The following is a 48,333-nucleotide window of genomic DNA, read 5'->3' on the forward strand; positions in this document are numbered from 1 at the left end:
TCGCGTGCGTCTCGGCGACCTCGCCCGCCGGGTCGGAGTGGCGCACGAGCGTCGCCCCGACCGGTACGCGCAGCCGGCCGCCGGCCAGGACGTCGGCGGTGCGGATGAGGATCGGGGAGTCCAGGGTCTGCGTCCCGCCCGGCTCCTGCCGCAGGAGTGCCAGGGCGCCCGCGTAGTAGCCGCGGCCGCCGGCCTCGTACCGCTCGATCACCCGGCAGGCGTTCTGCACGGGGGAGCCGGTGACCGTGGCGGCGAACATGGTCTCCTTCAGGACCTCGCGCACGTCCAGGGAGGAGCGCCCGCGCAACTCGTACTCGGTGTGCGCGAGGTGGGCCATCTCCTTGAGCCGCGGGCCGATCACCACCCCGCCCATGTCGCCGACGGTGCACATCATCTTCAGCTCCTCGTCGACGACCATGGAGAGCTCCTCGGTCTCCTTGCGGTCGCCCAGGAAGGCCAGCAGGCTCTCGGCGGTCGGGCCCTGCGCGGGGTAGCGGTAGGTCCCGCTGATCGGGTTCATGACGACAGTGCCGCCCGACATCCGCACGTGGACCTCCGGACTGGCACCGACCAGCGTCCGGCCCCCGGTGTGGACGACGAACGTCCAGTAGGCGCCCCGCTCGCCGGCCAGCAGCCGGCGGAAGAGCGCCAGCGCGTCGGCCCGCCCGAAACCGGGGATCGCGCCCTCGAAGGTCCGGCGGATGACGAAGTTGGCCCCCTCGCCCCGCCCGATCTCGTCCTCGATCACCCGTCGGACGATCTCGGCGTACTCCTCGTCGCCGACGTCGAAGGCGCCACCCTCCACCCGCACGTCATGGGTGGGCAGCCCCGCCAGCACCTCGTCCAACGGCAGCTCGTGGGACTCGTCCGCGACCAGGACGGCCAGCGGGGTGCCGTCGTCGCGCACGTCGAAACCACGCTCCGCGATCTGCCGGAACGGCACCAGGGCCAGCGAGGGGCGCTCGCCCACGGGGATCGCGGCGAGCCGGTCCACCTCGTGCACCGCGCCGATCAGCACCTCGACGACGTCGTGGTCCCGGCCGGGGGTACGCCTGCGGAGCAGGGCGAAGGGAGGGCAGTCGTCCTGGAGCAGCCTGTGCAGGAGGTCGGTGACACGGTCGGGCATGGGAGTTCCTTCCGGATGGAGGAACGGCTCCCGTCTCGCCGACGCAGGAAGGCCGCCCCTCGGGGCGGCCTTCGCGAAGTCTGTACGCGCGATGATTCAGCGGGCCGCCGGATGAGCGGTCCACCACCAGTCACGGATCGTCTGCGCGAACATGCCCCGCACCCTAGCGGACGCGGGCCGGAACGGACGAGTACGTGTCTCACTTGGTGAGCGGCCGGACGGACCCGCTACTTCGACCCCGTAATGTTGTGGAGGTGACCGTGAACGCCAATACCTCCGTCGCCGGTGGCAACACCTGGCGAGACCTTCCCGCGGCGCAGCAGCCCGAGTACCCCGATGCCGAGGCCCTGCGCGATGTACTCGCGGACCTCGCGTCGTATCCGCCGCTCGTCTTCGCGGGCGAGTGCGACCAGCTGCGTGCCCGCCTGGGAGCCGTCGCCAAGGGCGAGGCGTTCCTGCTCCAGGGCGGCGACTGTGCCGAGGCGTTCGACGCCGTGTCGGCCGAGCACATCCGGGCGAAGCTGAAGACGCTGCTCCAGATGAGCGCCGTCCTGACGTACGCGGCGTCCGTGCCGGTCGTCAAGATCGGCCGCATCGCGGGGCAGTACTCCAAGCCGCGCTCCAAGCCGACCGAGACCCGCGACGGCGTGACCTTGCCCACGTACCGCGGCGACTCCGTCAACGGCTTCGAGTTCACCGAGGCGTCCCGCGTCCCGGACCCGGAGCGGCTGAAGCGGATGTACCACGCGTCCGCCTCGACGCTGAACCTGGTCCGCGCCTTCACCACGGGTGGGTACGCCGACCTGCGCCAGGTCCACGCCTGGAACCAGGACTTCGTGAAGTCCTCGCCCTCGGGCCAGCGGTACGAGGCCCTGGCCCGTGAGATCGACAACGCGCTCAACTTCATGAAGGCGTGCGGTACGGACCCGGCCGAATTCAAGGCCGTCGAGTTCTACGCCTCGCACGAGGCCCTGCTGCTGGACTACGAGTCGTCGCTCACGCGCACCGACTCGCGCACCGGTCAGCTCTACGACACCTCGGGCCACATGGTCTGGGTCGGCGAGCGCACCCGCCAGATGGACGGCGCGCACATCGAGTTCGCATCGAGGATCCGCAACCCCATCGGCATCAAGCTCGGCCCGACGACGACCGTCGACGAGGCGCTCGGTTACGTCGACCGCCTCGACCCCGAGCGCGAGCCCGGCCGGCTGACCTTCATCGTCCGGATGGGCGCCGACAAGGTCCGCGACAAGCTCCCCGAGCTGGTCGAGAAGGTCACCGCCTCGGGGGCCCAGGTCGTCTGGGTGACCGATCCGATGCACGGCAACACGTTCGAGGCCGCCTCCGGCCACAAGACGCGCCGCTTCGACGACGTCCTCGACGAGGTCAAGGGCTTCTTCGAGGTGCACAAGGCCCTCGGGACGCACCCGGGCGGCATCCACGTCGAGCTCACCGGTGACGACGTCACCGAGTGCGTCGGCGGCGGCCACGAGATCTTCGTGGACGACCTGCACCAGCGGTACGAGACCGCCTGCGACCCGCGTCTCAACCGCAGCCAGTCACTCGACCTGGCCTTCCTCGTCGCGGAGATGTACCGCGACCAGTAGGAGGCGTCCGCGGCGGTGACCGGTGGGGCACGGATCCATGTGATCCGTGCCCCACCGGCGTACCCGGGCTTTCGCGGACCACGAGGCCCCGCTAAGGTTAGGTTAGCCTCACCGAAACATCGGGACGGCGCCGCGAACGATCCCGTCGGGAGGTGAACCGCATGTACGTCTGCTCCTGCTTCGGCGTCACCGAGCAGCAGGTCAAGAAGCATGCGGCCGATGGTGCCTGCACGCCCCGCCAGATCGCCTCGGCCTGCAAGGCGGGCACGGACTGCGGCGGCTGCGTCCGCAGGATCCAGGCGCTCCTGGGCCGTGGCGACTGTTCGCGCCGTGACCACGTCGAAGGGCGCACTCCGCCGGCCGGCGTGCCCGCCACCCTGGGCGGACGCGGCACCCGGCTGGCCGACGCCGCCTGAACGGCCGCTGCGGAGCCGGCCGCCCGCCGGAGGGTCAGCTCTCCGGCTGCTCGATCAACTGGGCGATGTAGAGCGGCTCACCCAGCTTCTCGACGAGTTCGAGCTGTGTGTCGAGGTAGTCGATGTGGTGCTCCTCGTCCGCGAGAATGGCCTCGAAGATGTTCGCCGAGGTGACGTCGCCCTTCCCGCGCATCACCTCGATGCCCCGCCTGAGGCGGTCGATCGCCTCCGCCTCGACCTGGCGGTCCGCCTGGAACATCTCGGTGACCGTCTGGCCGACCCGCACGTGGAAGAGCCGCTGGTAGTTGGGCAGGCCCTCCAGGAAGAGGATCCGGTCGGTGAGGACCTCCGCGTGCTTCATCTCGTCGAACGACTCGGCCCGGGTGTACTTGGCGAGCTTCGTCCAGCCGAAGTTCTCCTGCATCTTCGCGTGCAGGAAGTACTGATTGATGGCAGTCAATTCGGCGGTCAGCTGTTCGTTCAGGAACTCGAGGACCTCGGGGTCGCCCTGCATCGCAGAGGCTCCTTCCGGACGGTGAACTGGGCAGGTGTGCGCGCATCCTCGCATCGCGCCCCCCACCCGTCCAGTAAGTGCATGCTTAGCGCGAGTTGCCCGAATCGCAGCTGCCCTGGTCATGACCACCCCTGCCTGTCTGTCACCATGGAGGCATGGGTCAGCCGGAAAGCCGGGAAAGCGGCACAGCGGAGCAGTCCGGGCTACCACCGGGACAGCGGCTGCAACGTGGCTGGCCGGTCACCCACTACGGTCCCGTGCCGAAGTTCAAGCCCGACCGGTGGGACTTCCGGGTCTTCGGAGCGACGGCCGACGGGGAGAAGCATTCCTGGAACCATCAGGAATTCTCGGCTCTGCCGTTCTCGTCCGTCCTCGCCGATCTCCACTGCGTGACCAAATTCAGCATGCTCGGCGCGGAATGGGGTGGGATCCTCGCCCGTGAGGTCGTGGAACTCGCACCGCCCGCACCCCACGTCACCCATGTCATGGTCTGGGCGGAATACGGATTCAGCTCGAATCTGCGGCTGACCGACTTCACGTCCGAGCGGACGCTGTTCGCCACCCACAAGGACGGAGAACTGCTCACCGCGGAACACGGGTTCCCGCTGCGGCTGGTCGTTCCCCACCTGTACGCCTGGAAGGGCCCCAAATGGGTCCGGGGCATCGAATACATGACGGCCGACCGCCGTGGTTTCTGGGAAGAGCGCGGCTACCACAACATCGGCGACCCGTGGAGCGAGCAGCGCTACTCCTACCAGGAGGAGCCCGGGGACGGCCCCGAGCTCTGACCCCGCGCGGGTGCGTTCAGTGGTACCGGTGCACCACGGCATGACCCTTCCCCCGGCCGATCATCCATTTGTTGACCGGCGTGGTGGCGACGAAGGCCGCTGCCAGGGCGACGGCCAGGGCGCCCCAGAAGGTGACGTCCGACAGCTGGGCCCCCATGGCGCCCGGCCACAGGGCGATCACCCCGTTGTCGACGAGCTCCATCACGGCGATGGACAGCGTGTCGGCGGCCAGGGCGACCCGGACGGCGGTGCGCGGCCCGACGCCCGCCCGGACGATCCCGCGCAGGGTGAGCGCGTAGCCGAAGAGGAACGCCAGGACGATCGCGAGGACCATCGTCCCCATGCTTCCCCAGCCGAGCGCGGTGCCCACGACCATGCCCAGCACCTCGCCGATCGCGCAGCCCGTGAGGCAGTGCAGAGTGGCCCGCGCCGCCATCGGCCAGCCGGCCGCGCCACCCGCGTGGCCGCTGTGGGAGTGGTCCGTGTCCGCGTGCGGCGGGTGTTCCGGATGGCCCGCGGGGTGGTGCGCCTGTGTGCCGTGCCGCATGAGAGGCCCCCTGTGTCCGACGGTGATTCCTTCCGACACCAGCAACCACATACCCCCTCGGGGTATTCCGCCCTCCGGCCTCCCTGTCGGACCCTTCCGGGCGCTACGCCGCAGTGGGTCCCCGGAGCTCCTTCAGCCGCGCCACGTCCGCCGCGTGTCCCTCCTTGCCGCCAGGCGTCTCGATGATCAGCGGCACGCCTGCCGTCGCCGGGTGCGCGAACAGCTCACGGAACGGCTCGGCGCCGATGTGCCCCGCCCCGATGTTCGCGTGCCGGTCCTTGTGCGCCCCCACCACGTCCTTGGAGTCGTTGGCGTGGATCAGCTTCAGCCGGCCCTCACCGACCGTCCCCACCAGCAGGTCCAGCGTCTGCCGCATGCCCGCCGGTCCCGCCAGGTCGTGGCCGGCCGCGTAGATGTGGCAGGTGTCCAGGCAGACACCGAGCTTGGGATGCGCGTCCAGGGCCTCGAAGTACGGCCCGAAGTCCCAGGTCCGCGAACAGAGCGAGGAACCCTGGCCCGCCGTCGACTCGAGCAGCAGGAACGGGTCGTCGTCACGGGTCAGCTCGTCCAGCAGCGGCCTCATGTGCGTACGGACCTGAGCGAGCGCCTGGGACCGGGGGCGCCCACCGGTCGCCGACCCCGTGTGCACCACCACACCCAGGGCCCCGATCTCCCGGGCCCGGCGCAGTGAGTGGCGGAGCGACACGACGGACCTCTCCACCGTGGCCTCGGTGTGCGAGCCGAAGTTGATCAGGTACGGAGCGTGCACGTAGGCGGGCACGGACTGCGCGGCGCACTCCGCGCGGAAGAGCTCGTCCTGGGCGGGGTCGCCGGCCGGGGTCGCCCAGCCGCGCGGGTTGGCGACGAAGACCTGCACGGTCTCCGCGGCCAGCTCCCGTGCGTAGCCGAGCCCGATCTTGGCGAGACCGCCGGCCACGGGGACGTGACCGCCTATCGGGTTGCGCATGTGTGCCGCCAGTCCTCCGTGGGCCCCGGCCGCTTCCGGCCGGGGGGTTTCGCGGTCCGTTCCGTGCCGGGGCCCCGTGCCCCGGCCGTGTGCCGCCTACAGGCCCTTCGTCCTGATGGTGATGCGCGAGCCCTCCGCCGCCTTCTTCCCGCCGTCGACCGACTGGCTCGCGACCGTGTCGCTGAAGGAGAGGAACGGACGGTCGACCTTGACCTCGAACCCCGCCCCCTCCAGTGTGCTCCGGGCCTCGTCGACGTCCTTACCGGTCACGTCGGGCACCTGCACCATGCGGGGACCCGCGGACACCGTCAGCTCCACGGTGTCGCCCTCGGCCACGTCCTCGCCCTCGGCGGGCGACTGCCGGGCGACGTCGCCCTCGGCCTCGGCGGAGTGCACCCGGTCCGGCCGCACCTTCGCCTCGAGGCCCACCTCGTCCAGGGCGGCCGTGGCCTCCTCGACGTCGAGCCCCGTGACGTCCGGTACGTCGACCGGGCTGCCCTTGCTCACGACGAGTGCGACCGCGGAGCCCGCGTGCCGCTCGGTGCCGACGGCGGGATCGGTGCGGACCACGTCACCCCGCCCCATCTCCTCGCTGAACTCGCGGGTCACCATCCCCTGCTCGAGACCCGCCTTCCTCAGCTCCCGCCGGGCGTCGGCCAGCGCGAGCCCCTCGATGTCGGGGACCTCCACGACCTCCGGGCCCCGCGAGATGACCAGCTTCACCGCGTCGTTGCCCCGGATCCGCTCACCGGAGCCGGGGTCGGTGCTCACCACCGTGCCGCGCTCCACGGTGTCGCTGTAGGCGTGGGCGACACCCTTCACGTCGAGGCCGGCCTCGGCGAGCCGCTTCTCCGCGGCCTCCTGGGTCTTGCCCAGCAGGGAGGGGACCCGGGTGAACTGACCGGAGTTGATGTACCAGACACCCGTGCCGGCCAGCACCAGCAGCAGGGCGACGAGCGCGGCGAGCATCCCCCGCCGGGGGACGGCCGCGAAGCGGCCCCGGGCGCCGCGCCCCCGGCCCGGGGGCGGCGGGGGCATCTCCAGACGGCTCGTGTGGTGCGCGGTGCCCTGGCCCGGCGGGATCACCCGGGGGATGACGCTCGTACGGTCCTCGGCACCGTCGCGGGCCTCGGCGACGGCCTGCGGAGGCACCGCGTCCAGCTGCTCCTCCGTGAGGACGGCCCTGGCCTCCCGGGAGAGCGCGAGCAGGGCGACCGCGTCGTGCGGGCGCGCCTCCGGGTCGCGGGTGGTGGCGACGGCCACCAGCCCGTCCAGCGCCGCCGCCAGGCCGGGGACGGCGGCGGACGGGGGCGGAACGTCCTCGTTGAGGTGCTGGTAGATGATCTGGGCGGCGGTGTCGCCGGTGTGCGGCTTGCCGCCGGTCAGCATCTCGTACAGCACGACACCGCAGGCGTAGACGTCGGCGCGGGTGTCGGCCGTACCGTGCTCGATCTGCTCCGGGGCGAGGTACGAGACGGTGCCGAGGAGCGACCCCGTCGTGTCCGTGACGGTGCCCACCGCGCGCACGAGCCCGAAGTCGGCCACCTTCACGCGGCCGTCGTCCCCGATGAGGACGTTCTCCGGCTTCATGTCACGGTGCACGAAACCCGCCCGGTGCGCGGCACCCAGGGCGGCGAGGACCGGCTCCAGGATGTCCAGCGCGGCTCTGGGCTGCAGGGCGCCGCGCTCGCGCAGCACGTCGCGCAGGGTGCACCCGGCCACGTACTCCATCGCCAGGTAGACGTACGCGCCCTGCGCGCCCTGGTCGAAGACGGCCACCACGTTGGGGTGGGCGAGCCGGGCGACGGACTTGGCCTCGCGGATGAAGCGCTCGACGAACGCCGCGTCGGTCGCGAGGGCCGGATGCATCACCTTGAGCGCGAGCACGCGGTCGAGCCGGGTGTCCACGGCCCGGTAGACCGTGGCCATACCGCCGACCGCGATGCGCGCGTCGATGCGATAGCGGCCGTCGAGCAGCTGCCCGACGAGCGGGTCCTGAAGGGTCGTGTCCGTGTCCACGGAGCGAGTCTACGAGCCACCACGGACACCGCGGACGGGCGCGGGCCGGCCCGGAGCCGTTCTGGAGCCGATCCGTGACAGGTCCACGCACGTGCGGTGACGGCGGAACCGCACCGGCGGCCCGGCCGTACGCCCGGTGCCGTTCAGAAGGCCGGGCGCTCGGGATCCAGCGCCGCCCGGCCTTCCGCGGGTGACGATGCCTCGGCGAAGTGGCGCCGCGGGATCCGGCCGGCCCGGTGGGCGAGACGGCCGGCGTCCACCGCGTGCCGCATCGCCGCGGCCATGAGCTCCGGCTCCTGCGCCCGGGTCACCGCCGAGGCGAGCATCACGGCGGAACACCCCAGTTCCATGGCCAGCGCGGCGTCCGAGGCGGTCCCCGCGCCCGCGTCCAGGATCACCGGGACCTCCGCGCGCTCGACGATCAGCTGGAAGTTGTGCGGGTTGCGGATCCCGAGGCCGGAGCCGATGGGGGAGCCGAGCGGCATGATCGCCGCGCACCCCACGTCCTGGAGCTTGCCGGCCAGCACCGGGTCGTCGTTCGTGTAGGGCAGCACGGTGAAGCCGTCGTCGACCAGCGTCTCGGCGGCGTCCAGCAGCTCCACCGGATCGGGCAGCAGGGTCCGCTCGTCGGCCACGACCTCCAGCTTGATCCAGTCGGTGCCCAGCGCCTCCCGGGCCAGCCGGGCGGTCAGCACGGCCTCGCCCGCGGTGAAGCAGCCCGCGGTGTTCGGCAGCACCCGTACCGAGAGCCGCTCCAGGACGGAGAGCACCGAGCCCCGCACCGTCGGATCGAGCCGGCGCATCGCCACGGTGGTCAGCTCGGTGCCCGAGGCGATGAGGGCGCGTTCCAGTACGTCGAGGCTGGGAGCCCCGCCCGTTCCCATGATCAGCCGGGACGAGAAGGCGGTGGAACCGAGGGTGAAGACGTCGTCGGACACGGTCAGCCCCCCTGGACGGCGGTGAGGACCTCGACACGGTCCCCGTCGGCGAGCACGGTGACGGGCCACTCACCGCGCGGGACGACGGCTTCGTTGACCGCCGCGGCGACCCCGGAGCGCGCCCCGGTCAGCTCCGCGACCAGGGAGTCCAGGGCGGTTCCCGCCGGGACCCCGCGCGCCTCCCCGTTGACGGACACGGACAGGGTCACGGACGCCGCCGGGGAGGGCGCGGCGGACGCGGGGGCGGATCCGGACACGGGCACCGGCTCGGCCGCGTGCGCGGAGGCACCCTCGGGCGTGGGCTCGGTCATGCGGGCTGCTCCTCGGAGACGGGGGTACGGACTGCGTCACGGGAAGGGACGGGGGGCCGGTCGAAACGGAGCGGGGCGAAGGGCCGCGCCATCTCCGGCAGCTCCCCGGTGTCGAGCACATGGGCCATCACGTCGCCCGTGACGGGCGTCAGCAGCACCCCGTTGCGGTGGTGGCCGGTCGCGAGGTGCAGGCCGGGCAGCCCGGTCGGCCCCAGCAGGGGGGCGTTGTCCGGGGAGGCGGGACGCAGCCCGGCGCGGGTCTCCGTCAACGGGAGCTCCGTGATCCCGGGCACCAGCTCGTGGGCGTCCCGCAGCAGCTCGTACACGCCGCCCGCGGTGACGGTGGTGTCCCAGCCCAGCTCCTCGGTGGTGGCGCCGACGACGAGCTCGCCGTCGGCGCGCGGCACGAGGTAGACATGACTGCCGCGCACCACGGCCCGGACCGTACGGCTGAGGAAGGGGGCGTACGCGGGCGGCACCGTCAGGCGCAGCACCTGCCCCTTCACCGGGCGGACCGGCGGCACGACCGCCTCCGGCAGCCCCTCCAGCCGGCCGCTGAGACTGCCGCCGGCCAGGACGACCTGCCCGGCGCCCACCTCCGTGCCGTCGGAGAGCACCCCGCCGGCCGCACGCCCGCCCGCGACGGACAACCGCCGGACCCAGGACCGGTGGAACACCACGCCGGCCCGCTCGCAGGCGGTGACGAGCGCGGAGGCGAGCCGCCGGGGGTCCACCTGGTGATCGCCGTCGGCCCGCAGACCCCCGCGCACGCCCGGCGCGAGCATCGGCTCCAGCCGGCGGCACTCGCGGCCGCTGAGCCACTCGGACCGCAGGCCCTCACGCAGGTGCAGGGCGTGGAGCTCCCGCAGGTGGGCCCGGTCGTCCGCGTCCAGTGCGACGGACAGGGTCCCGCAGGCGCGGAAGCCCGTCCCCCGCCCGCTCGCCTCCTCCAACTCGGCGACGAACGCCGGGTACCGGGCGGCCGAGGCCATGTTGAGGGCGAGCAGCGTCTGCTCGCCGTAGTGGAGTTCGGTGACGGCGGCGAGCATGCCCGCCGCGACCTGCGCGGCCCCTCCGCCCGGATCCGGGTCGGCCAGCGCCGTGCGCAGACCGCGCTGGGCGGACCGCCAGGCGGTCACCAGGCCGATGATGCCGCCCCCGACGACCAGGACGTCGGGTCGCTCTCCGATAACGCGCATGGGCGTCCAGCCCCTCCCTTCGCCGGCATGACCCGGATCAGGTTCGTACGGTCGGAGGCCGGTCAGCCTCCCTCTCAGCCCGGTGCGCCCGGGCTCCCGCGAGTGTTCTACGGTGGCCAGCCTAGACCCCGCCGCCCGCGGTCAGTAAGGGAGCAGCTGCCATGGCCCGTTCGCTCGACGGACTCGTCCTGTCGCCCGTCGCCGACCAGGCCCCCGGGCAGGTCGGCACCCGGACCCGCTTCACCTACCACGAGCGGGACGGCCGCGTCTGGGCCGAGTACGAGGGCGGCGACGTCGTCCGGGGGCATCTCGTCGGAACCCGGGAGGCGGACACCCTCGACTTCAGGTACGTCCAGCTGAAGCACGACGGCACCACCTCCGGCGGGCACTGCGTCTCGACCGTCACCGAGCTTCCGGACGGGCGGGTGCGGCTGGACGAACGCTGGGCGTGGGAGTCCCAGGAGGGCAGCGGGACCAGCGTCGTCGAGCAGCTCGCCCCCTGAACGCCCGTCACATGATTAGGGTGGACGGGTGAACGAGCAGACACCGGACCAGGCGGCGGAACGACCCCGGGGCGTCGTGGTGGTGGGCGCGGGCATGGCCGGCGTGCAGACGGCCGTGGCCCTGCGCGAGCAGGGGTTCACCGGCCCCGTCACCCTCATCGGCGCGGAACCGCACCAGCCCTACGACCGGCCGCCGTTGTCCAAGGCGGTCCTGCTCGGCAAGGCGGAGGACTCCGCCTTCGACGTCGACTTCGAGGCGCTGCGCATCACCCTGCGCCTCGGACTCGACGTGACCGGCCTGCGCGGCGAGGCACACGAACTGGACACCCAGGACGGGCCGGTGCCCTACGACGTCCTCGTGCTCGCCACCGGCGCCGAACCCGTCGGACTGCCGGGCTCGGACGGAGTGCCCGGCGTCCACCTGCTGCGCACCCTCGACGACGCCGCGCGCCTGCGGCCCGTCCTGGAGCGGCAGCACGACGTCGTGGTCGTGGGAGCGGGCTGGATCGGTGCCGAGTTCACCACCGCCGCCCGGGCCGCGGACTGCCGGGTCACCGTGGTCGAGGCCGCCGAACGCCCCCTGGCGGGGACCCTGCCCGCCGAGGTCGCGGCGCCGATGGCGGACTGGTACGCCGCGAGCGGGGCCGAACTCCTCACCGGCGCCCGCGTGGCCCGCGTCGAGCCGGGCGCCGTCCACCTCACGGACGGCCGGACCGTCCCGGCCGGAGCGGTGGTCGTCGGCATCGGTGCCCGGCCCGCCACCCGCTGGCTCGCCGGCTCCGGCATCGCCCTCGGGCCGGACGGCTCGGTCACCGCCGACAGCTCGCTGCGGACCTCACTCCCCGACGTCTACGCGGTGGGTGACTGCGCGTCCTTCCCTTCGGCCCGCTACGGCGAGCGGCTGCTCGTCCACCACTGGGACAACGCCCTCCAGGGGCCCCGGACGGCCGCCGCCGTCATCGCGGACGGCCGGCCCCGCACGTACGACCCGGTGCCCTACTTCTGGTCCGAGCAGTTCGGGCGCTTCGTGCAGTACGCGGGCCACCACGCCGGTGCGGACACCCTCGTGTGGCGCGGGGACCCCTCCGGCCGGGACTGGACGGTCTGCTGGCTGCGGCACGGGGTCCTGACCGCGCTGCTGGCGGTCAGCAGGCCGCGCGACCTCGCTCAGGGGCGCCGACTCGTCGAGGCGGGGGCGCGGATGGACGCGGAGCTCGTGGCGGACCCCTCGGTGCCCCTGAAGTCGGCGGCGCTCTAGCCTCGCGCACGCCCCGGACGGGCGGCCCGGCTACCGGCTGTCGGTCCGGGATGGCAGGCTTGTCCCCGTGACCGAGATTGACGCAAAGATCGATGCTCTCGTCCCCGCCTGGCTCCACCTGCCGGACATCGCGGAAATGCTCGATGTCCAGGTGACGCGTGTGAGGCAGCTGGTCAAGGAGGGCCAGCTCATCGCCGTACGCCGTGGTGAGAACCGGACGCTCCAGGTGCCGGCCGCCTTCATCGACGGCGACAAGGTCGTCAAGGGCCTCGCGGGGACCCTGACGCTCCTGAGGGACGACGGCTACAACGACGAAGAGATGCTGGAGTGGCTCTTCACCCCCGACCCGAGCCTGCCCGGCACCCCCGCGCAGGCCCTGAGCGAGAACCGCGGTACGGAGGTGAAGCGCCGGGCCCAGGCGCTCGCCGTCTGACCGGCCGACCGTGAGCGGGAGGCGGGCCGTGACCCACGGCCCGCCTCCCCCTCCTTCCGGCGCGCCGACGCCGTGACCCACTGACGTAACGGGGAGAACCACCATGTCCACGCCGCGTGAGCAGCTTTCCGACGCCCGGCTCTATCTGTGCACCGACGCCCGCAGGCGCCAGGGTGACCTGCCCGCCTTCCTCGACGCCGTGCTCTCGTCCGGAGTGGACATCGTCCAGCTCCGTGACAAGGGGATGGAAGCGGCCGAGGAGCTCGATCACCTGGCCGTCCTCGCCGACGCCTGCCGGCGCCACGGCGCCCTCCTGGCGGTGAACGACCGGGCCGACGTGGCCCACGCGGCCGGCTCCGACGTGCTGCACCTCGGACAGGGCGATCTGCCGGTTCGCGCCGCGCGCGCGGTCCTCGGCCAGGACGTGCTGATCGGCCGGTCCACCCACGCCGAGGCGGAGGTCGACGCCGCCGTCGCCGAGGCGGGCGTGGACTACTTCTGCACCGGGCCCTGCTGGCCCACGCCGACCAAGCCCGGCCGGCACGCTCCCGGTCTCGGCCTCGTGCGCTACGCCGCCTCGCTCGGCCCGGCGCGCCCCTGGTTCGCCATCGGCGGGATCGACGCCGGCAACCTGGACGAGGTGCTGGACGCCGGCGCCCGCCGGGTCGTCGTCGTGCGGGCGATCACCGAGGCGCAGGACCCGGGCGCGGCGGCGAAGGAGCTGGCCACCCGCATCAGGGCCCGCGCCCTAGCCTGACCAGGCGGAACTCCTGGCCGGCTGACGGCACGAGGACGGTCCCCGGCCCCGGGGGGCCTCCCGCCGGGGTGAGGGGCGGGACCGGAGCCGGCGAAGCGGGAGCATGTCCGAAGGGTGGACAACAGTCACCTCATTCCGGGCAAAACAGCCGACCCGGTTGGGGTACGGCCCCGCCCTGGTTAACCTCCGAGTATGGCCCTTGGCACACCTTCCACCAGGACTGATCACGCGCGTACCGTGCGTGATCTGCTCGCGACCGGTAAGACGTCGTACTCGTTCGAGTTCCCGTCGCCCAAGACGGAGAAGGGCGAGCGGAACCTCTGGAACGCCCTGCGGCGGGTCGAGGCGGTGCGCCCGAGTTTCGTCTCCGTCACCTACGGGGCGGGCGGCTCGACCAGGGAGGGGACGGTGCGCGCGACCCAGCAGATCGCCGCCGACACCACCCTGACCCCGGTGGCCCACCTCACGGCGGTCGACCACTCCGTGGCCCAGCTGCGCAACATGGTGGGTCAGTACGCCGACGCCGGGATCCGGAACATCCTCGCGGTGCGCGGGGACCCGCCGGGCGATCCGATGGCCGAGTGGGTCAGGCACCCGGAGGGTGTGCGGTACGCCGCCGACCTCGTCCGGCTGATCAAGGAATCCGGTGATTTCTGCGTCGGTGTGGCCGCTTTCCCCGAGATGCACCCGCGGTCGGCCGACTGGGAGACCGACACACGGCATTTCGTCGACAAGTGCCGTGCCGGGGCCGACTACGCGATCACCCAGATGTTCTTCCAGCCGGAGAGCTATCTGCGGATGCGTGACCGTGTGGTCGCGGCGGGTTGCGACACCCCGGTCATTCCCGAGGTCATGCCACTCACCAACGTCCGCCAGCTCGAGAGATTCGCCCAACTCAGCAACGCGGTCATCCCCTCGGCGCTGAAAGAGCGCATCCTCGCCGTCAAGGACGACCCGGTCGCTGTACGCTCCACTGGGATCGAGTTCGCAACGGAGTTCTGCGCGAAACTGCTCTCCGAGGGTGTCCCCGGACTGCACTTCATCACGCTCAACAACTCCACGGCGACGCTCGAGATCTACGAGAATCTCGGACTGCACAAGCAGTCCTGACCGGCCGTAACCCCACCGACCGGGGGAGGCCGCAGGAGGGGGCGGGCGTGGGCTGGACGGTCCTCTACATCGCATTTGCCGTGGTGGCGCTGTGGCTGCTGGGAGAGGTGCTCCTGCAGTACAAGGCGCGCCTGCGCTGGCGGCTGCTGGCCTTCACCGGCTTCCTCGGCGTGGTCCTCGGCGTACTGATCCCCTCCGTGCTGGTGATCGTCCTCGGCGCCGTCGCCTTCGCCACGGGGCAGACGTACGTGACGCTCTCATTCCGCCGCGGCTTCTCGACCGGGTGGGCGCTGGGCGGCAATCCCGGCGCCAGCCGCCGCCGCAGGGGTTCCGGTGGCGGCACGCAGAAGCCGACGCTCGAGGTCTCCGGGCTGGAGTACGCGCCCCCCGCCCCGGGCCCGGCCGCCACGGACCCGGCTGTCCCGGAACCGGCCGCCACCGTCCACGCACCCCAGCCGCTCCCCGACGACACCGGCCAGTACGGCGTCTACACGGACGCCTCCGTCGCCGCCCCGGACGGCGGCGGCGACGGCCAGGACCGGCGGACGCCCTACGAGGGCTACGACCCGTACGGCGGCTACGCATCCCCGGCCCAGGACACCTACAGCGGCCAGGGCACCTACCACGACCCGCACGCCCACCAGGGCTCCTACCCCGATCCGTACGCCTACGGCACGCCCGACCAGGACTACGCCGCCTACACCGACCCGTACGCCGGGACGTACGCCCCGTACGACGGCCACGGCAACGCCTACGACGCCTACGACGGCTACGCCGGACAACCTCCCGGCCCCTCCACCGGGGAGTACGACCCCTCCGACACCCCTCCCGGCGGGGTCTGGGTGCCGCAGCAGCGCGGCACCGGGCAGTTCCCGCCACTGCCGCCCGAGGCGCCCACGACTCCCGCCGCGTACGGCAACGGGTACGGGACCGGTCAGGACGAGCAGTACCGCTACTGAACCGCGGGCGGGCCGCAGGCGTACCGCCGGCCGTTCACCGGGATCCGCGGAAGCCGTCACCCTCCACGACGAGGCCCGCGACCAGCGCCCCCGACATGCCGGCGTGAGCCAGCCCGCCGCCCGGATGCGACCAGCCGCCTGCCAGGTACAGACCCGGCAACGGGGCGCGGTTGCCGGCGTGGAGGTAGGCGCCACCCGCCCCGGCCAGAGCCGGCGCCGGGACCGAACCGCCCTCGGCGCCCGTGTCGGCGGCCGTGTCCGCGGGGGTGCGCGGCTCGGCGTGGAGTATCCGCTCGCGCAGGCCCGGGACGGCCGCGGCGGCCCGCCCGATCATCGTGTCCGCGAACCCCGCGCGCAGCTTCTCGTCCGTCCAGTCGACGGGTCCCTGCGGGGCCACCGTCGCCGTCAGGACCACCGCTTCGTGCCCGTCGTCCGGGCGGGTGGACGGGTCGTCCGGTCGCGACACCGTCACCGTGGGCCGGTCGGCGGTGCGCCCGCCGAAGACGGCCTCCTGCTCCGCGGCCCCGTCGTCGGTGTGCACCACCGTCCGGTGCACCGCCCCGGCCTCGCGCGGGCCGCGCAACGACAGCAGCACCAGGAAGCGGCCGGGCACCGGGCCGCCCGCTGCCACCGGCTCCCCGGACCCACCGCCCGCCCGGGGGACCAGTCCGGGACGCGGCTGCGCTCCGAGGACGACGTGATCGGCCTCCGCGGACGTGCCGTCGGCGAGTTCGACACCGGCCGCGCGACCGTCCTTCTGCACCACGCGCACCACCTCCGCGCCGAACACGAACGTCACCCGGCGGGCCAGGCACCGTTCGTACACCGCGTCGGCGAGCGCACGCATCCCCCCGGCGACGTACCAGCTGCCGAAGGTCTCCTCCATGTACGGCAGCAGAGCGGCGCCGGCCGGAGCGCGCCGAGGGTCCAGGCCGTACGCCAGGGCGTACCCGTCGAGCAGGGCGGCCAGCCGGGGGTCCGCGAGCTCGTGGGCGCCCACCTCGGCCACCGTCGCCGCCTGCCGGGCGGGGAGGAACAGCCTGCGCCGGCGCACGGCGGGATACGGATCGCGGTGCAGCGCCTGCCGGACGTCCGGCAGCGGCTCTTCCAGCAGGGGCCTGCGCGACCGGTCCCAGGCGGTGCCGGCCCGGTCCAGGAAGTCACTCCAGCGGGCTCCGGCACCCGCGCCGAGCGCCCGGTCCAACGCGCCGGCCACCCCGGCGCGTGAGGCGTTGGGCAGCGAGACGGCGGTGCCGTCCGCGAACAGGTGGCGGCTCGCCGGATCCACCTGGGAGAGCGTCACGCACCGCTCCAGAGGCTCCTTCCCGGTCTTCACGAACAGGTCGCGGTAGACGGCGGGCAGGTGGAGGAGCGAGGGGCCCGTGTCAAAGGCGAAACCGTCACGGACGAAGCGGCCGACGGAACCTCCGTGGGTCCGCGACCGCTCGTACACCGTCACCCGGTGCCCTGCCACGGCGAGCCGGGCGGCCGCCGCCATCGCGCCGGTCCCGGCGCCGATCACCGCAATTCGTGCCATGTCAGTGACCCTAAGGGGTGCCGCGGGCAACTCGTCCGGGAGGCCCGTGCCGGCCCGCTCCGGCCGGGCGCAAGCCCGCGCGGCGCCGCGCCCGGCGGCGCTGGCCAGCCGGTAGGACAGGACGATCGTGATCAGCCGAAGCGACGGTGGGGTGAGCCGCGGCACACAGACCTGAGTACCCCTACCCAGTGGGGCAGATGAGTACGGGTGCGGATGAGCCCTCACCCGCCCGGACGGAAGAGTGGGGACCACGGAAGGGGTGCGGCGCCCGGACCGCCGGCACGGGGCGGCGGAACGACGCGGCACCCCGGACGGAACGGGGGAGCGAGCGGGGCCCGGGGACCACGGGGGAACGAGGTCACGGGGAAGGGCTCCGCGGGAGGACGAGGACGCCGGTCCGGCGGGACACGAGGGGGATCGTGTTCCGCCGGCCCCGGCGTCTTCTCGTGTCGCGCGTCCCGACACGGCGTCACCGCCGCCCGGCCGCCCGGGCCCGTGCTCCGGCTGCTCCGGAGGCGTTCAGCGACCGCTGACGCGGCCGTGCAGCAGCAGGGAGAGGGCGGAGTGCACGTCGTCGATCGTCCGCTCGGGCTGGAACGCCTTCCAGTCCAGCGCGGCCACGAGCACCATTCCCACCAGGGCGGCGGCCGTCAGCTGGATGTCGATCTCCTCGCTGAGCTCGCCGCCGGCGACCCCGTCGCGGAGCACCTCCTCGACCACGGCCACGGCCTCCTGCCGCACCACCAGGAGGGTCGACTGCCAGGCGCGGTTGGTGCGCCAGAGCTCGGCGACGTACAGCTGGGTGAAGGCCGGATAGCGGTCGATGAAGGCCAGACCGGCCCGGATCATCGCGTCCAGGGCCTCCACCCGGGTGCCGCCGCGCTCGTCCGTCCGCTCGGCGGCGGTGCGCAGCGACTGCGTGAGCAGACCGACGCCGTGCCGCAGCAGCTCCTCGAACAGTTCCGTCTTGCTCTTGAAGTTGTAGTAGACCGTGCCCTTGGCCACCCCGGCGCGATCGGCGATCTCGTCCACCGTGGTCGCCGAGAACCCCTTCTCCGCGATGAGGGTCACCGCCGCTTCGTAGAGCTTCTGCCGGGTGGCCTGGCGGCGCTTGGTGCTACTGCTGTCCATGCCACTGATTCTCACAGGTCCCGGCGCGCTCACAGGCTGAGCTCGGGGTGCAGCCTGTCGAGCGTCCACACCTGCTTCCTGCGGGCGGCGAGGGCGGTGAGTGCCAGCGCGCCCGCGGTGAAGGCGAGCAGGACGGCACCTCCCTGCCAGACCGGGCCGAGTCCGCCTCCCGTGATCAGCCGGCGCAGCCCGTCCACCACATAGGTCATCGGCAGATAGGGATGGATCGCCCCGAAGAAGTCCGGGCTCGTCTGCACCGGGTACGTCCCTCCCGCCGAGGTCAGCTGGAGCATCAGCACGGCGAGGACGAGAATGCGCCCCGCCGCCCCGAACCGGGCGTTCAGCCACTGGACGATCGCGGCGAAGCAGCAGGTGACCAGGGCGAGGAAGGCCAGGGTGCCCGCCGCGTGCGTCATCTGCAGGCCGATCCGCCAGTGCAGCACCGCCATCAGGGCGCCGACCTGCAACAAGCCGATCCCCGCGACCGGCAGCCAGCCCGCGAAGGCGATGCGCCAGGCCGGAGCCCCCGCCGAGAGGGCACGCCGGTTGAGCGGCTGGATCAGCATGTACGCCACCATCGCCCCCACCCAGAGCGAGAGCGGGATGAAGTAGGGGGCGAAACCCGTGCCGTAGTTGGGTGCGGCGTGCAGCGAGGAGGAGGCCAGCCGCACGGGATCGGCCATCACACCGGTGCGTGCGTCGCGGTCGTCCTCGTCGTAGTCGGGGATCTTGCCGACGCCGTCGTGCAGCCCCTTGGCGAGCGTGGCCGAACCGTCTCCGAGCCGGTGCAACCCGCCGTCCAACTGCGTGGCGCCCGTCCTGAGCTTCTTGACCCCGCCGTCCAGGTCCGCGGCCCCCGTCCTGGCGGTACCGAGCCCGGTGTGCAGCGTATCGGCGCCCTCCGCGACCTTGTGGGCGCCGGTGTTGAGCGCGTTGATCTTCTTGACCGCGGACTCCAGGTCGGTGTCCAGGTGGGGCGAGCGCTTCGCGAGGGCGTCGGCCTGCTTCTGCAGGGTCGCCAGCTGGGACCGCAGGTTCTTCAGGTTTCCGTCCGGGTCGCCGACCAGGGCGCGCACGTCGTCCGACACGGCCGCCACGTCCGCCGCGGCCGTCCTGGCGCGCTTCAGCTCCGGGCAGGTGGCGTCGGGCAGCGGCTGTTCCTCGCAGCGGTTCCGGTAGACCTCGGCGAGGTCGTCGGAGGCGGTGTGGGCGGCGGCGGAGGCGGTGGGGGCGGCTTCCACCAGCAGGTCCAGGTTGTCCCGGACGGCTCGGGAGGAGTCGGAGACCAGGCGGGCCGTGTCCCCGACGGCCTTGCCGTTGTCCCTCAGGAACGGCCGTACGTCCGCGGCCGCTTTGCCGACCTTGCCGGCGAGCTCCTGTGTGCCGGCGGCGACCTTGCGGGAACCCGTTTCGAGCTCCCCCGCCCCCTTGTCCAGCTCGGCGATCCCGCCGGACAGCTTGCCGCTCCCCGCCTTGGCGTCCTTGAGGCCGCCCGCCAGGGCCTTGGAACCCTTCTTGGCCTCGGAGATCCCGGTCTTCAGGTCGCCCGCGCCCTTGGCGGCCTTCGCCGTCGCGTCGTGGAGGTCCGAGAAGTTGATGAAGATCCGGTCGAGGAACCCGCGCGAGGCCTTGGTCGAGGCGGCGGTGCGTACTTCGGAGAACACCGTCCGGGATATCTGCCCGACGATGTAGTTGTTGGCGTCGTTCGTGCGGACCTGCAGTGCGCCGGTCTCCGGGGAGTCGCCCCCGCTGGAGGCGATCCGCGCGCTGAAGTCGGACGGCATGGTCAGCGAGAGGTAGTACGTCCCGTCCTCGACGCCCCGGTCGGCCTCGGCCGAGGTGACCTCGTGCCAGTCGAAGGCCTTGGAGTCGAGCAGCCTGCCGGCGATCTCGTCGCCCGCGGTGACGCGGCCGCCCTCGGCGGGCGCGCCCTTGTCGTTGTTGACGAGCGCGACGGGGACGCGGTCCAGCCGCCCGTACGGGTCCCAGAACGACCACAGGTATAGGGCGCCGTACAGCAGGGGCAGCAACAGGAGTGCCACCAGCGCGGCACGCGGCATGCGCCCCCGGCCGAACCGTTTCAGCTCAAGCGCTGCCAGTTTCGGCGCTCGCATCGGCCCTCTCCTTCTCGGTCGTTCCGTCGTCGTCCGCCGGGTTCGTGGCGTCTTCCGCCACCGGGTGCGTGGCGTCCTGCGCGGCCGAGGGGCCGGTGCGGACGGTGTGCGTGTCCGGGGGTGCCTCGCTGCACACCGCGAGCACGGTCGTGCCGCGGTCCGCGAGGGTGCGCAGGAGCTTCCAGGCCTCCGCGCGGTCCGTGGCGGGGAGTTTGAGGTCGGTGTCGTCCACCCCCAGCAGCCGCGGACCGCCCATCGAGGCGAGAGCGACGGACAGGCGCAGCGCCTCCAGGCGCTCCAGGTCCCGCACGGAGGTGCGTTCGGCCTTGGGGAGCCCGGTGACATCAAGGGCCGCCGCCTCCAGGGCGGCGTCGATCGTCGCCCTCTCGGTGGCGGCGCGCACGGCGCGGGGGCGGAGCAGGGAGCGCAGCGATCCGTCGAACCGGCGCTGCAACAGCGCGCGCTCCCGCAGGTGTTCGCCCACGGTGAAGGCGGGATCGAGTTCACTGACGCCGGCCACCGGCCCCAGCGCGCTGATACGGCGGACGGCGGCCGCCTTGCCGGGCAGGCGCAGGCCGGCGACCTCCGCGTGCCCCTGCGTGGTCCGCATCCGCCCGGTGAGGGCGAGCAGCAGGCAGGTGCGGCCGGAGCCGGACGGGCCCTCGATCGCCACGAGCGTCCCGGCCTCCGCGTCGAACTCCACGCCCCGGAAGGCCCAGCCGCGCGGCCCCCTCAGTCCGAAGTCCACGGCGCTCACCGCCGCACCCCGCGGGCTGTCCACGGTCCCACCCCGATCCCGTACCGGCTCTTTTTGAACTGACTGGTCAGTACAGAAAATAGCCGCAACGTCCCGTGGAAGCAAAGTGCGAGGTCGAACGGGGTATCTGAGTCATTGTCAGTGCCCACCGTCACGATGGACACATACGGCCACGAAGCCGTCACACGACAGGAGGTTCGTCATGGCCAGCTCGTCCGCAGCCGCCGCCCCGCGGCGCCGCGCAGGCAGCCCTGCCCCCTCACTGACCGGTCCGGCGACAGACGTCCACCCCGTGCCGCGCCGCACCGCGGCACCACCCGCCGCACTCGACCTGCTCGCCCAGGCGCACGCGGGCCTGGACGAGGCGGCCGTCCTCGACGTGCCCAACGAGCGGTACGCGTCCGCCCACCTCGCGGCGCTGCGTACCGCTGCCGCCGTCCTCGCCGCCCGGGGCCGGCCCGAGACGAACGGCCGCCGCCGCGAGCGGATCCGCAGCGCGTGGGAAGTGCTCCCGGAGATCGCACCGGAACTCACCGAGTGGAGCGCCCTCTTCGCGTCGGGGGCCGCGCGCAGGGCCCGCGCGGAGGCGGGTATCCCCGGTGCGGCCACCAACCGCGACGCCGACGACCTGCTGCGTGACGTGGCGATGTTCCTGCGCCTGGTGGAGCGGCTCCTGGCCCTCCAGCCGGTCCTGCCGCAGCCCCGGCGGGACGAGGCGGTGCAGGGTCCACGGCAGGGCCGGTGACGTCCCCGGCGATCCCGGGCCACGGCCCGCGTCCCCGATCCACGGGGATCCGGGCCCCGGACGCGGCCGCGCCCCCGGGAGCGACCCGACGCGGGGTGGCCGGGGCGGCGGCGCGAGGCAATAAGGTGGACCGCACCCGTACCACCAGCACTGTTCACGCTCCGCCGCCGCGGCGGCACCGTGCCGAGGAGTCAACTGCCGTGTCGGACCAGCTGCGCCCCCGCGCCTCCCTCCGTACCGCCGTGGTCTGGGAGGTCCTCAGGGACGCTCTCGAGCGCCGGGCCAAGGCGACCGGCAGGGAAGCCCTGGACGTGCTCGACACCGGTGGCGGCACCGGCAACTTCGCGGTGCCCGCCGCCCGGCTCGGTCACCGGGTCACCGTCGTGGACCCCAGCCCCAACGCCCTTTTCGCCCTGGAGCGCCGCGCCGCCGAAGCGGGGGTCGCCGACCGGGTCCGGGGCGTCCAGGGGGACATCCTCGGCCTGTTCGAGGTGGTGGAACGATCCGGGTACGACGCCGTCCTGTGCCACGGGGTCCTGGAATACGTGGACGATCCCGCGGAGGGCGTGCGGAACGCCGTCGACGCGCTCCGCCCGTCCGGCGCCCTCAGCCTCCTCGGCGCGGGACTCGGCGGCGCCGTCCTGGCGCGGGCGCTCGCCGGGCACTTCACCGACGCCCGGCAGGCGCTCACGGACCCGGCCGGTCGCTGGGGCGAGGGGGACCCGGTGCCGCGCCGGTTCACCGCCGACCAGCTGACCGCGCTCGTCACCGCCGCGGGTGTGGACGTCGGCGCGGTCCACGGCGTGCGGGTCTTCGCCGACCTCGTGCCGGGCGTTCTGGTGGACACCGAGCCCGGCGCCATGGAGGCCCTGCTGCGGCTGGAGGCGGCGGTCGCGGAACTGCCGTCCTTCCACTCGGTGGCGACCCAGCTGCACGTTCTGGGCGAGAAGCGCCCCTGAGCCGGAAGCGTGGTGGCCGGGGGCACCTTCCCACAGCGGGCGGAGCGCGGCTGATCAGCAACGCAGCTGCAGACGGAGTACCGCTCGGAGCACCCGTTCGGGGCGTGGGCCCCGTATGATCGGGTGACACCATCCGGCATGACGGATCGGAGGTCGGGGAATCTACGCCTCAGCAGCCGAGCCGCCGTGGCGGTCCGGACTGGCTGTGGCTAGAGGGCAGGTTTCACGGGGGCGATTCCCTGCCTATCCTGGAAGGGCCGCATACCGGTCGCCCCCCGCGGCCGACGACGAGGAGGACTCCGTGCCGCTCTCGGAGCACGAGCAGCGCATGCTCGAGCAGATGGAGCGAGCGCTGTACGCCGAAGATCCCAAGTTCGCGACAGCGCTTGAGGGAAGCGGGCTGCGCAGGTACACCCGGCGACGGGTCTACCAGGCGGTGGTCGGCTTCCTGGTGGGTATCGCGCTCCTCATGGCCGGAATGGTCGCCCAGCAGATCTGGATCAGCGTGGTGGGGTTCCTCGTCATGCTGGGCTGCGCCGTGCTGGCGGTCACCGGGTGGCGCAAAGCGCCCAAGCCCGGTGAGCAGCAGCAGGCGGGGAGTGGGGGCGGAGGCGAACGCCGACATCCCAGGCAGCACCGGTCGATGATGAACCGGATCGAGCAACGGTGGCAGCGCCGCCGCGACGAACAAGGTCAGTGAGCGCTTCGACACCCGGCCGATGCCGGGCGGTCCCCGGCCCCGGCTGTGGAGTGCGCACACCGACCACCTGACACCGGACCTTCTACGTGAGGGGCGGACGCCTCCGGGCGGCCGCCCCTCACGTACGTCCGCCGTCCGGTGGACCCGGCCCGGCGGGGTGCGGTCCGGTGAGGTCAGGTGCGGCCCGGCCCGGTGGGGTCCGGACCGGCCCGGCGCGAACGGCGCGGCCCAGTCCCTTCCCGTGTCCCGTGCGGTCTCGACCCCGCGGTGCCCGCGTCCGGAGTGTGAGCCCGGCCGCACGTCTCCGTGCCCGCTCCTGGAGTGCGAGCCTGGATCTCGCGCCACGGTGCCCGCTTCGGCTGTGAGAGTCCCCGGCCGCACGCCTCGGTGCCCGCTCCCGGAGTGTGAGCCCCCGGCCGCACGCCTCCGTGCCCGCTCCCCGGATCCGACCCGTGCGGCCGCACCCCACCGCGCCCGGCACCGGGCACAACACCCGGCACCGGGCGTACGCCTGGTTCCGGGCGGAGGGGGGGCGGGGGCTCAGCCCTGCTGACGGGACGGACGCCGCAGCCGGGCTGCCCAGCGGGCGCGGTCTGCACGCAGAGCCCACCTGCGGGCCAAGGACGTACGGCGCTCGGACAGCGCCCATATCACCCGAACGGCCGAACGCGGGGCGAAGGTTGCCCGCAGACGGCCCAACCGACCCGCAGAAGCGCGCAGCCCCACACGCACGGCCGAGACGTCCTCGGCCGTCCCGGCGACCGGCTGCGGCTCGGGGGCGTACAGCACCTGCTCGACCGCCCCCGCCAGCCGGTGGACCGCGGCGGCCGCCGTGCCCTCCAGCCCGCCGATCCGCACGACGCGGGCCGCCGCCTTCCTGGGGGTCAGTGACTCGTCCGGCACGATGCCGTGGTCCCAGGCCGTGTCCATGACCTCGCGCCAGGCGGCCATCACCCGGGCAGCGGCATCGCCGGGAGTACGGCCTCCCGAGGAGCCGAGCCGCCGCGCACGCGTCCGCAGACGCCACAGCACCGGAGAGAGCGGGAGGAGGATGACGGCCAGGCCGCCGACCGCCCACAGCGCGAGGGAGCCCGGGGGAGTGCCGGTGCCGGTGGAACTCACCGCGCCCGGCGCGTCGGAGGCACCGCACTCACCCTGCCGCCGCATCTGCGCGGGGCACGTCTCCGTGGAGGACGGGGCCGCCGTGGGGGCGGCGGACGCGTCCTCGGAGGCTTCGGCGGGGCCGCTCGGGCCCTGCGACGGCGTCTCGGGCCGGGTGTACGAGGGAGTGGTGCCCCGGGACGGCGTCGGCTCGAAACGGGTCCAGCCCACACCCTCGAAGAACAGCTCGGGCCAGGCGTGCGCGTCACGCAGCCCGACCGACACGGAGCCGTCCGCCTGGACCGTGCCGGGAGTGAAACCCACCGCGACCCGGGCCGGAATGCCCAGCGTCCTCGCCATGGCGGCCATCGTGAACGAGAAGTGGACGCAGAAGCCCTCCTTGTCCTTGAGGAACCGCTCGATCGCCGCCGTGCCCGTGCCGGACGTCACCGTCGTGTCGTAGCGGAAGCCGCCCTCCGCGGCGAACCAGTCCTGCAGTTTCACCGCGCGCTCGTAGTCGTCGGCCGAGCCCCGCGTGACGCGCTCGGCCGTCCTCAGGACCACTGCGGGCAGCGAATCGGGGACCCGCGTGTACTCGCGCACCAGCCCCGCCGGTGGTGCCATTGCCCCGGAGAGCTGCCCGGCCGTCGGCTCCACGAGCAGACTGCTGACCTCGTACCGGGTGCCGCGCGTGGTCTGCCCGTCGTCGCCGACGAGGGTGCGCCCCTCCGGCTCGTACCTCCAGCGGCCGTCGACGTCCACCTCGCTCGCCGGATAGGGGAGCGGCAGATACGTCTGCCGGTACGACGGCGACGCCGAGATGTTCGTCCGGATCTCGGTGACGGAGACGTCCGAACCGAGACCCGCCGGCTGCGGCAGCCTCTCCGGCACGTCCCTCAGCCGGCGCGTCGAAGGGCGCCACTCGCTTCCGTCGAACTGATCCAGAGCCAGTATGCGCAGGTAGAAGTCCTGGGGACTTCCCGAGTTGGTGCGATACGACAGCACCTCCCGGTTCTCCGGCTGGTTCAGGTCGTTCTGGAGCGAGACCAGCGGGTTGACCGCGGAGATGGTGCCCCCGCCGCTTCCCTTCCCCGTGCCGCCGCCCCGGCCGCCCAGCAGCCCGCCGTCCAGCGCGGGCAGCGCGGCCGGGATCACCAGGGCGATCCCCAGGGTGACGGCGCCGATGCGGCGCCCGGTGCGGACGGGCGCCCGCGAGGCCGCGGACGGCCCCTCGAAACCGGCGGCCAGCCCTCCCGACGACCGGGAGACCCCGCTGAAGACCTTGCCCCACTCCGCCAGCCGGTCCCGGCTCTCGGCCAGCAGCAGGAGCAGGTAACCACCCGCGGCGAGCAGGAACCAGAGCCAGTCCGTCCCGCCGTCGGAGAGCCCGGCCGCGACCGAGTAGAGCGCGAGCAGTGGCAGTCCCGCCGGTGCGGCGGCGCGGAACGTCACCGCGACGACGTCCACGGCGAGCCCTATCAGAAGCACCCCGCCGATCAGCATCAGCTGGATGCCCTCCGTCGCGGGCGCGGGAGTGGCGTACCTGCTGACGTCGTCGCTGCCCGCCACGAGCAGATCCGCGAGCCGCCGGAGCGCCTCGGGGCCGGGTAGCACGCCGAACAGGGCGCGTTCGCCGGCGAAGGCGACGGTCAGCAGCAGCAGGGTGACCAGCGCCTGGAGTGCGACGGTGAGCATCCGCGCCAGCGGCACCCGGCGGGCCAGCGCGCCGACACCGCTCTGGAGCGCCAGCAGGAACGCCGCCCGCAGGATCCACTTCGACGTGTCGACCAGGGGCATCAGGGCCCCCGCCGCCATCATCGTCGCCGCGAAGGCGCACAGCGCCAGCCTGATACGCGCGCTCATGACCATCCCCCGGAGAACCCCGTCGTCGCACCGGCCGTCCGGGACTGCGGGCCCAGGGGATGCTGACCCGCCTGCCCCCACAGCCGGGCGAGCCGCACCCCCGGCGGCACCGCCACCGCGGTCCAGCCGGCTTCACGCAGGAGCCGCAACCGGTCCGCGGCCGTCACCGCGGCCGCCGCGTGACCGCGCAGCCATTCGGTGCTGTCCAGCACGAACGCGACGGCGCCACCACTGCGCTGCCGCATCCGCGCCGCCACCGCCGCCTGCTCCTCGTCGAGGTCGCCGAGGAACGCGACGAGCAGCCCTTCGGTGTTCCCGCGCAGCACGTCGTACGCGCGGGACAGGCCTCCCCCGTCGGAGTGGGCGACCACCGCGAGGGCGTCCATCATCAGACCCGCCGCCTCCGCGGACTCCTGGTTCGACCCCGCGAACCCGTCGGAGCCCTCGTCGGGTACGGCTCTTCCGTCGTCCGTCAGGAGCCGGACGGCGAATCCGCGCTCCAGCATGTGCACCAGCACCGATGCGGCGCCCGACACCGCCCACTCGAAGGCCGAATCGGGCCCGGCGCCCTGGTAGGCGATCCGCCGGGTGTCCAGCAGCACCGTGCACCTGGCTCGCTGCGGCTGCTCCTCGCGGCGCACCATGAGCTCGCCGTAGCGCGCGGTGGAGCGCCAGTGCACCCGGCGCAGGTCGTCACCGTGCCGGTAACCGCGCGGGATGATGTCGTCCTCGCCGGCCAGGGCGAGTGAGCGCTGCCGCCCGTCGCCGTGACCGGAGGCATCGCCCGCCAACCTCAGCGTCGGAAGGGGCTCGGTGCGGGGGACGACGACGAGTGTGTCGTGCGCGCTGAAGGAACGGGTCAGCTCGCACATGCCGAACGGGTCGCTCAGCCGCAGCTGCAGGGGACCGAGCGGATAGCGCCCGCGCAGGTCGGACCTGACCCGGTAGGAGACTTCCCGCCTGCCGCCCGCCTCCACCCGGTCCAGCACGAACCTCGGCCGGGGGCCCAGGACGTACGGCACGCGGTCCTGGAGCATCAGCAATCCGGTGGGCAACCGGGAGGCGTTGTCCATCCGCAGGTGCACCCGCGCCTCCGAGCCCGCGGGCACCCGGGTGGGCGACAGCCGCCGGCTGCCCGCGACCCGGTAACGGGTGCGGTAGAGGACGAGTACACAGACCAGCGGCAGCACCGCCAGCAGGATCCCGACCCGCAACAGGTCGCCCTGGCCCAGCACATAGGCACAGACCGCGGCGGCCACACCCGCCGCGAAGAAGGACCGCCCGCGGGTCGTCAGGCCGTGCAGGGCCGAACGGAAACCACCTCGCGCGTCGCCGCTGTCCACGGGGCCGGGCGCGCCGGCCTCCATCACAGCCGCCGGGCGCCGGGCTGCCGGCTGTGCACCGGGCTGCCGGGATGGTGCTGCGGCTGCGCGGGGGACGCGGCGGCGCCGGACGTCGGCACGGGGACGCGCTGCAGGATCTCCAGCACGACCTGCTCGGCGGTGCGGCGGTTGAGCTGCGCCTGTGCCGTCGGCAGCAGGCGGTGCGCGAGCACCGCGACCGCGAGTGCCTGCACGTCGTCCGGCAGGGCGTAGTCACGCCCGCTGAGGGCGGCCGATGCCTTCGCCGCGCGCAGCAGGTGCAGGGTCGCCCGAGGCGAGGCCCCGAGCCGGAGATCGGGATGGTGGCGGGTGGCGCCGACGAGTTCCACCGCGTACCGCCGCACGGATTCGGCGACGTGGACCGTGCGCACCGCGTCGATGAGCTTCACGATGTCGTGGGCGTGTGCCACCGGCTGGAGGTCGTCCAGCGGAGAGACGCCGCCGTGCACGTCGAGCATCCGCAGCTCGGCCTCCGCGCTGGGGTAACCGATCGACACCCGGGCCATGAACCGGTCGCGCTGCGCCTCGGGCAGCGGATAGGTGCCCTCCATCTCGACCGGATTCTGGGTGGCCACCACCATGAAGGGGTCGGGCAGCTCGTAGGTCCGGCCGTCGGCGGTGACCTGGCGCTCCTCCATCGACTCCAGCAGCGCGGACTGGGTCTTGGGCGACGCGCGGTTGATCTCGTCACCGATGACGATCTGGGCGAAGATCGCGCCGGGCTTGAACTCGAACTCCCTGCGCTGCTGATCGAAGATCGACACGCCGGTGACGTCCGAGGGCAGCAGATCGGGTGTGAACTGGATGCGCCGCACCGAGCAGTCGATGGACCTCGCCAGCGCCTTGGCCAGCATCGTCTTTCCGACGCCGGGTACATCCTCGATGAGGAGGTGTCCCTCGGCGAGCAGCACGGTCAGCGAAAGCCGTACGACCTCGGGCTTGCCCTCGATCACACTCTCCACCGACCTGCGCACCCGCTCCACCGTGGTGGTCAGATCTGTGAGGCTCGCTCGATCGTCATAGGTCGTCACCCGGCCCTCCTCGGCCCCTTGTGCACGGGCCGGCACACGAAACCGGCCGGCCCGCCCCGAAATACGGACACTCCCCGGAGGACCCGGGGAGACGCCACATCCGCATTCTCGTCGCCGTTACCGCTTCGTGTCACTCGCCTGTGGATAAGTAGGGGCGATATGCCTGGTCCGGGCCGAATGTCGGCACGGGCCGGGGGTCAAGCCATTCAGGAGGCGGGAAGGATCTCCCGCAGCCGGCCGGTCTTCACGTCGAAGACGAAACCGCGCACGTCGTCCGTGTGCAGGAGGAACGGCGAGGTCCGTACGCGCTGGATCGACTGGCGGACGTCCTGGTCGACGTCCTTGAACGCCTCCACCGCCCAGACCGGACGCTGTCCGACCTCGTGCTCCAGCTCCTGGCGGAAGTCCTCGGTGATGCTTTCGAGGCCGCAGCTCGTGTGGTGGATGAGGACGACGCTGCGGGTGCCGAGCGCGCGCTGGCTGATGGTCAGCGACCGGATGACGTCGTCGGTGACCACGCCGCCCGCGTTGCGGATGGTGTGGCAGTCGCCGAGCTCCAGGCCGAGCGCGGCGTGGAGGTCGATGCGGGCGTCCATGCAGGCCACCACGGCGACGTTGAGCACGGGGCGGGCGTCCATACCGGGATCGGTGAACCGGTCCGCGTATCGGGAGTTGGCCTCGACGAGCCGGTCTGTGACCGTACCGCCGGGGCGGGCGGCGGCGGAGGCATCGGTTTCGGCAGAGGTCTGCGCAGAGGTCGACATGGACAAGACGTTATCGCTCGGAACCGCGCCTGGCGTGCTGGGGGAGGGGACAAAGAGCGTCAACGAGACGTGTTGTGAGCTAACGCACAAGCCTCACGGTCCCGCGCCCGCCCAGGTGAGGCCCGGACCCACCGCGGCGGGGCGACGCGCTGTCCGCTTCGTTGATCGGGAATCGATCGAATGGCAGGGTGGACTAAAGTGACGCGAAGTTACCGACGCGCCTGTACATACTGCATATTCTGCATGTTTCGAATACCCCGTGATGTGCGGCGCACCTGCGGCCCGGCCCTCTCCCGCTCGCCGGCCGGCCGACGCCCCTTCCCCGGCGCCGGCGGGCCTCCCCTTCCGAGCGGGCGGGGACCGGACCGCACGTGCGGCCACACGGGACTGAGCCTGAGAGGGCGCATTGAGCCAGACCCGACACGTCCCGGTGATGCTCCAGCGGTGCCTGGACCTGTTGGCCCCGGCTCTGGAGGCGTCAGGACCGCGGCCGCCCGTGGTCGTGGACTGCACCCTCGGGCTCGGCGGTCACAGCGAGGCCCTGCTCGCGGCCTTCCCCGCGGCACGACTGGTCGCGCTGGACCGGGACAAGGAGGCGCTCAGGCTCTCCGGTGAGCGCCTCGCGCCGTACGGGGACCGGGCCACCCTGGTGCACGCCGTCTACGACGAGCTCCCCGAGGTGCTGGAGCGGCTCGGGATCCCCAAGGTGCAGGGGATCCTGTTCGACCTCGGCGTCTCCTCCATGCAGCTGGACGAGGCGGACCGCGGTTTCGCCTACGCCCAGGACGCCCCGCTCGACATGCGCATGGACCAGACGACCGGCGTCTCGGCCGCGGAGGTGCTCAACACCTACCCGCCGGGCGAGCTGGTGCGGATCCTGCGCGCGTACGGCGAGGAGAAGCAGGCCAAGCGGATCGTCTCGGCGGTCGTACGCGAACGCGAGAAGGAGCCCTTCACCAACAGCGCCCGGCTCGTCGAACTGATCCGGGACTCCCTGCCGCAGGCCGCCAAGCGCACCGGGGGCAACCCGGCCAAGCGGACCTTCCAGGCCCTGCGCATCGAGGTCAACGGTGAGCTGACCGTCCTGGAACGGGCCATTCCCGCCGCGGTGGGAAGCCTGGCCGTCGGCGGCCGGATCGCCGTCCTCTCGTACCACTCCCTCGAGGACCGCCTGGTCAAGCAGGTCTTCGCCGCGGGAGCGGCCAACACGGCGCCACCCGGGCTGCCCGTGGTCCCCGAGCGCTACCAGCCCCGGCTCGAACTGCTCACCCGCGGTGCCGAACTGCCCACCGAGGAGGAGGTCGCCGAGAACCGGCGGGCCGCCCCCGCCCGGTTGCGCGGAGCACGGCGGATCCGCGAGGAGGAGCGATGAGCGGGCGCCGCCCGGACGGCCGGGCAGCGGGGAAGGCGGGGGCGCGGCGGTGACCGGGACGGCCGAGCAGATGAAGGGGCGGGCCGGACGGCTCGCCCGGCTGATGCCCTCGGGGCCGAGCACGGCGGCTCGTACCCCCTTCGTCCTGCTCGTCGTGCTGCTCCTCGCGGGTGGCCTGATCTCGCTCCTGCTGCTGAACTCCGCGCTGAACGAGGGATCGTTCAGGCTGAGCAGGCTGAAGAAGCAGACCACCGAACTCACCGACGAGCAGCAGGCCCTGCAGCGCGACGTCGACAGCTACTCGGAACCGGACGCCCTGGAGCGGCGCGCCCGCGAACTCGGCATGGTGCCGGGCGGCAGCCCCGCCTTCCTGAACCCGGACGGCACCGTCAGGGGTGTGCCCCGGCGGGCCACCGCCGAGCCGCCGTCCCCCCTCCTCACGCCCTCACCCGAGGCGAGCGCCGCGGGCGGCCGGGCCGGCCCCTCCGGCGCCGCCCCACCGGCCGCCCCCGCGTCGCAAGTGCCCTCCTCGGCCGGCGCCGTGCCGACGCCCCCCGCTGTGCCCCCGACGAGCCCCGGCAGGTGACGAAGTGCCGTCCAAGGAACCGCCGCACCGCCGCGTGCCCGGACCCGCACGCTCCCGCAACGCGGCAGGCGCCTCGGGACGTCCACGGACCGGCTCGCGTCCCGAGGCCCGGCGGCCGTCCCGCCCGGCGACGAGGCGGCCGCGGGCGGGAGCGGCGCGCGGCGGCCCCCGGCGTTCCCTCCGGCTCGGCAGCCCGCGCCCGAGGCTGCGCCTGATCAGCCTCTGCCTGACGCTGGTCATGCTGGCGTTCGTCGTCCGGCTCCTCCAGGTCCAGGCCGTCGACGCCAGTGCGTACGCGGCCAAGGCCGACAAGAACCGCTACCTGGAGTACACGATCGCCGCCGAGCGCGGAGAGATCACCGACCGGAGCGGTATCGCCCTGGCCACCAGCGTCGACGCCCACGACATCACGGCCGACCCGAAGCTCTTCACTCCCGAGGAGAGCAAGGCGCCGGACGCCCCCCGGCAGGCCGCGGCCCTCCTGGCGCCGATCCTCGGCAAGGACGCGGAGGAGCTGGCGAAGAAGCTGTCCACGCCCCGGAGCCGGTACACGGTGCTGGCCAGGCGGCAGACCCCCCAGGTCTGGAAGCAGATCAAGGACCTCAAGTCCGTCCTCGCCGAGAAGGCGGCACAGGACCTGGCCGAGGGCGGCCGGGGCACCAACGTGCTGGCCGGGGTCCTTCAGGAGCCGACCACCAAGCGCGTCTACCCGAACGGCGACCTCGCCGCCGGGATACTGGGCTTCGTGAACGCCGACGGCAAGGGCGGCGGCGGCCTGGAGGCCCAGCTCAACGACCGGCTCGAGGGCGAGGACGGCAAGATCCGTTACGCCCAGGCCGGCGGCCGCCCCGTACCGACGGCCGGCTCGAAGGAGATCCCGGCCGTCGCGGGCACCGACGTCGAGCTGACCATCGACCGTGACATCCAGTGGGCGGCCCAGCGGGCCATCGCCGACCAGGTGAAGACGTCGGCGGCCGACCGCGGTTACGTGGTCGTCCAGAACGCGAGGACCGGCGAGGTGCTGGCCATGGCCAACGCCCCCGGCTACGACCCGAACGACCTCTCGCAGGTGAACGGGGCGGCCCTCGGGAACGCGGCACTCCAGGACGTGTACGAACCCGGCTCCACCAGCAAGGTCATGTCGATGGCGGCGGTACTGGAGGAGGGTGTCGCGACGCCCGGAACCCACGTGACCGTCCCCAACCGGCTGCACCGCGGCGACCGGCTGTTCAGGGACGACATCGACCACCCCACCTGGTACCTCACGCTCAACGGCGTACTCGCCAAGTCGAGCAACATCGGCACCATCCTGGCCACCGGGCAGCTCGGCGAGAACCAGGCCGCGGCCAACAAGGTCCTCCACTCCTACCTGCGCAAGTTCGGCATCGGCAGCACCACGGGGCTCGGCTATCCGGGGGAGTCGCCCGGTATCCTCGCCGCGCCGAAGGACTGGTCGACCTCCCAGCAGTACACGATCCCGTTCGGCCAGGGGCTCTCCCTCAACGCCATGCAGGCCGCGTCGGTCTACCAGACCATCGCCAACGGGGGCGTCCGGATCGAGCCGACCCTCGTCCGCGGCACGAAGGACGGGGAGGGCCGCTACACGGCGGCCGGGGAGCCGAAGAAGACCCGCGTGGTCAGCGAAAAGACCGCGAAGACCCTGGCGAGGATGCTGGAGTCCGTCGTGGACGACCAGGAGGGCACCGGCGCCAAGGCGCACATCGACGGCTACCGGGTCGCGGGCAAGACCGGGACCGCCAACCGCGTCGACCCCGTACGCGGTGTCTACAAGGGCTACACCGCCTCCTTCGCCGGTTTCGCGCCGGCGGACGATCCGCAGATCACCGTCTACTGCGCCATCCAGAACCCCACCAAGGGCAGCTACTTCGGCGGCCAGATCTGCGGGCCGATCTACAAGAAGGTCATGGAGTTCGCCCTGAAGACCCTCCAGACCCCCCCGTCCGGCAGTGCTCCCCCCCGGCTGCCGGTGTCCTTCAGGCCCGGCGAGTGACTCGGAAGAACCTCAGTGACGACCATCACCCCCGATCCCGGGAACCGGAACGGGAAGTACCGCCACCCCGGCCCCTCGCTTCGCGGGAGGCCGGGTCCGCCCGGTACGCTCACCGCCGTGCCCCACGCTGATCAGTTCCAAACCACTCAGAAGGACGCGCCTGTGACCTACCCGGGAGCGCCCCGACCGGACCGGCTCCGGCCGACACCCCTCGGAGAGCTGGCAGCCCGGCTGGGCGCCGCACACCGGCCCTCCGGCGAGGTCACCGGGATCACCCACGACTCGCGGGCCGTACGCCCCGGGGACGTGTACGCGGCCCTGCCAGGTGCCCGGCTGCACGGCGCCGACTTCGCCACCCAGGCCGCGGGCCTCGGCGCGGCGGCGATCCTCACCGACCCGGCGGGCGCCGAACGCGCCGCCGCCACCGGCCTCCCGGTCCTGGTCGCCGACGACCCGCGCGGCCGGATGGGCGACATCGCCGCGGAGATCTACGGACGCCCGGGCGCGGACCTCCTGCAGATCGGCATCACCGGAACGTCCGGCAAGACGACCACGGCCTACCTCGTCGAGGGCGGGCTGCGCGGTGCCGGGCGGAGCACCGGACTGATCGGCACCGTCGAGATGCGGATCGGCGACGAGCGCATCAAGTCGGAGCGGACCACGCCCGAAGCGACCGACCTCCAGGCCCTGTTCGCCGTCATGCGGGAACGCGGCGTCGAGGCGGTCGCCATGGAGGTCTCCAGCCACGCCCTCGTGCTCGGCCGGGTCGACGGCTGCGTCTTCGACGTCGCCGTCTTCAACAACCTCAGCCCGGAGCACATGGAGTTCCACTCCGGCATGGAGGACTACTTCCAGGCCAAGGCCCAGCTGTTCACCCCGCGGCGGAGCAGGCTCGGGGTGGTCAACTTCGACGACGAGTACGGCCGCAGGCTGGTCACGGAGGCGTCCGTCCCGGTCGTCACCTTCTCCGCCGAGGGCCACCCGGACGCCGACTGGCGGGCCGAGGACGTCGAAGTGGGCCCGCGGGACAGCACCTTCACCGCGATCGGCCCCGCCGGGGAGCGGATCGCCGCCAGGGCGCCGCTCCCCGGGCCGTTCAACGTCGCCAACACCCTCGCCGCGATCGTCACGCTGGCCGTCGCGGGCGTCGAGCCGCAGACCGCCGCCGACGGCGTCGCGGCCGTCCCCGGGGTCCCCGGCCGGCTGGAACGCGTCGACGCCGGGCAGCCGTACCTGGCGGTCGTCGACTACGCGCACAAGACCGACGCCGTCGAATCCGTTCTGCGCTCCCTGCGGAAGGTCACCGAGGGCAGGGTGCACATCGTGCTCGGCTGCGGTGGCGACCGCGACACGACCAAGCGCGGCCCGATGGGCGCCGCGGCGGCCCGCCTCGCGGACACCGCCGTACTGACCTCGGACAACCCCCGCTCCGAGGACCCCCTGGCGATTCTCGCCGCCATGCTCTCGGGCGCCGCCGAGGTACCCGTCCACGAGCGCGGCGACGTGCTCGTGGAAGCGGACCGGGCGGCGGCCATCGCCGCGGCGGTCGCCCGCGCGGAGCCCGGCGACACCGTGCTCGTGGCCGGAAAGGGCCATGAGCAGGGCCAGGACATCCACGGAGTGGTACGCCCCTTCGACGACCGCAAGGTCCTGCGTGAGGCCATCGAGCGTGCCGCACGGCGCGCGAGCGCCGTGCACGCCCCCGCCGACAGCGCACACACCCACGAGAACAACAGTCAGGGATGACCAAGTGATCGCCCTCTCCCTCGCCGAGATCGCCGCCGTCGTCGGCGGACAGCCGCACGACGTTCCGGACCTGTCCGCCCTCGTCACCGGGCCCGTCGTCATCGACTCGCGGGAAGTGCGCCAGGGCGCCCTGTTCGCCGCCTTCGCGGGCGAGCGGGTCGACGGCCACGACTACGCCCGGCGCGCCGTCGAGGAGGGCGCGACGGCGGTGCTCGCCGCCCGTCCCGTCGGTGTGCCGGCGATCGTCGTCGACGACGTCGTGGCGGCGCTCGGCAGCCTCGCCCGGGCCGTCGTCGAGCGCCTCGGCACCACCGTCGTCGGGCTCACCGGCTCGGCGGGCAAGACCTCCACCAAGGACCTGATCGCCCAGCTGCTGGAGCGCAAGGCCCCCACGGTGTGGACCCCCGGGTCCCTCAACAACGAGATCGGCCTGCCCCTCACCGCGCTGAGCGCCACGGCGGAGACCCGCCACCTCGTCCTCGAGATGGGCGCGCGGGGCGTCGGCCACATCCACTACCTCGCCGAGCTCACCCCGCCGCGGATCGGCCTGGTCCTCAACGTGGGCAGCGCCCACCTCGGCGAGTTCGGCAGCCGGGAGGCCATCGCGCAGGCCAAGGGCGAGCTCGTGGAGGTCCTCCCCGAGGACGGTGTCGCGGTCCTGAACGCCGACGACCCGCTCGTGCGGGCGATGGCGTCCCGCACAGAAGCCCGGGTGGTCCTCTTCGGGGAGGCCCCGGATGCGGACGTACGGGGAGAGAACGTCCGGCTCACGGACGACGGCCGCCCCGCTTTCTCGCTCCGCACACCCACCGGGTGCAGCGACGTGACCTTGCGCCTGTACGGTGAGCACCACGTGTCGAACGCGCTCGCCGCGGCCGCCGTCGCCCATGAGTTGGGCATGTCCGTGACCGAGATCGCCGAGGCGCTCTCCGGGGCGGGCTCCCTCTCCCGCTGGCGCATGGAGGTCACCGAGCGTCCGGACGGTGTGACGGTCGTCAACGACGCCTACAACGCGAACCCCGAATCCATGAAGGCCGCACTCCGTGCGCTGGCCGCCATGGGCAAGGCCCGACGGGCGGGCGGGGGGCGCACGTGGGCGGTGCTCGGTCAGATGGCCGAGCTCGGTGACGCGTCGCTCGCCGAGCACGACGCGGTCGGACGGCTCGCCGTCCGGCTCAACGTCAGCAAGCTCGTCGCTGTCGGGGGAAGAGAAGCCTCCTGGCTGCAACTGGGCGCATATAACGAGGGTTCGTGGGGTGAGGAGTCGGTGCACGTGTCCGACGCACAGGCGGCCGTCGACCTGTTGCGCAGTGAACTGCGCCCGGGAGACGTCGTGCTGGTGAAGGCGTCCCGGTCGGTCGGCCTGGAGAAGGTCGCCCTGGCACTGCTGGAGAACGCGACCGAGGGCGAGGTCGCCGTCCGATGAGGCAGATCCTCTTCGCGGGGGCCATAGGGCTCTTCCTGACCCTGGTCGGGACTCCGCTGCTGATCAAACTTCTGGCCCGCAAGGGCTACGGGCAGTTCATCCGGGACGACGGCCCGCGTACCCACGGCAGCAAGCAGGGCACGCCCACCATGGGTGGTATCGCCTTCATCCTGGCGACGGTCATCGCCTACGTCCTGGCGAAGGTGATCACCGGCGAGGAGATGCGCTTCTCCGGTGTCCTGGTCCTGTTCCTGATGGCGGGAATGGGCCTCGTCGGGTTCCTCGACGACTACATCAAGATCGTCAAGCAGCGTTCGCTGGGCCTGCGGGCCAAGGCCAAGATGGCCGGCCAGCTCATCGTGGGCATCGCCTTCGCGGTGCTCTCCCTGCAGTTCGCGGACGCCCGGGGCAACACCCCGGCGTCCACCAAGCTCTCCTTCGTCGAGGACTTCGGCTGGTCGATCGGCCCGGTGCTGTTCTGCGTCTGGGCCCTGTTCATGATCCTCGCCATGTCCAACGGGGTGAACCTGACGGACGGTCTCGACGGCCTCGCCACCGGGGCGTCGGTGATGGTCTTCGGCGCCTACACCTTCATCGGGCTGTGGCAGTTCCAGGAGTCCTGCGCCAACGCCGACACGCTGACCAACCCGCAGGCGTGTTTCGAGGTACGCGATCCGCTCGACCTCGCGGTCGTCGCCTCCGCGCTGATGGGCGCCTGCTTCGGCTTCCTGTGGTGGAACACCTCGCCCGCGAAGATCTTCATGGGTGACACCGGCTCCCTCGCCCTCGGTGGCGCGCTCGCCGGCCTGGCGATCTGCTCCCGCACGGAGTTCCTGCTCGCCCTCCTCGGCGGCCTCTTCGTGATGATCACCATGTCCGTGGTCATCCAGGTCGGTTCGTTCAAGATGACCGGCAAGCGGGTGTTCCGCATGGCACCGCTCCAGCACCACTTCGAACTCAAGGGCTGGTCCGAAGTCCTCGTGGTGGTCCGCTTCTGGATCATCCAGGGCATGTGCGTCATCGTCGGCCTCGGCCTCTTCTACGCGGGATGGGCAGCCAAGAAGTGAGCACCTCGGACTGGCAGGGCAAGCGCGTCACAGTCGCCGGACTGGGGGTCAGCGGCATCCCCGCCGCCCGCGCCCTGCACGAGCGCGGGGCCCTCGTCACCGTCGTCGACGACGGTGACCACGAGCGCGCCCGCGCCCAGGCGGCCGAACTGGAGGCGCTCGGCGTCACCGTGCGCCTCGGCGACGGCGCGACCCTGCCCGAGTCCACGGAGCTCATCGTCACGGCCCCGGGCTGGAAGCCGGACAAGCCGCTCTTCCTGGCAGCCGCCGAGGCGGGCGTCCCGGTCTGGGGCGACGTCGAACTCGCCTGGCGGCTACAGGGGCCCGACGCCGCACCCTGGCTCGCGGTGACCGGAACCAACGGCAAGACCACGACCGTGCGGATGCTCGCCTCGATCCTCGGCGCGGCCGGTCTGCGCACGGCCGCGGTCGGCAACATCGGGGTCTCGCTGCTGGACGCCGTGCTCGGCGAGGAGACGTACGACGTACTCGCCGTCGAGCTCTCCAGCTACCAGCTGCACTGGGCGCCCTCCCTGCGCGCCCACTCCGCGGCCGTCCTCAACCTGGCCCCCGACCACCTCGACTGGCACGGCTCCATGGCCGGGTACGCGGCCGACAAGGGGCGGGTCTACGAGGGGAACCGCGTCGCGTGCGTCTACAACGCCCAGGACGCCGCGACCGAGGACCTCGTGCGCGAGGCCGACGTCGAGGAGGGCTGCCGGGCCATCGGCTTCACCCTCGGCACCCCGGGACCCTCGCAGCTCGGGGTCGTCGACGGCATCCTCGTCGACCGCGCCTTCGTGGCCAACCGCCAGAAGCAGGCCCAGGAGCTCGCCGAGGTCGGCGACGTCGACCCGCCGGCCCCCCACAACATCGCCAACGCCCTCGCGGCGGCGGCGCTGGCCCGCGCCTACGGCGTGGAGCCGGCGGCCGTACGGGACGGACTGCGGGCCTTCCGCCCCGACGCGCACCGCATCGAGCGGATCGCGGAGGCCGGCGGGGTCACGTACGTCGACGACTCCAAGGCCACCAACACCCATGCCGCCGAGGCGTCCCTCGCGGCCTACGACCCCATCGTCTGGATCGCCGGCGGCCTCGCCAAGGGCGCCACCTTCGACGAGCTCGTGACCGGGGCGGCCGAACGGCTGCGGGGCGTCGTGCTCATGGGCGCCGACCGGGCGCTGATCCGGGAAGCCCTGGCGCGACACGCCCCCGAGGTACCGGTGGTCGACCTCGACCGGACCGACACTGGGGCGATGTCCGTGGCGGTCGCCGAAGCGGCGCGGCTCGCCCGGCCGGGCGACACCGTGCTGCTGGCACCCGCCTGCGCCTCGATGGACATGTTCGTCAACTACAACAAGCGGGGCGAGGCGTTCGCGGACGCGGTGCGCCGGCTGGCCGACGAGAGCGCCTGACGGGCCGACGGCGGCCCCGTACGCTCCCGGAGGACCGGAGCGCCGCCGGGAGCCCGCCCAGGGCCCCGGACGACGGCCCCGGGCACGAGCAGTGGAGGGGACAGCGACGATGGCGGCCGACGAGAGCCCATCCGCACGCGGAGCGGCGCCCTCGCGGGCGGCCGCGGCGATCAGCAGGGCCTTCACCCCGCGGAGGCCGGCCGGGGCGGTGCCGACGGGCCCCGTACCGCCCGAGGGTGTCGCCCTGCGGAGCAGACCCGCCACCGGCGCCCGGCGGCCCGCCGCACCGCGCGGTGGCAACCGCCCGGCCCCGGCACCCCGGCCGCCCCGGGGTGCGGGGGTGCGGCGGACCCACGAGCGGCTACGAAGGGCCTGGGACCGCCCTCTGACGGCGTACTACCTGATCCTCGGCTCCACCCTGCTGATCACCGTGCTGGGCCTCGTGATGGTCTACTCCGCCTCGATGATCAAGGCGCTGGAGCTCGCCAAGCCGGCGACGTACTTCTTCCGCAAGCAGTTCCTCGCCGCCGTCATCGGCGCCGCGCTGATGCTGCTGGCCGCCAGGATGCCCGTCAAGCTCCACCGTGCGACGGCCTACCCGCTGCTGATGGGCACGGTCTTCCTCATGGTCCTTGTCCAGGTGCCGGGGATAGGGAAGTCGGTCAACGGCAACCAGAACTGGATCTACCTGGGCGGGCCCTTCCAGCTCCAGCCCAGCGAGTTCGGGAAGCTCGCGCTCATCCTGTGGGGCGCCGACCTGCTCGCCCGCAAGCAGGACAAACGGCTGCTGACGCAGTGGAAGCACATGCTCGTCCCGCTGGTGCCCGTGACCTTCATGCTGCTCGGGCTGATCATGCTCGGCGGCGACATGGGGACGGCGATCATCCTCACGGCGATCCTGTTCGGCCTGCTGTGGCTGGTCGGGGCGCCCACCCGGCTCTTCGCGGGGGTGCTCTCCGTCGCCGGCCTGCTGGTGTTCCTCCTGATCAGGACCAGCCCGAACCGGATGTCCCGGCTGAGCTGCATGGGCGTCAGCGAGCCCGGCCCCGACGGCTCGTGCTGGCAGGCCGTGCACGGGATCTACGCCCTGGCCTCCGGCGGATGGTTCGGTTCCGGGCTCGGTGCGAGTGTGGAAAAATGGGGCCAACTCCCCGAGCCCCACACCGACTTCATCTTCGCGATCACCGGGGAGGAGCTGGGTCTGGCGGGGACGCTGTCGGTACTCGCCCTGTTCGCGGCTCTAGGCTATGCGGGTATCCGCGTGGCCGGACGCACGGAGGACCCCTTCGTGAGGTACGCAGCGGGAGGCGTGACCACCTGGATCACGGCCCAGGCCGTGATCAACATCGGTGCGGTGCTCGGCCTGTTGCCGATCGCCGGGGTCCCGCTGCCGCTGTTCTCCTACGGAGGTTCGGCCCTGCTGCCGACCATGTTCGCCGCCGGGCTCCTGATCGCCTTCGCGCGAGAGGACCCTGCGGCGAGAGCGGCCCTGGCCATGCGGAGGCCCGGGGTCAGATGGAAGACGATGAGACGGCGCGTCACGAAGCGTCCGTCCGGAGAGCGGTGAATTTCGGTGCATGTCGTACTCGCCGGCGGGGGGACCGCCGGCCACATCGAGCCCGCGCTTGCCCTCGCAGACGCCCTGCGCAGGCAGGACCCGGCCGTGGGAATCACTGCCCTCGGCACGGAGCGCGGACTCGAGACCAGGCTCGTACCCGAGCGGGGGTACGAGCTGGCACTGATCCCCGCCGTGCCGCTGCCGCGCAAGCCCACACCTGAGCTGATCACCGTCCCGGGACGGCTGCGCGGCACCATCAAGGCCGCCGAGCAGATCCTGGAGCGCACCGGGGCGGACTGCGTGGTCGGCTTCGGCGGCTACGTCGCCCTGCCCGGCTACCTGGCCGCCAAGCGGGCCGGCGTGCCCATCGTCGTCCACGAGGCGAACGCCAGGCCGGGCCTCGCCAACAAGATCGGCTCGCGGTACGCCCACGGGGTCGCCGTCTCCACCCCGGACAGCAAGCTGCGCGGGGCCCGTTACATCGGCATCCCGCTGCGCCGGACCATCGCCACCCTCGACCGGGCCCGGGTCCGCCCGGAGGCGCGCGCCTCCTTCGGCCTCGACCCCAACCTGCCGACGCTGCTGGTCTCCGGCGGGTCCCAGGGCGCCCGGCACCTCAACGAGGTCGTCCAGCGGGTCGCTCCGCTGCTCCAGCGTTCGGGCATCCAGATCCTGCACGTCGTCGGCCCGAAGAACGAATTGCCGCGCATCGACAACATGCCCGGGATGCCGCCCTACATCCCGGTACCGTACGTGGACCGGATGGACCTCGCGTACGCGGCGGCCGACATGATGCTGTGCCGTGCGGGCGCGATGACCGTCGCCGAGCTCTCCGCCGTCGGGCTGCCGGCCGCCTACGTGCCGTTGCCGATCGGCAACGGCGAGCAGCGGCTCAACGCCCAGCCGGTGGTCAACGCCGGCGGCGGTCTGCTGGTGGACGACGCGGCGCTCACCCCCGAGTGGGTGCAGGGCAACGTCCTCCCGGTGCTGTCGGATCCGCACCGACTGTACGAAATGTCCCGCGCGGCTGCCGAGTTCGGCCGACGGGACGCCGACGACCTGCTCGTCGGCATGGTGTACGAGGCGATTGCCGCACGCCGCCAGGCGTGAGGCGGTGCGGGCCCGGGGCATCGGCCCCGGGCCCGGCGAAGGAGCGAGCGTGGCCGGACCGACGACCGCCCAGCGCGGCGAAGCCAGGAGGGCCGACACACCGGCCCGTCCGCCGCACATCGGCCCCCGGGGGCGCCGGCTGACCGGCAGGGTGCGGATGATCCTGTCCGGTGCGGCCGTGGCCCTGACGGCCGCGGGAGTCCTCTGGCTGCTCTACGGCTCCTCCTGGCTGCGGGTGGAGCGGGTGTCCGTCACGGGCACCCACGTCCTCACCCCGGCCGAGGTGAGGTCCGTGGCGGCCGTCCCGCTCGGATCCCCGCTGGTCTCCGTGGATCTGGACGCGCTGGAGGCCAGGTTGCGCGGCAGGCTTCCCCGGATCGACTCGGTGGACGCCGCACGGTCGTGGCCGCACGGCGTCGCTCTCGAAGTGACCGAGAGGAAACCGGTTCTGCTGGTCGAAAAGGGAACGAAATTTATCGAAGTGGACGCAAAAGGCGTACAGTTCGCTACCGTCGCGAAAGCTCCCGGACATGTGCCGCTGCTGGAGTTGGCGCCGGACCGCCGTGCCGGTCCGCGCCGGTTCGGCGGTGACCGTCTGTCGCGGGAGGCGGTGCGGGTCGCGGGCGACCTGCCCCGCGGGCTCGTCGCGGAGACCGAGGCCGTGCGGATCACCTCCTACGATGCCGTTGTTCTCCGGTTGACCCGGAATCGCACCGTTATGTGGGGCAGTAGTGAAGAAGGGCCCGTCAAGGCGCGTGTTCTCGCCGCTCTCATGAAAGCGTCTCCCAAAGCGGGGCACTTCGACGTGAGTGCGCCCAGTGCCCCTGCCGCGTCGGCGAGTTGACGCACGTTTGGGCAGGCCAGCACCCTGGTTGGTCAGCGCTACGGGTGATCACATAGGGTGAAAAGAAAAACGGGAGGTTCGGCGTGTTCGTTGAACGTGCGCCACTTGTCGACTTAGTGTCCTGTTCGGAAGAGTCCAAGAAGCAGACACACTGGTAACCCTCAACTTCAAGGTTAGGGTTCGGGTCGGCGTTCGGACCGTCCCAATCGGCATCCGTCGTCGCGGCGGGACTACCGCGAAGCGACGACACGTAACTCGAGGCGAGAGGCCTTCGACGTGGCAGCACCGCAGAACTACCTCGCAGTCATCAAGGTCATCGGTGTCGGCGGCGGTGGTGTCAATGCCATCAACCGAATGATCGAGGTCGGTCTCAAGGGCGTCGAGTTCATCGCCATCAACACCGATGCGCAAGCACTGTTGATGAGCGACGCCGACGTCAAGCTCGACGTCGGCCGTGAACTCACCCGTGGCCTCGGCGCCGGGGCGAACCCGGCCGTCGGTCGCAAGGCGGCAGAGGACCACCGTGAGGAGATCGAGGAGGTCCTCAAGGGGGCCGACATGGTCTTCGTCACCGCAGGAGAAGGCGGCGGCACCGGCACCGGCGGCGCACCCGTCGTGGCCAACATCGCACGTTCGCTCGGGGCCCTGACGATCGGCGTGGTCACCCGCCCGTTCACCTTCGAGGGCCGGCGGCGTGCGAACCAGGCGGAGGACGGCATCGCCGAACTCCGCGAAGAGGTCGACACCCTCATCGTCATTCCCAACGACCGGCTGCTGTCCATCTCGGACCGCCAGGTCAGCGTGCTGGACGCCTTCAAGTCGGCCGACCAGGTACTGCTCTCCGGCGTCCAGGGCATCACCGACCTCATCACGACCCCGGGTCTGATCAACCTCGACTTCGCCGACGTCAAGTCGGTCATGTCCGAGGCGGGATCGGCGCTCATGGGCATCGGATCCGCCCGCGGCGACGACCGCGCGGTGGCGGCCGCGGAGATGGCGATCTCCTCGCCGCTCCTCGAGGCGTCCATCGACGGCGCGCGGGGCGTCCTGCTCTCCATCTCCGGCGGCAGCGACCTCGGTCTCTTCGAGATCAACGAAGCGGCTCAGCTGGTGAGTGAGGCGGCGCACCCGGAGGCCAACATCATCTTCGGCGCGGTCATCGACGACGCGCTGGGTGACGAGGTCCGGGTGACCGTCATCGCCGCGGGCTTCGACGGCGGGCAGCCGCCGACCCGTCGCGAGACCGTCCTCGGGGCGAGCGCGGGCAAGCGGGAGGAGCCGGCTCCGCCGGCCCGGACCGCCGAGCCGGTGCGTCAGACGAGCGCGCTGGGCTCCGTGCCCCCGCGTGAGGAGTCCCAGCCGGCGAACGAGCCCGCGCCGGCGGCGAACGAGAGCTCGCTGCCGGTCTCGCCCCCGCACGTCCCGACGGCCCGTCCCTACCAGGACAGCCAGGCCGAAGAGCTGGACGTACCGGACTTCTTGAAGTGATAGATCCGCAGCACGCGGTGAAGACCGCGGTGGCTTCCACGGGCGGCGCCCATTTCGCCTTCACCGACAGGTGGGGCGGAGTGAGCGCCGTTCCGTACGAGGAGCTCAACCTCGGCGGCGCGGTCGGTGACGATCCCGCTGCCGTCCGCGCGAACCGCGAGCGCGCGGCCCGTTCCCTCGGGCTGGACCCCTCCTCGGTCGTCTGGATGAACCAGGTGCACGGGCGCGAGGTGGCCGTGGTCGACGAACCGTGGGGTGACCTCGCGGCGGTGCCGGCCGTCGACGCGGTGGTGACCGCCCGGCGCGGACTGCCGCTCGCGGTGCTCACCGCCGACTGCACGCCCGTCCTGCTCGCCGATCCGGTGGCCGGGGTCGCCGGAGCGGCCCACGCGGGCAGGCCCGGCCTTCTCGCCGGGGTCGTCCCGGCCGCGGTCGAAGCCATGATCGCGCTCGGCGCCGAAGCGTCCCGGATCGTCGCCCGCACCGGACCGGCCGTCTGCGGACGGTGCTACGAGGTGCCGGAGGAGATGCGCGCCGAGGTCGCCCGGGCGGTTCCGGCATCCTGGTCCCGGACGTCCTGGGGGACTCCGGCGGTGGACGTCACGGCCGGGGTCCACGCCCAGCTCGACGCGCTGGGCGTGCGCGAGCGGCACCGGTCCCCGTTCTGCACCCTGGAATCGGGCGACCACTTCTCCTACCGCCGCGACCGCACCACGGGACGGCTCGCCGGTTATGTCTGGTTGGACGGGTAGCTCATGACGGATCGTAAGAAACAACTCACCGCGAACCTGGCGCGGGTGGAGGACCGCATCGCTTCCGCCTGTGCGGCGGCGGGCCGTGCGCGGGAGGAGGTGACGCTCATCGTGGTCACGAAGACCTACCCCGCGAGCGACGTGCAAATCCTGAGGGAACTCGGTGTGCGTCACGTCGCCGAGAACCGTGACCAGGACGCGGCGCCGAAAGCCGCCGCCTGTGCGGATCTGTCGCTCACTTGGCACTTCGTCGGACAGTTGCAGACCAACAAGGTGCGTTCTGTGACCGGATATGCCGATGTGGTGCAATCGGTCGACCGGATCAAGCTCGTCACCGCACTCTCCGCGGCGGCGGTGAAGGGCGGCCGGGAACTCGGCTGCCTCATCCAGGTCGCCCTGGACGCGGAGAGCGGCGAGCGCGGGGACCGCGGAGGCGTGGCGCCGGACGCGGTCGAGGAGTTGGCCGCCGCGGTGGGGGCGGCGCCGGGGCTCCGGCTCGGCGGCCTGATGACCGTCGCCCCGCTCGCCGGGCCCTACGCGGGCCGGCAACGGGCGGCGTTCGACCGGCTGATGGAAATCTCGTCCCGCCTGCGCGCGAACCATCCGGCTGCGAACATGGTCTCCGCGGGGATGAGCGCGGATCTCGAGGACGCGGTGGCGGCCGGAGCGACACATGTACGCGTCGGTACGGCGGTACTCGGAGTCCGACCCCGGCTCGGGTAACGTCGCGAAGCAAGTCGGACCACAGCAGAAAATATGGTCATTCCCGCTGATAGCGGGCAGGCCGGAGTGGATCTCGGGCACTTGGTGACACGAATGCCGATCCACCACAGAGCGGAGGACTCGGAGCATGGCCGGCGCGATGCGCAAGATGGCGGTCTACCTCGGCCTCGTGGAGGACGATGGGTACGACGGCCCGGGGTTCGACCCCGATGACGAATTCGAACCCGAGCCGGAGCCCGAGCGGGACCGGCGGCGGCACCAGCCCCCGCACCAGGTGGAGCGGGAACGGGACGAACCGGTACGAGTGGTGCAGCCACCCGCGCAGCGCGAGCCGGTTCAGCTCCCGGTGGAAAGCGGACGACCCGCCCGAATCGCACCCGTGGCATCCATCACACCCGACCGCCCGAACATGGAGAAGAACGCACCGGTGATCATGCCCAAGGTCGTGTCCGAGCGGGAGCCCTACCGCATCACCACGCTGCACCCCAGGACCTACAACGAGGCCCGTACCATCGGGGAACACTTCCGTGAGGGCACTCCGGTGATCATGAATCTGACGGAGATGGACGACACGGACGCGAAGCGACTTGTCGACTTTGCCGCGGGTCTCGTCTTCGGGCTCCATGGCAGCATTGAGCGTGTGACACAGAAGGTGTTCCTGTTGTCGCCTGCTAACGTCGATGTCACGGCGGAGGACAAGGCCCGCATCGCAGAGGGCGGATTCTTCAACCAGAGCTGAGAACACGACACCGGGAACGACCGGCCGCGAGGCCGGAGCTACGAAAGCCAGGGGAGAGGGAAGCGCGGGAGATGGGCGTCGCACTGGATGTGGTCTATATCGCGCTGATGTGCTTCCTCATCGTGCTGATCTTCCGGCTGGTCATGGACTACGTCTTCCAGTTCGCACGTTCATGGCAGCCAGGCAAGGCGATGGTGGTCGTTCTCGAGGGCACTTACACTGTCACCGATCCACCGCTGAAGGTTCTGCGGCGGTTCATACCGCCGTTGCGTCTCGGGGGCGTGGCACTTGACCTGTCCTTCTTCGTTCTGATGATCATCGTCTACATTCTGCTCAACATCGTGGGCAAGCTTGCGAGCAGCGTGTGAACGATACGGTCTTGCCGACTGCCGACGACTACGTAGAGGTGAAGAAGAGATGCCGCTGACCCCCGAGGACGTGCGGAACAAGCAGTTCACGACCGTCCGCCTCCGAGAAGGCTATGACGAGGACGAGGTCGATGCCTTCCTCGACGAGGTCGAATCGGAGCTGACCCGTCTGCTCCGCGAGAACGAGGACCTGCGCGCCAAGCTGGCCGCGGCCACGCGCGCGGCCGCGCAGAACCAGCAGCAACAGCAGCAGCAGGGTATGCGCAAACCCCCGGAGCCGCAGGACCGGTCCGGTGGGCCGGTGCCCGCCGCCATATCGGGCCCACCGGTGCAGCAGCAGCCGCCGCAGATGGGTCCCCCCCAGCTGCCCGGTGGCGCTCCGCAGCTGCCCGCCGGTCCCAGCGGCCACGGCCCCCAGGGCGGCCACGGCCCCGGTCCGCAGGGCCCGCACGGCCCCGGCCCGATGCAGGGCGGTCCCATGGGTGGCCCGATGGGCGGTCCCATGGGCGGTCACGCCCCGCAGCAGCAGATGCAGCAGATGCAGCAGCCGCAGATGCAGCAGCCCGGTCAGGGCCCCGGTGGCGACAGTGCCGCCCGTGTCCTGTCCCTCGCCCAGCAGACCGCCGACCAGGCGATCGCGGAGGCCCGTTCCGAGGCCAACAAGATCGTCGGCGAGGCGCGCAGCCGCGCGGAGGGCCTCGAGCGCGACGCCCGTGCCAAGGCCGACGCCCTGGAGCGGGACGCGCAGGAGAAGCACCGCGTGGCGATGGGCTCCCTGGAGTCGGCCCGCGCGACGCTGGAGCGCAAGGTCGAGGACCTGCGAGGCTTCGAGCGTGAGTACCGGACCCGTCTGAAGTCCTACCTGGAGAGCCAGCTGCGTCAGCTGGAGACCCAGGCGGACGACTCGCTGGCCCCGCCGCGGACCCCGGCCGCCGCTTCCCTGCCGCCGTCCCCCTCGCTGGCTCCGGCCGGTGCGGGCGCGATGGGGCACATGGGCGGCAACCACGGTGGTCACGGCAGCCAGCAGATGGGCGGCGGAAACCAGTCCATGGGCGGCGCCCCGTCCTACGGCGGGCAGCAGCAGATGTCGCCCGCGATGACGCAGCCGATGGCACCGGTGCGGCCGCAGGCGCCGCAGCCGATGCAGCAGGCGCCTTCGCCGATGCGCGGGTTCCTGATCGACGAGGACGACAACTGAGCGGTGCGCGCTCGCTGAGCGCGTAGCCGTCGGCAGGCTGAGGGCCGGGCCCCGGGATTCTCCCGGGGCCCGGCCCTTTTCGCGCTGTGGCCCCGGGGGGTTGCCGGTCCGCCGGGGGTGGCCCGGGGCGGGAACGGACCCTGCGGCGGGACGGCTCCTACGCGGTGGCGGGGGCCGGACAGGCACGGACGCGTTGGCGGGGCGGGACGGGCACGGACGCGGTGGTGGGGCGCGACCGGGCGGAGACCCGCGCCCCCTCCGCCGCTCCCGGCTCCCTACCGGTCCCCCTCCTTCTCCTGGTCCCTGTCCGCCCGCGGCCAGTACAGGCACCCCGCGCCTGGTACGCCGACGGACGGAGGACGCACCGAGGGCCCGGCCGGACGTGCCGGCCGGG

The 48,333-nt window shown here is 72.4% G+C and carries 45 protein-coding genes and 1 riboswitch; of the genes, 28 read left to right on the top strand and 17 right to left on the bottom strand.

From position 1 onward, the window contains the following. The coding region (locus ABZ371_RS03680; RefSeq protein ID WP_358672946.1) for a chorismate-binding protein at positions 1-1,126 on the bottom strand (1,126 nt) is incomplete at its 3' end. 96 nt (positions 1,127-1,222) lie between these two features. Next, positions 1,223-1,279 carry a trp operon leader peptide gene (locus ABZ371_RS03685; RefSeq protein WP_358673010.1) on the bottom strand — a complete coding sequence of 19 codons (57 nt, stop codon included), beginning with the start codon at positions 1,277-1,279 and terminating at the stop codon, positions 1,223-1,225. 107 nt (positions 1,280-1,386) lie between these two features. On the opposite strand from ABZ371_RS03685, the gene ABZ371_RS03690 reads away from it, so the two are divergent. After that, positions 1,387-2,733 (top strand): class II 3-deoxy-7-phosphoheptulonate synthase, encoded by a 1,347-nt coding sequence (locus tag ABZ371_RS03690; RefSeq protein ID WP_358672947.1) that lies wholly within the window; start codon positions 1,387-1,389, stop codon positions 2,731-2,733. 161 nt (positions 2,734-2,894) lie between these two features. Beyond that, a complete protein-coding gene (locus ABZ371_RS03695) occupies positions 2,895-3,149 on the top strand; it encodes a (2Fe-2S)-binding protein (protein ID WP_358673012.1) in 255 nt (84 codons plus the stop codon). Positions 3,150-3,183: 34 nt separating this feature from the next. On the opposite strand, the gene bfr is transcribed toward ABZ371_RS03695, so the two are convergent. Beyond that, a complete protein-coding gene (bfr, locus tag ABZ371_RS03700) occupies positions 3,184-3,663 on the bottom strand; it encodes a bacterioferritin (RefSeq protein WP_358672948.1) in 480 nt (159 codons plus the stop codon). A gap of 155 nt (positions 3,664-3,818) precedes the next feature. On the opposite strand from bfr, the gene ABZ371_RS03705 reads away from it, so the two are divergent. After that, complete coding sequence (locus tag ABZ371_RS03705) at positions 3,819-4,451, top strand: sulfite oxidase-like oxidoreductase (protein WP_358672949.1); 633 nt, start codon at positions 3,819-3,821, stop codon at positions 4,449-4,451. A 16-nt stretch (positions 4,452-4,467) separates the two neighbouring features. On the opposite strand, the gene ABZ371_RS03710 is transcribed toward ABZ371_RS03705, so the two are convergent. The 6 genes from ABZ371_RS03710 to thiO form a co-directional block, all read right to left on the bottom strand. After that, the gene (locus ABZ371_RS03710; RefSeq protein ID WP_358673014.1) at positions 4,468-4,887 is read right to left on the bottom strand and encodes a DUF4396 domain-containing protein; all 420 of its coding nucleotides are present in this window, start codon (positions 4,885-4,887) and stop codon (positions 4,468-4,470) included. A 214-nt stretch (positions 4,888-5,101) separates the two neighbouring features. Further along, complete coding sequence (locus tag ABZ371_RS03715; RefSeq protein ID WP_358672950.1) at positions 5,102-5,965, bottom strand: deoxyribonuclease IV; 864 nt, start codon at positions 5,963-5,965, stop codon at positions 5,102-5,104. A 96-nt stretch (positions 5,966-6,061) separates the two neighbouring features. Next, positions 6,062-7,984 carry a Stk1 family PASTA domain-containing Ser/Thr kinase gene (gene pknB / locus ABZ371_RS03720; protein WP_358672951.1) on the bottom strand — a complete coding sequence of 641 codons (1,923 nt, stop codon included), beginning with the start codon at positions 7,982-7,984 and terminating at the stop codon, positions 6,062-6,064. A gap of 143 nt (positions 7,985-8,127) precedes the next feature. Beyond that, positions 8,128-8,922, bottom strand: coding sequence for a thiazole synthase (locus tag ABZ371_RS03725; RefSeq protein ID WP_358672952.1), 795 nt, complete (start codon positions 8,920-8,922; stop codon positions 8,128-8,130). Positions 8,923-8,924: 2 nt separating this feature from the next. Then, positions 8,925-9,233 carry a sulfur carrier protein ThiS gene (gene thiS, locus ABZ371_RS03730; RefSeq protein WP_358672953.1) on the bottom strand — a complete coding sequence of 103 codons (309 nt, stop codon included), beginning with the start codon at positions 9,231-9,233 and terminating at the stop codon, positions 8,925-8,927. Beyond that, positions 9,230-10,432 (bottom strand): glycine oxidase ThiO, encoded by a 1,203-nt coding sequence (gene thiO, locus ABZ371_RS03735; RefSeq protein ID WP_358672954.1) that lies wholly within the window; start codon positions 10,430-10,432, stop codon positions 9,230-9,232. Before thiO ends, thiS begins: the two co-directional genes overlap by 4 nt. Next, a riboswitch (TPP riboswitch) is annotated at positions 10,430-10,542 on the bottom strand. (Overlaps the previous gene by 3 nt.) A 51-nt stretch (positions 10,543-10,593) precedes the next feature. Here thiO and ABZ371_RS03740 point away from each other — a divergent pair. From ABZ371_RS03740 to ABZ371_RS03765, 6 genes are all read left to right on the top strand, one after another. After that, complete coding sequence (locus ABZ371_RS03740) at positions 10,594-10,935, top strand: hypothetical protein (RefSeq protein ID WP_358672955.1); 342 nt, start codon at positions 10,594-10,596, stop codon at positions 10,933-10,935. A gap of 28 nt (positions 10,936-10,963) precedes the next feature. Then, a complete protein-coding gene (locus tag ABZ371_RS03745) occupies positions 10,964-12,193 on the top strand; it encodes an FAD-dependent oxidoreductase (RefSeq protein WP_358672956.1) in 1,230 nt (409 codons plus the stop codon). Between the two features lie 67 nt (positions 12,194-12,260). Further along, positions 12,261-12,626 carry an Rv2175c family DNA-binding protein gene (locus ABZ371_RS03750; protein WP_358672957.1) on the top strand — a complete coding sequence of 122 codons (366 nt, stop codon included), beginning with the start codon at positions 12,261-12,263 and terminating at the stop codon, positions 12,624-12,626. Positions 12,627-12,729: 103 nt separating this feature from the next. Beyond that, a complete protein-coding gene (gene thiE / locus ABZ371_RS03755; protein WP_358672958.1) occupies positions 12,730-13,383 on the top strand; it encodes a thiamine phosphate synthase in 654 nt (217 codons plus the stop codon). A 192-nt stretch (positions 13,384-13,575) separates the two neighbouring features. Further along, positions 13,576-14,493 carry a methylenetetrahydrofolate reductase [NAD(P)H] gene (metF, locus tag ABZ371_RS03760; protein ID WP_358672959.1) on the top strand — a complete coding sequence of 306 codons (918 nt, stop codon included), beginning with the start codon at positions 13,576-13,578 and terminating at the stop codon, positions 14,491-14,493. 47 nt (positions 14,494-14,540) lie between these two features. Continuing rightward, positions 14,541-15,452, top strand: a complete 912-nt coding sequence (locus ABZ371_RS03765; protein ID WP_358672960.1) for a hypothetical protein — start codon at positions 14,541-14,543, stop codon at positions 15,450-15,452. Between the two features lie 34 nt (positions 15,453-15,486). On the opposite strand, the gene ABZ371_RS03770 is transcribed toward ABZ371_RS03765, so the two are convergent. From ABZ371_RS03770 to ABZ371_RS03785, 4 genes are all read right to left on the bottom strand, one after another. Continuing rightward, positions 15,487-16,989 (bottom strand): NAD(P)/FAD-dependent oxidoreductase, encoded by a 1,503-nt coding sequence (locus ABZ371_RS03770; RefSeq protein WP_358672961.1) that lies wholly within the window; start codon positions 16,987-16,989, stop codon positions 15,487-15,489. A gap of 519 nt (positions 16,990-17,508) precedes the next feature. Further along, positions 17,509-18,120, bottom strand: a complete 612-nt coding sequence (locus tag ABZ371_RS03775; protein ID WP_358672963.1) for a TetR/AcrR family transcriptional regulator — start codon at positions 18,118-18,120, stop codon at positions 17,509-17,511. Positions 18,121-18,149: 29 nt separating this feature from the next. Beyond that, positions 18,150-20,234, bottom strand: a complete 2,085-nt coding sequence (locus ABZ371_RS03780; protein ID WP_358672965.1) for a YhgE/Pip domain-containing protein — start codon at positions 20,232-20,234, stop codon at positions 18,150-18,152. Then, positions 20,206-21,015, bottom strand: a complete 810-nt coding sequence (locus ABZ371_RS03785) for an ATP-binding cassette domain-containing protein (RefSeq protein WP_358672967.1) — start codon at positions 21,013-21,015, stop codon at positions 20,206-20,208. The genes ABZ371_RS03780 and ABZ371_RS03785 overlap by 29 nt, the downstream gene beginning before the upstream one ends. 178 nt (positions 21,016-21,193) lie before the next feature. Here ABZ371_RS03785 and ABZ371_RS03790 point away from each other — a divergent pair, with 178 nt between their 5' ends. The 3 genes from ABZ371_RS03790 to ABZ371_RS03800 all read left to right on the top strand — a co-directional run bounded on the left by ABZ371_RS03790 (position 21,194) and on the right by ABZ371_RS03800 (position 23,395). Further along, positions 21,194-21,736 carry an SAV_6107 family HEPN domain-containing protein gene (locus tag ABZ371_RS03790; RefSeq protein WP_358672969.1) on the top strand — a complete coding sequence of 181 codons (543 nt, stop codon included), beginning with the start codon at positions 21,194-21,196 and terminating at the stop codon, positions 21,734-21,736. Between the two features lie 200 nt (positions 21,737-21,936). After that, positions 21,937-22,695 carry a methyltransferase gene (locus ABZ371_RS03795; RefSeq protein ID WP_358672971.1) on the top strand — a complete coding sequence of 253 codons (759 nt, stop codon included), beginning with the start codon at positions 21,937-21,939 and terminating at the stop codon, positions 22,693-22,695. 301 nt (positions 22,696-22,996) lie between these two features. Beyond that, a complete protein-coding gene (locus tag ABZ371_RS03800; RefSeq protein ID WP_358672973.1) occupies positions 22,997-23,395 on the top strand; it encodes a DUF3040 domain-containing protein in 399 nt (132 codons plus the stop codon). A gap of 540 nt (positions 23,396-23,935) precedes the next feature. Here ABZ371_RS03800 and ABZ371_RS03805 read toward each other — a convergent pair. The 4 genes from ABZ371_RS03805 to ABZ371_RS03820 all read right to left on the bottom strand — a co-directional run bounded on the left by ABZ371_RS03805 (position 23,936) and on the right by ABZ371_RS03820 (position 29,536). Further along, positions 23,936-26,359 carry a DUF3488 and transglutaminase-like domain-containing protein gene (locus tag ABZ371_RS03805; RefSeq protein ID WP_358672975.1) on the bottom strand — a complete coding sequence of 808 codons (2,424 nt, stop codon included), beginning with the start codon at positions 26,357-26,359 and terminating at the stop codon, positions 23,936-23,938. Further along, positions 26,356-27,726 carry a DUF58 domain-containing protein gene (locus ABZ371_RS03810; RefSeq protein ID WP_358672977.1) on the bottom strand — a complete coding sequence of 457 codons (1,371 nt, stop codon included), beginning with the start codon at positions 27,724-27,726 and terminating at the stop codon, positions 26,356-26,358. The genes ABZ371_RS03805 and ABZ371_RS03810 overlap by 4 nt, the downstream gene beginning before the upstream one ends. Further along, entirely contained in the window at positions 27,726-28,772 is a 1,047-nt protein-coding gene (locus ABZ371_RS03815) for a MoxR family ATPase (protein ID WP_358672979.1), read from the bottom strand. Before ABZ371_RS03815 ends, ABZ371_RS03810 begins: the two co-directional genes overlap by 1 nt. Positions 28,773-28,978: 206 nt before the next feature. Continuing rightward, complete coding sequence (locus tag ABZ371_RS03820; protein WP_358672981.1) at positions 28,979-29,536, bottom strand: carbonic anhydrase; 558 nt, start codon at positions 29,534-29,536, stop codon at positions 28,979-28,981. Between the two features lie 406 nt (positions 29,537-29,942). Here ABZ371_RS03820 and rsmH point away from each other — a divergent pair, with 406 nt between their 5' ends. The 16 genes from rsmH to ABZ371_RS03900 all read left to right on the top strand — a co-directional run bounded on the left by rsmH (position 29,943) and on the right by ABZ371_RS03900 (position 47,939). Then, on the top strand, positions 29,943-30,908 hold the full coding sequence (gene rsmH, locus ABZ371_RS03825; RefSeq protein WP_358672983.1) for a 16S rRNA (cytosine(1402)-N(4))-methyltransferase RsmH: 966 nt from the start codon (positions 29,943-29,945) through the stop codon (positions 30,906-30,908). A gap of 49 nt (positions 30,909-30,957) precedes the next feature. After that, entirely contained in the window at positions 30,958-31,494 is a 537-nt protein-coding gene (locus ABZ371_RS03830) for a septum formation initiator family protein (RefSeq protein WP_358672985.1), read from the top strand. 4 nt (positions 31,495-31,498) lie between these two features. Then, positions 31,499-33,505 carry a penicillin-binding transpeptidase domain-containing protein gene (locus ABZ371_RS03835; RefSeq protein WP_358672987.1) on the top strand — a complete coding sequence of 669 codons (2,007 nt, stop codon included), beginning with the start codon at positions 31,499-31,501 and terminating at the stop codon, positions 33,503-33,505. 162 nt (positions 33,506-33,667) lie between these two features. Continuing rightward, positions 33,668-35,251, top strand: a complete 1,584-nt coding sequence (locus tag ABZ371_RS03840) for a UDP-N-acetylmuramoyl-L-alanyl-D-glutamate--2,6-diaminopimelate ligase (RefSeq protein WP_358672989.1) — start codon at positions 33,668-33,670, stop codon at positions 35,249-35,251. Positions 35,252-35,255: 4 nt separating this feature from the next. Then, positions 35,256-36,677, top strand: a complete 1,422-nt coding sequence (gene murF, locus ABZ371_RS03845; RefSeq protein ID WP_358672991.1) for a UDP-N-acetylmuramoyl-tripeptide--D-alanyl-D-alanine ligase — start codon at positions 35,256-35,258, stop codon at positions 36,675-36,677. Next, entirely contained in the window at positions 36,674-37,744 is a 1,071-nt protein-coding gene (gene mraY, locus ABZ371_RS03850) for a phospho-N-acetylmuramoyl-pentapeptide-transferase (protein WP_358672993.1), read from the top strand. The genes murF and mraY overlap by 4 nt, the downstream gene beginning before the upstream one ends. Then, positions 37,726-39,159 (top strand): UDP-N-acetylmuramoyl-L-alanine--D-glutamate ligase, encoded by a 1,434-nt coding sequence (gene murD / locus ABZ371_RS03855; RefSeq protein ID WP_358672994.1) that lies wholly within the window; start codon positions 37,726-37,728, stop codon positions 39,157-39,159. Before mraY ends, murD begins: the two co-directional genes overlap by 19 nt. 109 nt (positions 39,160-39,268) lie before the next feature. After that, on the top strand, positions 39,269-40,726 hold the full coding sequence (gene ftsW / locus ABZ371_RS03860) for a putative lipid II flippase FtsW (RefSeq protein ID WP_358672995.1): 1,458 nt from the start codon (positions 39,269-39,271) through the stop codon (positions 40,724-40,726). 6 nt (positions 40,727-40,732) lie between these two features. Continuing rightward, on the top strand, positions 40,733-41,827 hold the full coding sequence (gene murG / locus ABZ371_RS03865) for an undecaprenyldiphospho-muramoylpentapeptide beta-N-acetylglucosaminyltransferase (protein ID WP_358672997.1): 1,095 nt from the start codon (positions 40,733-40,735) through the stop codon (positions 41,825-41,827). A 49-nt stretch (positions 41,828-41,876) separates the two neighbouring features. Next, positions 41,877-42,671: an FtsQ-type POTRA domain-containing protein gene (locus tag ABZ371_RS03870; protein WP_358672998.1), complete on the top strand. Its 795-nt coding sequence runs from the start codon at positions 41,877-41,879 to the stop codon at positions 42,669-42,671. A gap of 276 nt (positions 42,672-42,947) precedes the next feature. Next, positions 42,948-44,159 (top strand): cell division protein FtsZ, encoded by a 1,212-nt coding sequence (ftsZ, locus tag ABZ371_RS03875; RefSeq protein WP_358673000.1) that lies wholly within the window; start codon positions 42,948-42,950, stop codon positions 44,157-44,159. Then, positions 44,159-44,911, top strand: a complete 753-nt coding sequence (gene pgeF, locus ABZ371_RS03880) for a peptidoglycan editing factor PgeF (RefSeq protein ID WP_358673016.1) — start codon at positions 44,159-44,161, stop codon at positions 44,909-44,911. The genes ftsZ and pgeF overlap by 1 nt, the downstream gene beginning before the upstream one ends. 3 nt (positions 44,912-44,914) lie before the next feature. After that, complete coding sequence (locus ABZ371_RS03885; protein WP_358673002.1) at positions 44,915-45,634, top strand: YggS family pyridoxal phosphate-dependent enzyme; 720 nt, start codon at positions 44,915-44,917, stop codon at positions 45,632-45,634. Positions 45,635-45,761: 127 nt separating this feature from the next. Next, entirely contained in the window at positions 45,762-46,373 is a 612-nt protein-coding gene (gene sepF / locus ABZ371_RS03890) for a cell division protein SepF (RefSeq protein WP_358673004.1), read from the top strand. A 71-nt stretch (positions 46,374-46,444) separates the two neighbouring features. Next, complete coding sequence (locus ABZ371_RS03895; protein WP_358673006.1) at positions 46,445-46,741, top strand: YggT family protein; 297 nt, start codon at positions 46,445-46,447, stop codon at positions 46,739-46,741. Positions 46,742-46,790: 49 nt separating this feature from the next. Beyond that, on the top strand, positions 46,791-47,939 hold the full coding sequence (locus ABZ371_RS03900; RefSeq protein WP_358673008.1) for a DivIVA domain-containing protein: 1,149 nt from the start codon (positions 46,791-46,793) through the stop codon (positions 47,937-47,939). Positions 47,940-48,333: the final 394 nt, after the last annotated feature.

The sequence above is a fragment of the Streptomyces sp. NPDC005899 genome, assembly GCF_040629645.1.
In the GTDB taxonomy this organism is placed as follows: Bacteria; Actinomycetota; Actinomycetes; order Streptomycetales; family Streptomycetaceae; genus Streptomyces.

Excerpts from the sequence above, each read along its gene's own strand:
- ABZ371_RS03695 (WP_358673012.1), top strand. The coding sequence starts at position 2,895 with ATGTACGTCTGCTCCTGCTTCGGCGTCACCGAGCAGCAGGTCAAGAAG.
- bfr (WP_358672948.1), bottom strand. The coding sequence starts at position 3,663 with ATGCAGGGCGACCCCGAGGTCCTCGAGTTCCTGAACGAACAGCTGACC.
- ABZ371_RS03705 (WP_358672949.1), top strand. The coding sequence starts at position 3,819 with ATGGGTCAGCCGGAAAGCCGGGAAAGCGGCACAGCGGAGCAGTCCGGG.
- ABZ371_RS03710 (WP_358673014.1), bottom strand. The coding sequence starts at position 4,887 with ATGGCGGCGCGGGCCACTCTGCACTGCCTCACGGGCTGCGCGATCGGC.
- ABZ371_RS03715 (WP_358672950.1), bottom strand. The coding sequence starts at position 5,965 with ATGCGCAACCCGATAGGCGGTCACGTCCCCGTGGCCGGCGGTCTCGCC.
- thiS (WP_358672953.1), bottom strand. The coding sequence starts at position 9,233 with ATGACCGAGCCCACGCCCGAGGGTGCCTCCGCGCACGCGGCCGAGCCG.
- thiO (WP_358672954.1), bottom strand. The coding sequence starts at position 10,432 with ATGCGCGTTATCGGAGAGCGACCCGACGTCCTGGTCGTCGGGGGCGGC.
- ABZ371_RS03740 (WP_358672955.1), top strand. The coding sequence starts at position 10,594 with ATGGCCCGTTCGCTCGACGGACTCGTCCTGTCGCCCGTCGCCGACCAG.
- thiE (WP_358672958.1), top strand. The coding sequence starts at position 12,730 with ATGTCCACGCCGCGTGAGCAGCTTTCCGACGCCCGGCTCTATCTGTGC.
- metF (WP_358672959.1), top strand. The coding sequence starts at position 13,576 with ATGGCCCTTGGCACACCTTCCACCAGGACTGATCACGCGCGTACCGTG.
- ABZ371_RS03770 (WP_358672961.1), bottom strand. The coding sequence starts at position 16,989 with ATGGCACGAATTGCGGTGATCGGCGCCGGGACCGGCGCGATGGCGGCG.
- ABZ371_RS03775 (WP_358672963.1), bottom strand. The coding sequence starts at position 18,120 with ATGGACAGCAGTAGCACCAAGCGCCGCCAGGCCACCCGGCAGAAGCTC.
- ABZ371_RS03780 (WP_358672965.1), bottom strand. The coding sequence starts at position 20,234 with ATGCGAGCGCCGAAACTGGCAGCGCTTGAGCTGAAACGGTTCGGCCGG.
- ABZ371_RS03790 (WP_358672969.1), top strand. The coding sequence starts at position 21,194 with ATGGCCAGCTCGTCCGCAGCCGCCGCCCCGCGGCGCCGCGCAGGCAGC.
- ABZ371_RS03805 (WP_358672975.1), bottom strand. The coding sequence starts at position 26,359 with ATGAGCGCGCGTATCAGGCTGGCGCTGTGCGCCTTCGCGGCGACGATG.
- ABZ371_RS03810 (WP_358672977.1), bottom strand. The coding sequence starts at position 27,726 with ATGGAGGCCGGCGCGCCCGGCCCCGTGGACAGCGGCGACGCGCGAGGT.
- ABZ371_RS03820 (WP_358672981.1), bottom strand. The coding sequence starts at position 29,536 with ATGTCGACCTCTGCGCAGACCTCTGCCGAAACCGATGCCTCCGCCGCC.
- mraY (WP_358672993.1), top strand. The coding sequence starts at position 36,674 with ATGAGGCAGATCCTCTTCGCGGGGGCCATAGGGCTCTTCCTGACCCTG.
- murD (WP_358672994.1), top strand. The coding sequence starts at position 37,726 with ATGGGCAGCCAAGAAGTGAGCACCTCGGACTGGCAGGGCAAGCGCGTC.
- ftsW (WP_358672995.1), top strand. The coding sequence starts at position 39,269 with ATGGCGGCCGACGAGAGCCCATCCGCACGCGGAGCGGCGCCCTCGCGG.
- ABZ371_RS03885 (WP_358673002.1), top strand. The coding sequence starts at position 44,915 with ATGACGGATCGTAAGAAACAACTCACCGCGAACCTGGCGCGGGTGGAG.
- sepF (WP_358673004.1), top strand. The coding sequence starts at position 45,762 with ATGGCCGGCGCGATGCGCAAGATGGCGGTCTACCTCGGCCTCGTGGAG.
- ABZ371_RS03895 (WP_358673006.1), top strand. The coding sequence starts at position 46,445 with ATGGGCGTCGCACTGGATGTGGTCTATATCGCGCTGATGTGCTTCCTC.
- ABZ371_RS03900 (WP_358673008.1), top strand. The coding sequence starts at position 46,791 with ATGCCGCTGACCCCCGAGGACGTGCGGAACAAGCAGTTCACGACCGTC.